The sequence below is a fragment of the Candidatus Fermentibacter sp. genome (assembly GCA_030373045.1).
Lineage (GTDB): Bacteria > Fermentibacterota > Fermentibacteria > Fermentibacterales > Fermentibacteraceae > Fermentibacter.
Map to the genome: position 1 here is coordinate 1 of JAUCPW010000065.1, position 53,952 is coordinate 53,952.

Consider the following 53,952-nt stretch of genomic DNA (forward strand, 5'->3'; position numbering starts at 1 on the left):
GAGGCGCCCGAGGGGGGTGGGGAACCGTCATCACCGGCTTAAGAGACGGCCCTGCGCGTGTTGTCGTTGCTTTCGGGTGCCGCGGCCGCGGCCGCCAGGGCGGCCAGGATCGCCGGGCTGGCGTGCAGCGTGCAGGAGTTCGAGTGGAGAGGCCGTCCGAGGATGCTCCGCTTCTGCGCCGGGCGGCTCGTCGAGGCCGCCTGGGGGGACGAGGGAGGCATCCGCGGATCCTGCCGGCCTCCCTATCATCAGGTATCCGATGCGATGAGCTACCGACGGCTGTCGGTCCTGTCGGGGGAGATGCTCCGGATGGGTTCCGTCACGCGAGGCGCCGGACCGTCCGATCCGGCGCCCCCCGCTGCTATCGCGGGCGTGGAGACGGGGGTCTAGTCCTCGTCCTCCTCCTCCAGTCCGTCATCATCGTCTTCTTCGTCGTCTGGCTCCTCCTCGTCCTCCCAGGACCAGTCTTCCTCTCCGGGAGGGGGGAAACCGACACCTTCGCCCATCATGTCGTCAACGGATTCGCCGGGTTCGTCCCCCCCGGCATCCTCATCGATTTCGTCGTCGTCCTCGAAGTCTTCGTCGTCGTCCCAGACCAATTCCAGCCCCCTTTTTACCGGTGCCCGAAATAGCTGAAAACGCCCGGCCCGGGTCAAGAGCCCGGCGAGGCGCCCCCGGCGGGCTGACCGCATGCGTCTGCGGCCCTCCAGGAGTCGATCATCCTCCGGGCATGCCCGGAGGCGGAGAAGTGTCCGGATATCCGCGCCCTGGCGGCGGTCCCCAGCGAAGAGGAGCCCTCCGGGTCGTCCAGCAGGCGCAGCAGGACCGCTGCAAGGGCGGAAGGATCGCCTGGATCGGTCAGGATTCCGCTCACACCGTCCTCGATGAGCTCCGGTACGCCGGAAAGGCGGGTCGAGACGACGGGGACGCCCATCCCCATGGCCTCCATCAGGGCTATGGGAATGCCGTCCATGTCGCCATCCGGAGCCTTCACACAAGGCAGGACGGCGACGGCGGCCCTGGCCGTGCCTGCCAGCACCTCGTCCGAAGGCAGAGCTCCCGGGAACTCGACGAACCCGTCGAGGCCCATACCGGAGGCCTTCTCACGGTACATGCGGAGCCTGTCGCCGTTCCTGTCGGACCCTGCGATGACGCAGCGCCAGCCGCTCCGCCCGGCCTTCATGACGGCGCACGCCGAAAGCAGGACCCCCACGCCCTTCTTGTCGGCCAGGCCGCTGGCCATGCACCAGATCAGCCCGCTCCCCATGCCGGACCATTCCGGCAGGCCCTCCTGCTCTATCCCGAGCCGGTTCACGACGGCCCCCGACCCCGCCCCGGCCCCCCATCTATCCATGATGAAGAGCCTGTCGAAGTCGGAGATGGTGAAGAGGGGGCATGCCTTCGAGAGCATCAGCCCGACGGCCTCGGGCCTCCTCGGCGTGAAGATGTCGGCGGCATGCACCGTGAGGCTCCAGGGGATGCCGAGCATCCTCGAAGCCCACATCGCCACGGCGGCCGGCTCCCAGGCGAAATGGCTGTGTATCCTGTCGGGAGGGTTCTTCGCGAGCGCGTCGGCGAGCCTCGCGCCGTAGGCCATGAGCGCGGGGCCGGAGACGCGGAAGGCTTCGGCGGCGAGGCCGGCCATCGGGCGGGGGTGCACGAGGAATGCGCGTGTCGTGCTCAGGAGGGAGCGTACGGCCTGCCCGGGAGTGGGCGAGCCCGTCACCAGCTCCCCTCCGGAGCCGCCCTGAACGGAACCCGGAGGCAGGTCGCCTCCGGTGATCGAGTCGATGTACCGGTCGGTCCCGGGGAGCCAGATCTCGGTTTCGACCCCGAGGGCGCCCAGGGCCTCCACCTCCGTCCTCACGTAGGTCGGCAGGAAGCCCAGCACCATGGCGACCCTCATCGTCCGCCCCCCCGGGCGCCGCATCCCGCGAAGCGTCCGTATATCCCCGTCAGCACCGCGGCCTGCGCCGGCCAGGTGTATCGCGCCAGGGCGGCCGCCCTGCCGTTCCCGCCCATCTCCGCCCTCGCCGCGCCGTCGGAGGCGAGGCCGAGGATGCCGCGGGCGATGGCCCGGGGGCTCTCGGGGTCGATGAGCATCCCGCAGCGCTCCCTGCATATCAGGTCGGCCATCTCCGGCAGGTCGCTCGCGATGATCGGGAGACCGGCCATCATGTACTCGTAGAGCTTGTTGGGCAGCGAATAGTAGTGGTTGGGGCAGGTGTTCTGGAACAGGATCAGGCCGATGTCGGCCGACGCCGTCACGCCGGGCAGCTTCTCCGACGGCACCGGCGGGAGGATGGAGAGCACCCCGTTCACGTCCCTCTCCCTCGCCATGGCCGGAAGCACGCCCGATGTCGCGTCGGGGCCTATCATGACCACCCTGACCGAGCCCGCCGGCAGGAGCCCGCAGGCTTCGATCAGCTTCTCGAGTCCGCGCTCGTACGCTATGGCCCCCTGGTACAGCACTATGGGGCCGCCATCCTCCGGAACGCCGTCGAGCCTCCCCCTGGGAGGCAGTTCGGGGATGGCCTCGGGGCAGTTCTCGACGAGCTCTATCCGGATACCCGGGTACATCTCCTCCATGACGCCGATCCTGCCGCGGGTGACCGCGATGACGGCGTCGGCCCGGCGGATCAGCAGCCTCTCGGCAAGCCGGTCGCGCAGCCTTCCGACGGCACCGGTCTCGCGCAGGTACCTTGCCGAACCGAGCCAGAGCTCGTGCGAGTCGTAGACGAGCCTCGCCCCGAGGAGCAGGGCGGCGGCCCGGGCGGGCATCAGCGTGTCGAGATCGTGGGCGTGCACCACGCATGCACCCGTACGGAGCGCAGAGGCGAGGAGGCGGACGTCGAACACGGCGTTGCGGAAGAAGTCGGCGGCCCTGCGCCTGGCCCTGCTGTGGCGGAGCCTCGACAGGGCGGCGCGGAGAGGCCCGCGGGGGTGCGGCTCCGAATCGAGGCTGTCCGTGATCGAGGCGGCGGCGGCGGACCTGAACCGCAGCCTCCTGACGGATATCCCGTTCCAGTCCTCCTCGCGCGGAGCGCCCGGCTCCTCCCAGCAGAGGACGGTAACGTCCCAGCCCGCGGCCTTCAGGGCCAGGGCCTCCTTCTTCACGCGGGCATCTCCGCGGAGTCTGTTCTTGAGCATGAAGCAGGTCCGCAAGGGGACTCCTTCCGATACGACTGCGAAGGATACTAGAGGCCCCGTTCCTCGGCAATCCACGGCTGGCACACCACGGGCTCCATCGGGTAGAATCCGCCTTGGAGCGCAGGAGGTGTTCATGGAGGCAACGAGCCCCAGAGTATACAAGTTCGGGGGCACCTGCATCGCCGACGAGTCCGGCAGGCAGGCGGCGGTGGGGCACTGCGCGAAGGCGCTCTCCGACGGCAGGGGTCTCGTGGTGGTCGTCTCCGCCATGGGCAGGAACGGCGACCCGTACGCCACGGACACCCTCTCGGGCCTGGCGCCGGGCGCTCCGGCCGCCGAGCGCGACAGCCTCCTCTGCTGCGGCGAGATCATCTCGGCTGCCGTGATGGCCGATGCCCTCAGGACCAGCGGCATCCCTGCCGAGTCGCTCACGGGCTGGGACGCCGGACTTTCGACCGACGGGCTCCACGGCGATGCCGGGATATGCAGGATCGACACCGCGCGGATACGCGGGCTGCTCGACAGGGGAGTGGTCCCCGTGGTGGCCGGTTTCCAGGGAGGCGGTCCGGACGGGTCGGCATGCACCCTGGGCAGGGGGGGCTCGGACACGACGGCCCTTGCCCTCGCCGCCGCCATCGGGGCAGGGGAGGCCGTCCTCTTCAAGAACGTCGATTCCATAAGATCGGCCGATCCCGCCCTGGTCGGGAACACGATCCGCATAGAACGCATCAGCTACGAGGATCTGAGGCAGATGTCCTGGCAGGGGGCCGGCGTCGTCCACCCCAGGGCAGCCGAGATCGCTGGCGAGGCCGGCATCCCGGTCGAGGTCAGGCGCCACTCCTCCGGCGAGACCGTCACCCGGATAGAACCCTTCGTCATCAGGGGCGGCAGGTACATAACCGGGGTCACGTCCGGTCCCGACGTCTCGCGGGTGTCGGTGACCGATCCCGGCGGGGGTCCTCCCAGCTCGTTCTACGCGAACGTATTCGGCGCAGTGGCCGATGCCGGGATCTCCATGGACATGTTCTCGGTGATGGGATGTACGGTCCTCTTCACGGTGGAAGGCCCTAGGGCGGCGGACGTCCGTTCCATCCTGTCCGGGATGGGCTTCGCCGTGGACCTCGAGGGGCCGTGCTCCAAGGTCTCGATCGTGGGTGCCGGCATGCACGGGATGAGGGGCGTCATGGCCCGGTTCGCCCGCACTCTCGACTGCGCCGGGATCGAGATGCTGCAGACCGTCGACTCGCATGCGACCATTTCCGCGCTGGTCAGGCGCGGCGACAGGGACAGGGCGCTCGCCGCCCTCCACCATGAGTTCCTGGAGGCCGGATGAGGCTCCTTCCCGTTCTTCTGCTCGCCCTCGTGCAGGGGATCGCAGAGTTCCTCCCCATCTCCAGTTCCGGGCACCTCGCCCTGCTCGGAAGGTTCCTCGGGTCCGGCGCGACGGGCGAAGGGGTGCTGATCGAGGTCATACTGCACCTCGGGACGCTCTGTTCGGTTCTCGTCTTCTATCGGACCGACCTCTCCCGGCTCCTGTCCGGGCTGTCCAGGGGAGCGGCGGATTCCTGGAGGCTGCTGCTGCTGCTGGCCCTGGCCTCCATCCCCGCGGCGGCGGTCGGGCTGCTCTTCGAGGACGGCATCGAGAGAGCCTTCTCCTCGCCCCTCCTGGTGGCCGTCCTGCTCGGGATCAACGGCATGATCCTGCTGGTGTCGGGCCTCCTGCGCAGGAGGACTCCGGGCGGGAGCGGCCCCGGGCTCCGGCACGCGTTGGCCGGGGGCCTGGCGCAGGCTGTCGCGATCCTTCCGGGGATCTCCAGATCGGGATCGACGATCTCCGCGATGACTGCCTCGGGCATGGCGCAGACCGATGCCGCCGGGTTCTCGTTCCTCATGTCGATCCCCGCGGTAGCGGGCGCAGGCCTCCTCGAGGCCCGGGGGATCGCATCCCTCGACCCGGCCGACATCCCCGTGGCGCTGGCGGGGTTCGCCGTGTCCTTCCTGGCAGGCTACGCCTCGCTCCGGCTCCTGATCGGCATGCTGGGACGGAACAGGCTCTGGGTCTTCGGTGTATACTGCCTGGTCGCTTCGGTGGCCGCGACGGCCGTCATTCTCACGGGAGGCTGACCCATGTATGCGCTTCTCCTCGCCTGCATGACGGGAGCACCCCCTGCGGGATGGGCCGGGGCATGCGCGGCCGACGACTGGCCGGGCGCGCTGTCCATCGCTGAAGGCGCCATCGCCGCCGATTCCCTCGATGCCGATGCATGGGCCTGCGCGGCCATCGCCGCCTTCCGGTCGGAGACCGGTTCGAATGCGTCCGTCTGGGCAGGCGCCGCACTCGCGCTCGATTCCCTCTCGCCCCTCGCATGGGCGGCCAGGGGGACCCTGCTCTCGACCACCGACCCGGAAGCCGCCCTCGGGGCGTTCCGCAGATCTCTCGAACTCGATGACCTCTGCATCCCCGCCATCGAGGGGATGGCCGGGGTCGTCTCCTCCGCAGGCGACTACGAACTCTCGGTCGATCTCCTCGAAGGGCTCCTGGAGGCCGAACCGTCCTACAGGCCCGCATTCCTTCCGCTGATCGGAGCCCTGGGGATGTCGGGCCGGGAGGAGGAGGCCCTCGCACGGGCCTCGGCCCTCTCCGGCCTCCATCCCGATTACCGCGCCCTCTCTCTGGAGTTCGGCACTCTCCTCGAGGAGGCGGGGCTCCCCGACTCGGCCATGGCTGTCTACACGAGGGCCGTCCCGCCCGGCCCCTCCGGCACGGAGTTCCACAGGCGGATCGGCCTCCTCCACGAGGACCGGGGCGGATTCGGAGCCGCGATCAAGAGCTACAGGGAGGCCATCGCGTCCGATTCGACGGATTCGTGGGCCTTCGGCGAGATCGGCTGGTGCTTCGAGGCGGTGGGGCGGGACGATCTGGCCATGGAATGGTACATGGCGGGCCTGGATGTCGACCCCGGCTACTCCTGGGCCGCCTACAGGGCGGGCCTGCTGATGCAGAACCAGGGGCTTCCCGACTCGGCCAGGACGTGGTTCGGGGAAGCCCTGGCGATCGATCCCGCGATGACCGAAGCCTGGGTCAGCCTCGGGCTGCTGGACGAGAGCGAAGGCCTGCTCGAAAAGGCCGCCGCCGACTACAGGAGGGCCCTCGAGCTCGATCCATCCGACGCCTGGACCTGGGGCGAGCTGGGGTACGTCTGCTACAATCTCGGGAGCACGGCCGAAGCCGCCGCTGCATACGAGATGGCGGTCGGGATCGACTCCGCCTACCAGTGGGGATGGGAGCAGCGCGGCCTGCTCTACGAGGAGGGGGGCGAACCCGGCCTCGCCGCCTCGTGGTATCGCGCGGCCATCGAGGCCGCACCCCAGAGCGCGTGGCTGTACGGCGAGCTGGGAATGCTGCTGGAGGATGCGGGCGAGGCCGACTCGGCCGAGGCTGTCTATCTCGAGGCGCTCTCGATCGACAGCCTGTACTCCTTCGGGCTCCTCAGGCTCGCCCGCATCGAGCGCAGGACGGGCTCGCCCGAAGTCGCGCTCGACTATCTCGAGAGGTACATGGAGGCATCGGGCGACACGGGCATGGCCCTGCTGGAGTCGGCCTCGATCCGTCGAGGGATGGGAGAGGCCGGACAGGCCGACAGCCTGGAGGCCCTGGCCATGGAGTACGATCCCGCGTCGGCCGAGAACCTGGCTTGGAGCCTCCACTACAACGGGATGACCGATGAGGCCGTAGCCGCTGGGATCTTCGCCTGCTCGAAGGCGCCGGGCGACCCCGTGATCCTCGTCTCGATCTGCGACATGCTGTCGGCCGCAGGCAGGTTCCCGGTCGCGGACAGCCTCTGCAGGGCCGCCGCAGGCGCCTTCCCGGGAGATCCGGCGGTGTGGAGGGCCTGGGGTACGGTCCTCGGCACGGCCGAGATGTACGCAGAGGCCGAAGAGGCCCTGACGGCATCGTTCCTGCTCGACAGCGCATCCTACGAGACCGCGAGCCTCCTGGGCGAGGCGCTCCTCTTCCAGGACAGGTACGCCGAAGCGGAGGAATGGCTCGAACGCTCGCTCGAGCTCGATCCCGAGGCGGTGTTCTCTATCTGCTACCTCGGGCTCATCCGCGAGAGGATGGGTGATCCGTCGGGGGCCCTCGACCGCTACCTGGAGGCTCTCAGGATCTCCCCCGGCTATTCCTACGCAGAGGATCGGATACGGTACGTCTCCGACCCGTCGTACGACGTGGACTACTGGAGGACGGAGTCGAGGCCGTTCTCGGCGTCGATCTGGGCCGACCTGTCCTTCGAGAGGGGCAACGGCGAGGAGAGCAGCTACCAGGGAGGCGCCGAGGCCTCGTGGATCTGCGGTCCCCGCGGCAGCAGGGTGGATGCCGAGTTCAGGGGCAACCTCGAGAAGGTCTACGTGAGGGAGAGGGAGAACTCCGCCTGGGCGTCGCTGGGGATGGAGTACTTCCTGACCGGCGTGCTGTACGCCAAGGCCCACGGGAGCTGGGACCGCCAGCCCTCCACCGTGAGGCCCTGGCAGGTCAGCTCGTACACTTCGATAGGCTACCGGGAGTGGATCACCGACTGGCTGTACGTCGCACCCGAGGTCGGGGCCGGCATGGTGACCAGCCAGTGGTACATGGCGGAGAAGAAGACCGACGACTGGACGTCGTACCTGTCGCTCGGGGTATGGATGAACCGGGAGGACTCCCTGCTGCCGTCGCTCTGGGTGGGGGCGGGCGTCTACCTCCCGCCCGACGATACCGACAACTACATCGCCAACGGCAATGCGGAGATATCGTTCGATGCCATGGACAGGGTGAGCATCGCCGTGGGATGCAACCTGGACTACACGAACAGGCCGGTCATCCCGACATGGGAGAAGCTCGACTCGGAAGTCTACTCCAGGATCAGCCTCTCGCTCTTCTGACCGGCTCCGCTAGCGCCTGAGCAGCTCCGCGACCGGCCTGCCCAGTATCCGGCGGAACGACAGCCAGGCCAGCCCGGTCGAGACCGCAAGCACGAAGACCAGGCCTGCGGCCATGTATGCTGCAGGGAAGACCGCCAGCGAATCGAGGGCCGACCTGAGCACGGTGGAGAGGGAGAGCAGCGCCTCGCTGACCCCCCAGGCCGTCAGGGCGCCCCCGAGCCCCCCCAGCACCAGCGAAATCGCCGACATGAAGAGGATCTGGAAGGAGAACACCGCCGCCAGCTTCTCCCAGGGCGTGCCCAGGGCGACGAGCACCCCGATGGCGAACCTCCTGCTGCGGATGTCCGACACCAGGGTGTGGACCGCGCTCGTGACTGCCGACACCAGTATGGCGAGGGCGAGGGCCGACAGGGCGGTCGTGACGATGGCCACCAGCATCTCGGCCTTCTGTGCGATGCCCCTCCGGGTCTCCGCCCGGAGGCCCAGCGCCTCCGCCCTCCTGACGATGGCGGGGACGTCCTCGGCTCTCGCGGCCGTCACCATCAGAGCGCTGTAGCTCCTCTCCCTCTCGGGGAGGAAGAGCGTGTTCATGCCGTCCACGAACTCGATGGGCACCGCGAGGGCGAACAGGGCCAGGTTGTCGGACGTGGCCACGATCCTCGCCCTGACCGTCACGGGCCTGTGCGCCGACCTGGCTATCGAACTGCTGCCCACGGTGACCTCGCACTCCAGCCCCACCACTCCCTCCGGGCTGAGCCCCACCAGGTCGTTCGCCTCCGCGAAACCCGCGTTGTAGAGAAGGAGCAGGTTCTCGCTCAGGACGATGGGCAGGAAGGTGGCGGCGCTGTCGGAGATGTCGTACGACCAGTCGATGCCCTCGAGAACCGAGTCGCCCAGGAACTCCCCCGTCACTCCCTCGATGGTGATGTCGGTGTAGTAGGGCCGGCCTCCCAGCAGACCCTCGAGATACGCCGGGACGTGCGCGTATATCTGCGGATCGATCCTCGAGACCTCGGTCAGGGCCGCGAGCGAGTCGCGCAGGGACTCGGTTATCTCCAGCCCCCCCAGCTCGCTCTGGAAGAAGCCGGCCTGGATGCCCGGGGGCACCACCCTCACCTGCTCCGCCGGCAGGTCGCGGGACATGAACCTGTCCAGCACCTTGCCGACGCCGAGGCCGATCGAGATGAAGAAGACGAGGAACAGGGCGGCCGTGAACAGCATGACCTGGCTGAAGAGGTAGTCGCGCCAGTGTCCCCTGTTCCACAGCTTTATGGCGTAGGCGGTCTCCCTCGTCCTCATGGCGCGCTCCCCCCTTCGGGAGGAACGTTCCTCTCAGCCGGGCGGAGGCGGCCTTCCCTGAGCTCGAGGACCCTGTCGGCGCGGGAAAGGACGGCATGGGAGTGGACCACCGCTATCAGGGTGAATCCCTGCTTCCTCCTGAGGCCGTCGAGCATGTCGAAGAGGATGTTCTCGTTGTCGTCGTCGAGGCTCGCGCTGGGTTCGTCGGCGAGCAGCACGCCGGGCCGGTTCACGAGGCCCCGCGCCACGGCCACCCTCTGGCGCTCGCCCCGCGAGAGCATCGCTGTCGGGGTCGAGTCGATGCGCACCCCGAGCTGGTCCATGACGTCGATCGCGCTGTTGCGTGCCGATTCGGCGTCCCTGCCCGAGAAGACCGCAGGCAGGATGGCGTTCTCGAGGGCCGTCAGCTCGGGCAGGAGATGGAAGTCCTGGAAGACGTACCCGAGGACGTCGCGCCTCATCGAGGCCAGCCCGGCCGGAGTGGCGGACTTCACTTCCCTGCCGTCCAGCTCCAGCCTGCCCTCGAATTCGAGGTCGTGCGTCCCCAGGATGCCGAGGAGAGTGCTCTTCCCCGTGCCGCTGCGGCCTATGATGCCCAGGAACTCGCCCGGGGAGGCTTCCAGGTCGAGCCCGTCGAGCACGCGCAGGCTCCCGAACGACCTCCCCACGCCTTCAGCCTTCAGGATCGCCCCGCTCACAGGTAACCTCCCGCCATCAGCAGGAGACGCAGTGACGAGAGCATCTCGCCGGGGGTGAAGCCCGAATCCTCTATCTCCAGGCGGGCCCTCGACACCTTGCCGTCCTGCCTCACGACCCTGGCCTCGACGCCTATGAAGCCCCCGAAGGACACGTCGAGCCTGGCCGCGGTGGGCTGGACGAGCGATAGGAACTCCTCGACGTCGTCCCACCCGTCCACCCAGCTCTCGATCGGCGCCACCCTGAGGAACGATATGAGCCCGGGCGGGACGAAGAGGGACAGGTCGCCGCCGTCGCCGGCTATCCGTGCCACGGAGGAGTCGGCGCCCAGGCTCCTCGACGGCTCCAGGCCCAGCCAAGCGGTCATCACCGACTGCGGCGACGGGCCCAGGTAGAGACACGACCATCCGTCCCGCTCCGAAACGGCCCCGAGCACCGCGCCGGTGGCGGATAGGAGATCGGATCTGTCCGCGAGGCTGTCAGTGGTGAACTCCATGTATCTGGAGGCCAGGACGAGCATCGAGTCGACGCCAACATCCCTCGACAGCAGGAGGATCTGGGGTTCGAGGTTGGTCAGGTTGATGCCCGAGACGGTGATGCCGAGCGGTCCGCGGTCGATGAGCTCCCTCAGCAGCCCGGGATCGACGGGCAGGACCCCCTCCGGGAGGTACGCCCACAGCTCGGGCGGCAGGGGCGACTCCACGTGGATGTGGGCCAGCGAGGTCGAAGGGACCATTTCGAGTTCCTGCCCCAGGGTCCGCCCGCCGCAGCCGGCCAGCAGGCAGACGGCGGACGCCGCGAGATACCTCCGGTCGATCATCTCCACCGCCTTTCGCAGAGGCGAATATACAGCCCGGCCGCGCCGCAGGGATGGTCGGGAGCGCTGCCGGGTCGAGAGAGTCAAGGGAGCTGGAAGCGTTCCCGGGGGGGCGGGGGGGATGCAGGGATTGACCGCGGGGTGAGCGGCGGTTACGTTCCATCCGCCGGGGGTGACCGCCCCCCGGTGCGATCCATTGTGTCCAAGGGCTCCCGGGGGGGCAGAGGCCGGTTCCTGCCGGCATTGACGGCGTTCCCCGGGACGCATATGTATCGCTTTCGCGTCGCTGGCGTAGCTCAATCGGCAGAGCAGCGGATTTGTAATCCGCAGGTTATGGGTTCAACTCCCTTCGCCAGCTCCAGATCAGGTGACTCGTGGCGAGGTTCCCGAGCGGTCAAAGGGGGCAGACTGTAAATCTGTTGGCTCAACGCCTTCGGTGGTTCGAATCCACCCCTCGCCACCACCCGTTTCGGAGCGGGAATAGCTCAGCTGGCTAGAGCATCAGCCTTCCAAGCTGAGGGTCGCGGGTTCGAATCCCGTTTCCCGCTCCACGGGGGGTCCCGGTAGCTTCGTATGAATCGGACGCCCACGTAGCTCAGTCGGCAGAGCGCGTCCTTGGTAAGGACGAGGTCACCGGTTCGATCCCGGTCGTGGGCTCCACGGGCTTGGCGGAACTGCACTGCACTGCTGAACGGAGGATCAGAGGAATGGCCAAGGAGAAGTTCGAGAGGTCCAAACCCCATGTCAACGTGGGAACCATCGGTCACATCGACCATGGCAAGACCACGCTCACCGCAGCCATCACCAAGTGCCTGGCCACCCTCAACATGGCCAATTTCACCGCCTTCGACGAGATCGACAACGCTCCCGAGGAGAAGGCCCGCGGCATCACGATAAACACCGCCCACATCGAGTACCAGACGGCCGCCAGGCACTACGCCCACGTCGACTGCCCGGGCCATGCCGACTACATAAAGAACATGATCACGGGTGCGGCCCAGATGGACGGCGCCATCCTCGTCGTCAGCGCAGCCGACGGCGTGATGCCCCAGACCAAGGAGCACGTGCTCCTGGCCGGCCAGGTGAACGTCCCCAAGATGGTGGTCTTCCTGAACAAGGTCGACGCCGTCGACGATCCCGAGCTGGTCGACCTGGTCGAGATGGAGGTCTCCGAGCTCCTCGCCAAGTACGGGTTCGACGCCTCCTCCCCGATCATCCGCGGCAGCGCCCTGAAGGCCCTCAACAGCACGGGCGCCGAGGGCGACCCTGACGCCGCCTGCATCTTCGAGCTGATGAAGGCCGTCGACACCTGGATCCCGACCCCCGACCGCGCCGTCGACAAGCCGTTCCTGATGCCGGTCGAGGACGTGTTCTCGATCCCCGGCCGCGGCACCGTGGGCACCGGCAGGGTCGAGAGCGGCAGCATCAAGGTGGGGGACAAGGTCGAGCGCGTCGGCATCAAGGAGACTCTCGAGACTACGGTCACCGGTGTGGAGATGTTCCGCAAGGAGCTCGACTTCGCGCAGGCCGGCGACAACGTCGGTCTCCTGCTCCGCGGTGTGGCCAAGGAGGATCTCGAGAGGGGCATGGTCATCTCCGCCCCGAAGAGCATCACCCCACACAACGAGTTCACGGCCCAGGTCTACGTCCTGACCCAGAAGGAGGGCGGCAGGCACAAGCCGTTCTTCGACGGCTACAGGCCCCAGTTCTACTTCAGGACCACTGACGTCACCGGCACGATCAACCTGCCCGAGGGCACCGAGATGTGCATGCCCGGCGACCACATCGAGATGAAGGTGACGCTGATCACCCCGATCGCCATGTCAGAGGGTCTCAGGTTCGCCATCCGCGAGGGCGGCAGGACCGTAGGCGCCGGCAACGTGAACAAGATCATAAAGTAGGGAAGAAGTGAGAGTCATAATCACACTGGCCTGCCAGGACTGCAAGAGGCGCAACTACTCCACCACCAAGGACAAGCGCAAGCATCCCGACAGGATGGAGACGAGCAAGTACTGCAGGTTCTGCCGGAAGCACACGACTCACCGGGAGAGCAAATAGGACCGTGGGCAAGGGCTGCAGGGCAGTAGCACAATTGGCAGTGCACCGGACTCCAAATCCGGCGGTTGAGGGTTCGAGTCCTTCCTGCCCTGCCAGCAGCCGAGAGATACCCGGAGGAAGCGATGACTGAGAAGGCCTCGATCGGGAGCTTCTTTGCAAGGATCTGGCGCAGCGTCGTCGACTTCATCCTCGAGGTCAAGGCCGAGATGATGAAGGTCGCCTGGCCGTCGCGGCAGGAGATCGTCGCATCCACGTGGGTCGTGATCTTCGCAGTCGCGATCGTCTCGGCGTGGATCTTCGTGGCTGACCGCGCCAGCAGCATTCTCATGACCGCCCTTCGCAGCGCGCTGAGCTGACGGGCGGGGTTGGGCACCGGTCTCTTATGACTGACGGGGTTGTGGCTGCAGAGGAAGGCCGGAACGCGAATCTGAAGTGGTTCGTGGTCCACGTGTTCTCCGGGTACGAACTGAGGGTGAAGAAGTGGCTGGAAGGCCCTCTGGCCCTCAAGTTCCCCGGCAGGGTGGGCAAGAGCATGATCCCCGTCGAGGAGGTCACGCTCACCCGCGGTGCCAAGAGGACCACGAGGGAGAAGAGGCTCTATCCCGGATACGTCTTCGTCGAGCTCGAACTGAACGACGAGATGGTCCTGGACATACGCTCCATGATGAACGTGAGCGGGTTCCCGCCCATGAACCGGAGCTATCCCCAGCCTCTCTCCGACGAGGAGATGAAGAGGATCATCGGCCAGGCCGACGGCAGGGAGACCCACAGGGTGGTCAGGGTGCCCTTCTCGGTCGGCCAGACGGTGCGTGTCGTCGACGGCCCGTTCAACAACTTCTCGGGCGTAGTGGAATCCATCAACCCGGAACGGGGACGGGTCCGGGTCATCTTCACGATCTTTGGCCGCAAGGCGCCGGTCGAGCTGGACTTCGCGCAGGTCAAGCTCGTCTGACGGGGCCGACCGTCCCGCATCCCGGCAGGTAACCCGCCAGCGCCGCAACAGGGGAGGCGCGGAGGCGGCAGAGAGGAGTCCGAATGGCAAAGAAGATCCTGGGCGTGGTGAAGCTGCAGCTGCCCGCGGGACAGGCCACACCGGCACCGCCGGTCGGGCCTTCGCTGGGTCAGTACGGCATAAACCTGCCCGGGTTCTGCAAGGACTTTAATGCCCGCACCCAGGGGCAGGAGGGCCTTGTGTTCCCGGCAGTCGTCACCGTTTATGCCGACCGGAGCTTTACTTTCGAGCTCAAGTCGCCCCCGGCTGCAGTTCTGCTGAAGCGCGCGGCAGGACTCGCCAAGGGATCGGGCGAGCCCAACCGCCAGAAGGTCGGGACCGTCACGATGGACCAGGTCCGCGAGATAGCCCGCACCAAGATGGCCGACCTCAACGCAGCTTCGCTCGAGGCGGCAGTGATGATGGTCAGGGGCACCGCGAGGAGCATGGGGCTGGAGGTGACCGACTGATGGCAGGCGCGAGCAGGCGTTTCGCAGAGGCCCTGAGCCAGGTCGACCGCACCATCCAGTATTCCCTCGAGGATGCGCTGGGCCTCGTGAAGAAGCTGGCCACGGCCAAGTTCGACGAGACCGTCGAGATGGCCATCGGCCTGGGCATCGACCCGAAGTACAGCGATCAGATGGTCCGCGGGACCTGCGTGCTCCCCCACGGAACGGGCAGGACCGTGAAGGTCCTGGTGTTCGCCAGGGGCGAGAAGGCCGAGGAGGCCAGGGCCGCGGGAGCCGATCACGTCGGCGAGGACGATCTGGCGGACAGGATAATGCAGGGCTGGATCGACTTCCAGGTCGTGATAGCCACCCCGGACATGATGAAGGTTGTGGGCAAGCTGGGGAAGGTGCTGGGCCCCAGGGGCCTCATGCCCAACCCCAAGACAGGCACCGTCACGACAGAGATCGGTGAGGCCGTAAGGGAGTCCAAGGGCGGCAAGATCACGTTCCGCACCGACAAGCAGGGCAACGTGAACGCCCCCATCGGAAAGGCCAGCTTCGACCAGAAGGCCCTGGAGGAGAATGCGGTGATGTTCCTCGAGAAGATCATGCAGCTCCGCCCCTCCGGAGCCAAGGGTCGCTATCTGATGTCCGTCAGCGTCTCATCGACGATGGGACCCGGTGTTCACATGGACGTCAACGACGTCCGGGCGCACCTGCGCTAGGCGGAAGGCGGCGGACGGTGAGCATCACGAGAGAACGCAAGGAGCAGGTCCTGGGCGACCTGTCCAGGGATCTCAGGGGCGGCGGTTCGATAGTTCTCACTGACTTCACAGGCATAGACGTGGCCGGGATGACCAGCCTGAGGAACGAGCTCAGGTCGTCGGGCGTCAGGTTCATGGTCGTGAAGAACACGATACTCCGCAAGGTATTCGACAGCATGGAAGTGGGGAGCGATCCGGTGGTCTCCCTGGCACAGGGCCCCACCGCGGTCGCCTGGTCGAGGGACGAGATAATCCCCGTCAGGACTCTCAAGAAGTTCTCGAAGGACCATGACGGCAGGCCCGCCATCAAGGGCGGGTACGTCTCCGGCCGCTCCCTGAGCGCCGCCGAGATGATGAGCCTGGCGGACCTTCCAGGGCGCGAGGAGCTCCTCGCGAGGCTGCTCGGATCCATGAGCGCGCCTCTGCAGGGTTTTGTGAATGTCACGGGCGGCGTCCTGCGCAGCTTCCTGAACGCCGTGAACGCGGTGAAGGAAAAGCAGGAGCAGAACCAGTAGGACCACGTCGGGGCGGGCCCGCGACAAGGGTCCGCGCGGCTACTTAAGGAGAACGAAAGATGTCCGAAGACAAGAAGGCTCTCATCATCGAGACCATTTCCGGCATGACAGTCCTCGAGCTCGCAGACCTCGTCAAGATGATGGAGGAGAAGTTCGGCGTCTCCGCGGCGGCCCCCGTGGCGGCCGTGGCGGCGGCTCCCGCCGCGGCAGCGGCTGCCGTGGAGGAGAAGACCGAGTTCGACGTCATCCTCGAGGGCTTCGGGGACAAGAAGATCCAGGTCATCAAGGTCCTCCGCGAGGCCACCGGCCTCGGGCTCAAGGAAGCCAAGGACCTCGTAGACGGCGTGCCCTCCAAGATCAAGGAAGGCGCCGAGAAGGCGGAGGCCGAGAGCCTCAAGAAGCAGCTCGAGGAGGCCGGCGCTACTGTCAAGCTGCAGTAGGTGCCGGAGTCCACAGCCCCGCAGGCGGGAGAAGGCCATGAGGCCTTCTCTCGCCGTTTGTCCCGGACCGTGTTTGGGGCCCCTTATTTGCTGTAAGAGCCATCGTTAGGAGAGCCAGGTGAACCCTAAGAGACCAGTAAGGGATTACTCGCGCGCGATTCCTGCGATCGAGATGCCGGATCTCCTCGAGATCCAGAAGAAGTCGTTCGACGTCTTCCTGCAGGCGGACGTCCCTCCGGACGAGCGCCTCCCACAGGGTCTCCACAAGATATTCCTCGACACGTTCCCCATAGAGAGCTCCACCAAGGAGTTCTCGCTGGAGTACGTCGAGTACACGGTCGGCACGCCCCGCTGGAGCATTCAGGAAGCCCTCGACAAGCACCTCACGTATTCGGCGCCCCTGAATGCGAAGCTGAGGCTCGTTTTCCGCGGCACCCCCGACGAGAAGAAGGTCTCCAGGATAGTCCAGCAGTCCGTGTTCCACGGCGAGCTGCCCCTGATGACCGAGACCGGCTCCTTCATAATCAACGGCGCGGAGAGGGTCATCGTGAGCCAGCTCCACCGCAGCCCCGGCGTCTTCTTCGAGGAGAAGACGGTACAGCGGGGCCGCAGGGTCTGCAGCGCCCGCGTGATCCCGCAGAGGGGCTCCTGGCTCGACCTGATGCTCGACACGAACGATGTGATCTTCGCCAACATCGACAAGCGCCCCAAGAGGATCCCCATCACGATGCTCCTGCGGTCCCTGGGCCTGTCCACCGATTCCGAGATCCTCTGCAGGTTCTATCCAAAAGTAGAGAGGGATCTCGAAGTCGCCCTGAAGAACCGCAGCAGGGCGGTGGACCTCACTCTCAAGTCCTTCGCCGACGAGATCGTCGATCCCGAAACCGGCGAGATCCTCGCCAGGGTCGACGAACCGGTCGAGACGATCGAGAAGATCGAGAACCTCGTCGCAAAAGGCATCAAGAAGGCCTCCTTCCTGGAGATCAGGAGCGAGAAGACCGACTTCGACGGCATCAGAAAGACGCTGGCCAAGGAGGAGAGCAGCCTCGGAACCGGCCTGGAGAAGAACGAGGACAACGCCACCCTCTGGATCTACGAGGCCCTGAGGGGCACCGAGGCCCCGTCCCTCGACCACGCCAAGAGCTATCTGCGCTCGATGTTCTTCGACTCCAAGAGGTACAGCCTCAGCGAGGTAGGACGCTACAAGCTGAACGAGCGCCTGAACATAGACACCACCATGGACAGGCTGACCCTGTCGGTCGAGGACCTCGTGGCGATCGTCGACAACCTGATCAAGCTCCGCGAGGGCAAGATAACGGCCGACGACATCGACCACCTCGGCAACCGAAGGGTGAAGACCGTCGGCGAGCTGCTGGGGCAGGAGTTCTCCAAGGGTCTGAGCCGGATGGCCCGCACGATCCGTGACCGCATGGGCCACCAGGACCGCGACAAGCTCACCCCGACCGAGCTCGTGAACTCCCGCACGCTCTCGAGCGTCATCAACACGTTCTTCGGCTCGAGCCAGCTCTCCCAGTTCATGGAGCAGACCAACCCCCTCGCTGAGCTCACCCACAAGCGCCGCACCAGCGCCCTCGGCGAAGGCGGGCTCACCCGCGAGCGCGCCGGGTTCGACGTCAGGGACGTGCATCACACGCACTACGGCAGGGTGTGTCCCGTCGAGACTCCCGAAGGTCCCAACATCGGCCTGATCACGACCCTCGCCGTCTATGCCTCGATCAACAGGTTCGGATTCCTCGAGGCCCCCTACCGCAGGGTCATCAACGGCAGGATCACCAACGAAGTCGTGTACCTGTCCGCGGATCGCGAGGACAGGACCACGATTGCCGAAGCCAACACCGCGGTGGACCGGAAGGGCAACCTCACGGGCCCGCTGGTGAGGGCCAGGCGCGCGGGCAACTTCCCGATGGTGCCGCCTTCCGAAGTCGAGTACATCGATGTCAGCCCGCAGCAGCTGGTGGGCGTCTCCGCCGCTCTCATACCGTTCCTCGAGCACGACGACGCCAACCGGGCCCTCATGGGCTCCAACATGCAGCGCCAGGCCGTTCCTCTGCTCTACACCGAGGCGCCCGTCGTCGGAACGGGCCTCGAGGGAAGGGCCGCGAAGGACTCCGGCGCCCTGGTCTCCGCACGCCGTGGCGGCACGGTGACCTATGCGGATTCCGCCATGATCATCGTGCGCGCCGACAGCGACCCGCTCGACTTCAACCGCTACGACACCTACAGGCTCAAGAAGTTCGTGCGCACGAACCAGGACACCTCCATCAACCAGAAGCCGCTCGTCCACGAGGGCGAGACCGTCGCAGCGGGCCAGCCCCTGGCCGACGGCATGGCGACGAGCCAGGGCAGGCTGGCGCTCGGCGTAAATGCGATCGTCGCGCTGTGCCCCTGGAACGGGTACAACTACGAGGATGCCATCGTGGTCAGCGAGAAGCTGATCAAGAAGGACATCTTCACGAGCGTCCACGTGTTCGAGCTGGAGACCCAGTTCCGCGAGACGAAGCTCGGCCCCGAGGAGCTGACGCGCGAGATCCCCAACGTGGGCGAGGACGCCAAGCGCAACCTCGACGCCGACGGGATCATCCGCGTGGGCTCGAGGGTCAAGGCGGACGACTACCTCGTGGGCAAGGTGACGCCCAAGGGCGAACAGGACCAGTCCCCGGAGGAGAGGCTCATCCGCGCCATCTTCGGCCAGAAGGCCGGAGACGTGAAGGACGTGTCGCTTAAGGCCCCCGCCGGCATGGACGGGGTCGTCATAGACGTGAAGGTCTACGCCAGGCGCGACAGGTCCGAGAGGGCCAGGCGCGAGCTCGACGAGAAGACGCAGAAGCTCGCCCAGGCTCACGACCTGAGGAAGTCCAAGCTCTGCGAGGAGCGCGACGCGATACTCAAGGAGCTCCTGAAGGACCAGAAGGCCGTCGACATGGTCGACACGCTGACCGGCGAGGTCGCGGTGCCCGCCGGCCGGAAGCTCACTGCGGCCGTGCTCAACAAGGTCAACTTCATGGAGCTCGACTACGGCAGGCAGATCGTCGACAACCTGGAGACGGACGACAAGGCCAGGCAGGTCCTGCGCCGCGCCGCCCAGGTTCTCGACCGGATGCAGCGCGAATACGAGATCGAGATCGACAAGCTCAACAGGGGCGACGACCTCCAGCCCGGCACGCTCAAGCTGGTCAAGGTGCTCATAGCCAGCCGCCGCAAGCTGCAGGTCGGCGACAAGATGGCGGGGCGCCACGGGAACAAGGGTGTCGTGAGCATCATAGTCCCCGAGGAGGACATGCCCTACCTGCCCGACGGCACGCCCGTGGACATCTGCATAAACCCCCTCGGCGTCCCGTCGAGGATGAACGTGGGCCAGATACTGGAGACCAATCTCGGCTGGGCCGCCAAGGCTCTCGGCTTCGACGCCGTGACGCCCGTGTTCGACTCCGCCCCCAACACCGAGATCAGGAAGCTCCTGTCCGAGGCCGGGCTCCCCGAGGACGGCAAGAGCGTCCTCTACGACGGGCGCACCGGCGAACCCATGGCCAGGCCCGTCACCGTCGGCGTCATGTACATGATGAAGCTGGCGCACCAGGTGGAGGACAAGATGCACGCGCGCTCCACCGGCCCGTACGCGATGGTGACACAGCAGCCCCTGGGCGGCAAGGCCCAGAAGGGCGGACAGAGGCTAGGCGAGATGGAGGTCTGGGCCCTCGAGGCCTACGGGGCGGCCTACACGCTCCGGGAGATGCTGACCATCAAGTCCGACGACGCCGAGGGCCGCTCCAGGGCGTACAGCGCGATAGTGAACAACGAGAACATACCCGATCCGGGCGTTCCCGAATCCTTCAACGTGCTGCTCAACGAGATGAGGAGCCTTGCGCTCGATGTAGAGCTCGTCACCGAGGAGGAGAAGTAGCGATGCTCGAGACGATCTCCCTTCGGGACGCTAAGGCGTTCCCGGCGAACTTCCGCGGGATAAAGATAAGCCTCGCCTCCTCGGACAAGATCAAGAGCTGGTCCGAGGGCGAGGTGACCAAGGCCGAGACGATCAACTACCGGTCCTACAAGCCCGAGCCCGACGGCCTCTTCTGCGAGAGGATCTTCGGTCCGGTGAAGGACTGGGAGTGCAGCTGCGGAAAGTACAAGAGGATCCGCTACCGCGGCGTGAAGTGCGACAGGTGCGGCGTGGAGGTCACCCATTCCCGCGTCAGGCGCGAGAGGATGGGCCACATCGAGCTCGCCGTGCCGGTCACGCACATCTGGTACTTCAAGACCAGGAAGATATCCAAGCTGCTCGACACGACCACGACCGACCTCGAGAGGGTCATCTACTACGAGTCGTTCCTCGTGACGGAGTCCGAGCACCCGTCGCTGCCCGCGGGCACGGTGCTCTCCGACGAGCAGTACAGGGCCGCGCGCGAGACGTACGGCGACGTGTTCAAGGTGAGGATGGGGGCCGAGTCCATCGAGCAGCTCCTCCAGAAGCTCGATCTCGACGAACTGGCCGCCTCCCTGCGCACCAGCATCGCCAACGAGACCACCGCCGCCAGGCGCCAGAAGAACATCAAGAGGCTGAAGGAGATCGAATCCTTCAGGCTGTCGCGCAACGACAACAAGCCGGAGTGGATGATCCTCAGGGTCCTCCCCGTCCTCCCCCCCGACCTCAGGCCCCTCGTGCCGCTGGACGGCGGGAGGTTCGCGTCGAGCGACCTCAACGACCTCTACCGCAGGGTCATCAACCGGAACAACAGGCTGCGCCGCCTGCTCGACCTGGAGGCTCCCGAGGTGATCCTCAGGAACGAGAAGAGGATGCTCCAGGAGGCTGTCGACGCAGTCCTGGACAACAGCTCCAGGCGCAAGCCCGTGAAGGGCGCCGGGATGAGGCCCCTCAGGAGTCTCTCCGACCTCCTCAAGGGCAAGCGCGGGCGGTTCCGCCAGAACCTGCTCGGCAAGCGCGTCGACTACTCCGGCCGAAGCGTGATCGTAGTCGGCCCGGAACTGAAGTTCCACCAGTGCGGGCTCCCGAAGACGATGGCGCTCGAGCTCTTCAAGCCGTTCGTGATCGCCGGCCTCGCGGAGATGAACGAGGAGGGCGTCAAGATGGCGACCAAGCGCGTCGAGCGCATGGTGGCCAAGCGCGGCGAGGAGAAGGACGAGGACGTCTGGGCCGTGCTCGAGCGCGTCATCCAGAACCATCCCGTCATGCTGAACCGCGCCCCGACCCTGCACAGGCTGGGCATACAGGCCTTCGAGCCCACCCTCGTCGAGGGGCTTGCCATAAGGCTCCACCCGCTGGCATGCGCCGCCTTCAACGCCGACTTCGACGGCGACCAGATGGCCGTGCACGTGCCCCTGTCCTCCGAGGCCCAGGTCGAGACACGGATCCTGATGCTCGGCTCCCGCAACATCCTCAAGCCCTCGAGCGGCGAGCCCATCGCGACCCCGAGCCACGACATGGTCATCGGCGTCTACTACCTGACCAAGCCTATCCCGAGCGAGCCCGGCGAGGGCATGGTGTTCTCGAACCTCGAGGAGGTGAGGGGGGCGTTCGACGCCGGCAAGGTGTCCCTGCACGCCAAGATCAAGATCAGGGGCATCAACCGCCTCGCGGAGAAGGACCAGAAGGGCGAGTCCCGCGCGCCGGCATTCTGGAAGGACTTCACGACCGTCGGCCAGGTGATCTTCAACGAGATAGTGCCCGAGGAGATGGGCTTCATCATGGCCAACGCCCAGATCAAGCACGAGAAGACCTTCGGGAAGAAGGGCCTCGCGGCCCTCGTCTCGAGGTGCTTCGAAGACCTGGGCTCGGTGAAGACCGCGGTGTTCCTCGACAACCTCAAGGCCCTGGGCTTCCACTACTCCACGATGGCAGGCATCACCGTCGGCCTGGACGACATGACGATCCCGCCCGAGAAGCCCGAGATCATCGAGAAGACGAGGGCGGCCATATCCGACGTCGAGCAGAGGGCCCGCAGGGGCGAACTCACGGAGGCCGAGCGCTACAACAGGGTCATCGACCTCTGGACGCAGGCCACCGAGGACGTCAAGAACGCGATGAAGACCACCCTCGAGAGCCAGAAGCACGGCCTCAACCCCATCTTCATGATGGCCAACTCCGGCGCGAGGGGCAGCTGGGACCAGGTCAAGCAGCTCGCCGGCATGAGGGGTCTCATGGCCAAGCCCCGCAAGAGGCTGTCCGGCGAGATCGGCGAGACCATCGAGACCCCCATCATCTCCTCCCTCAAGGAGGGGCTGTCCGTCATCGAGTACTCGATCTCGACCCACGGATCGCGCAAGGGTCTGGCCGACACGGCCCTCAAGACCGCCGACGCGGGCTACCTGACGCGCCGCCTCGTCGACGTGTGCCAGGACGTCGTCATCAACATGGACGACTGCGGCACCATCCGCGGCAGGACCATCACCCCCCTCAAGGAGGGCGAGGAGGTCATCGAGCCCCTGGGCGACAGGATCCTCGGCAGAGTCACGGCCGAGGACGTCTTCGACCCCGTGACCGACGAGATCATCTGCGAGGCGGGCGAGGAGATAACTGCCGAACTGGCCTCCAGGATCGAGGAGCACGGCATCGAGACCGTCAGGATCCGCAGCACGCTGACCTGCGAGGCCACACGCGGCCTCTGCGCCAAGTGCTACGGCTGGGATCTCTCCCGCAACCGCATGGTGACGGTGGGCGAGGCTGTCGGGGTCACCGCCGCGCAGAGCATCGGCGAGCCGGGCACCCAGCTCACCCTGCGCACGTTCCACACCGGCGGCGTCGCCGGGCGCGAAGCCAAGGACAACGAGGTCAAGGCCCGCCACGCCGGCACCGTCAGCTTCAGGAACATGTACATCGTCCTCGGCGAGGACGAGAACGGCACGCTGCAGAACATCGCCACGCGCAACGGCCAGATCGACATCCTCGACGGCATAGGCGACGTCCTCTCCTCCTACGACATCGTCGTGGGCTCGGTGCTCTACGTCGAGGACGGCCAGCAGGCCGCCAAGGACGACCTCATCTGCCGGAGCGACCCGTTCATCATCCCGATCGTCGCCGAGCAGACCGGCACGGGTCACTACATCGACATCGAGGAGGAGATCACCCTCCAGGAGGAACTGGACAGCGAGCAGCGCAAGCAGATGGTCATCGTGGAGGACCGCAGCAAGACCCTGCACCCCCACATCTACATCCTCGACGATCACCTAGCGGTGCTCTCCGGCAAGCCCAGGAGGCGCGAGGAGGAGATCCGCAGGTTCGAGGACTACGTCCGCGAGATGTCGGAAACCGGCAGAGGCAAGGCCGTCTTCACATACTCCGACGTCAGCGCCCTCAGGCCCGACAATCTGGTCGACGAGATCGAGCTTCGCTCGGCGTCGTTCGGCATGCCCTTCATCAAGGTGGACCTCAAGAAGGCCGCCTCCGGCCCCTACGGCTCCTTCGTGACTGCCATCGAGGCCCTGCTCGAAGGCCCCGCCGGGAAGTCGAAGAAGAAGGCGGCGAAGGTCCGCGAGGTCCTCGCCGGCATCTCCGAGGGCGTCACCCGCAAGAGCGACCAGGTCGAGACCGAGATCATGGGCGTCCTGGCCGACCTCTCGAAGGATTCCCCGTTCGTCCTGGCGATAGGCGGCCTGGACCGCATCCAGTCGGCATCCCGCCACCTCGCGAAGAGGATCCTCGAGACCGCGGCCGACAACAGGTTCATCCTTCTGGCATCGTTCTCGCAGAGGATGCTCAAGACCGCGGCCGGCCGCGGGAAGCAGCGCGAGAAGCTGACAGACCCGGTGGACGAGTACCTGCATGAGCACATCCTGGGGATGTACCCCATCCCCACCGGCGCGCACCTCAGGGTGTACGACGCCGCAAGGATAAAGAGCGGCATGCACATCGCCAGGATCGAGAAGAAGCTCGGGCAGCGCAGGGACATCACCGGGGGCCTCCCCCGGGTGGACGAGCTGTTCGAGGCGCGCAGGCCCGGCGACGCGGCCTCCATCGCCGAGATAAGCGGAGTGGTCGCGCTGAGCCCGATAAAGGCCGGCATCAGGACCATCACGATCCGCGGCGACCAGGGCCAGGAGTCGAGCCTCAAGATCCCCGCGACGAGGCACATAAGGGTGCGCGAGGGAGACCGCGTGGAGGCCGGCGACAAGCTGACCGAGGGCCCGCTCGATCCTCACGACATCCTGAAGATCAAGGGATCGGAGGCCGTGGAGGAGTACCTCCTGAACCAGGTGCAGGAGGTCTACAGGCTCCAGGGCGTGAAGATCAACGACAAGCACATAGGCATCGTGATCCGGCAGATGATCGCCAAGGCCCGCATAGAGGACCCGGGCGACACCCGCTTCCTCGAGGGCTCCCAGATCGACAGGCTGATCCTGAACCGGGAGAACGACCTGGCGGCGAGGGAGGGCAGGCGTCCGGCCACCAGCGACGTCCAGCTCCTCGGCATCACCAGGGCGTCGCTGGCCACCGACAGCTTCCTCTCGGCAGCGTCCTTCCAGGAGACCAACACGGTCCTGGCCGACGCCGCCGTCGAGGGCAAGGTGGACAATCTCCGGGGCCTGAAGGAGAACGTCATCGCCGGACACCTCATCCCCGCCGGGACGGGCATGAGGCGGTACGCACCGGTGAACCTCGCGCTGCCCGACGGGACCCTCCCGCCCGGGCCGCCCGAGGACGACGATGTTGACGAAGAGGACACGGACGTCTAGACTACGGGCTTCCGTGAACTGCCGGAAGGTCGTACCCTCCGGCGCTGAAAGGAGTTGAGTTGCCGACCATCAATCAGCTCGTCCGCTACGGACGGTCGAAACCCGTGTCGAAGACCAAGGCGCCGGCCCTCACCGGCTGTCCTCAGAAGAAGGGCATCTGCACCAGGGTGTACACCAGCACCCCCAAGAAGCCCAATTCGGCTCTGAGGAAGGTCGCGAGGGTGAGGCTGCGGAACGGATACGAGGTCACCTGCTACATCCCCGGCGAGGGGCACAATCTCAACGAGCACTCGGTCGTCCTCGTCAGGGGTGGCAGGGTGAAGGACCTCCCTGGCGTGCGCTACCATATCATCAGGGGCGTTGAGGACACCTCCGGAGTAGAGGGCAGGCGCCAGAGCAGATCCAAGTACGGGGCGAAGAAGCCCTCTTAGGAACAATTCAAGAATATGGCAGGAGGCGTCTGAAACATGCCCAGGCGTGCGGCACCGAAGAGGAGGGAACCGGCGGCCGACAGGCGGTACGGGAACACTCTCGTATCGAAGTTCATCAACGCCCTGATGTCGGAGGGCAGGAAGCCGGTTGCCGAGAGGATCTTCTACGGATCCATGGACATCATAGAGGAGAAGACCGGCCAGGAGGGCCTGGGCGTCTTCAACAGGGCTATGAACAACGTACGGCCCGTCCTGAAGGTCAAGTCCAGGAGGGTCGGCGGTTCGACCTACCAGGTCCCGATGGAGGTCAAGCCCTCCGAGAGGGACGCGCTCGCGATACGCTGGATCATCCAGTACTCCAGGTCCCGCAAGGGGCATTCCATGGCCGAGAAGCTCTCCGCCGAGATCATGGACGCGGCGAGGGGCGAGAACGCCGGCAGCGTCAAGAAGAAGGACGAGACCCACAAGATGGCCGAGGCCAACAAGGCCTTCGCGCACTATCGCTGGTAACGCTCCCGGACCCCGTCCGGGAGCGCCCGGAAACCACCTGCGGAATCAGCCGGCACCGGATGGCGACATCCGGCGCCCGGCGGGGGACCGGTCATGGGCAGACCTGACCCGGAGACCATCCGGAACATAGGCATCATGGCCCACATCGATGCCGGCAAGACCACGGTGACGGAGAGGATCCTCTTCTTCACCGGGCGGCTGCATCGCATGGGCGACGTGGACTACGGCACAGCCACCATGGACTGGATGCCCCAGGAGCGCGAGCGCGGCATCACGATCACCTCGGCCGCCACCACCTGCCACTGGCGCGGCTGCCAGATCAACATCATCGACACCCCGGGCCACGTCGACTTCACCGTCGAGGTCGAGCGGTCCCTGCGGGTGCTCGACGGGGCCGTGGCCGTCTTCTGCGCCGTGGGAGGGGTCGAGCCCCAGTCCGAGACGGTCTGGCGCCAGGCCGACAGGTACTCCATCCCGAGGCTCGCCTTCGTGAACAAGCTTGACCGCTCCGGCGCAGACTTCGGGCGTGTGATCTCCATGATGAGGGAAAGGCTGGGCGCGAACCCGCTCCCCGTCATGCTGCCCATCGGGCGGGCCGACACGTTCCGCGGCATCGTCAGCGTGCTGGAGGGCAGGGCGCTGCTCTTCTCGACCGACGACCAGGGCGGGGTCGTCACGAAGGCGGACATCCCCGGGGACATGATCCAGGCCTACGAGAAGGCCAGGGAGGATGTCTGGTCCGCCGCGGCCGAGCTGGACGACGGGGCGACGGAACGCTACCTGTCAGGCTCGCTGGGCGCCGAGGAGGTCCGCAGGCTGATCCGGAAGGGGACCCTCGAGGGCAGGTTCGTGCCGGTGCTGTGCGGGGCCGCCCTGCGGAACACCGGCGTCCAGCCCCTTCTGGACGCCATCGTCGACTGGCTTCCCTCCCCCTCCGACATGCCGCCCGTGGAGGGCATCGTCCCGGGCGACGGGCACGGCCTCAGGGAGAGGAACGACGAAGAGCCGTTCACCGCGCTCGTGTTCAAGATACAGACCGACGACCACCTGGGCCGGCTGGCGTACATGCGGGTCTACTCGGGTTTCGCCGCCGACGGGGACACGGTCCTGAACAACAGGACGGGGAAGAGGGAGCGCCTCGCGAGGCTCGTCCGGATGCACGCCGACAAGCGCACGCACCTCGACGAGATAGCCGCCGGCGACATAGCCGCCGTCGGACTCCGCAACGCAGCCACCGGCGACACCCTCACCGACATGGACCACCCGTTCTCCCTCGAGTCGATGAGGTTCCCCGAGCCCGTGATGCAGATGGCCATGGAACCCGAGAGCACGAAGGACGAGAAGGCTCTCGAACAGGCTCTCTCGGACATGACCGGCGAAGACCCGACACTCAGGGTGTCCACCGACGAGGATACCGGCCAGACTCTGATAAGGGGGATGGGCGAGCTCCATCTCGAGATCGTGGTGGACAGGCTGAGGAGGGAGAGGAGGCTCTCCGTGAAGACCGGCAAGCCCCAGGTCTCGTACCGGGAGGGCATATCCCGGCATGCCGAGGCCGATGCCGTCTTCGAGAGGGAGATAGCCGGGAAGCGGCACTACGGCCAGGTGAGCCTCTCGATGGATCCGGCCGAGAACGGGATCTCGATCGAGGCATCATCGGGCCTCGCCGTGCCCGATGTCTTCGTGGAGGCGGCCAGGGCGGGCGTCGCGGGCTCGACGGGCGGCGGCCCGCTGGCGGGCTTCCCGGTCGACGGCGTGATCGTCCGCATCACCTCCATGAAGCTCCACGAGACGGATTCGACCGAACTCGGGTACTCGTCGGCCGCCGCGTCGGCCGTCAGGCAGGCGCTGCAGGCCGCGGCCCCCGTATTGCGCGAGCCCGTGATGAAGCTCGACATCATATCCCCTCAGGAGTATGCCGGAGACATCATAGGCGACCTCGGATCGAGGCGCGGGAGGGTCACTTCGATGGAACCCGGGTGCGATGCCACGGCCATATCGGCCAGGGTACCCCTTGCGGAGCTTTTTGGCTATACTACCGCCCTGCGTTCCCTGACCCAGGGTCGCGCAGGGTATTCGATGCAGCTCCTCGAGTACGCCGAGGTGCCGCCTGCGGCGGCACAGGCGCTCATGCAGAGGATGGGCATAGCGATCAGGCAATGACCGCCGAGCCGCGTCCGCGTGGCGCGGTGCCGGGTCTCTAATCCGGGAGTGTTCGGAGTGAACGGAGCCAAGCTGAGGATCAGACTGAGGGCCTACGACCACCGTCTACTCGACAGGTCCGCCCAGAGCATCGTGCGCGGAGTGAAGCAGACGGGCGCATCCGTCGCAGGACCGATCCCCCTGCCCACCCGGAGGACCCTGTTCACGGTCCTCAGGAGCCCGCACGTGGACAAGAAGTCGCGCGAGCAGTTCGAGATGAAGATCCATTCCAGGCTCATCGAGATCGAGGATCCCGGCGAGCAGACCACCGAAGTGTTGCGACAGCTCGACGTCCCCGCAGGGGTGGACGTCGAGGTGAGGTAGCCGGGAGGCATCCCGGCTCCCTACTGACTGGTCCGGCACAGCCGGACTAAGAGTATCCGGGGCTCGGCCGGTCGAAGGCGGTTGACCGGCGGCCCGTGCAGAACAGAAACGCTTGTCCCTCCGCCTAGAGGGGACTTCAGCGACGGGAGTGGAGAACCGATGAGCGGTCTCATGGCTCGCAAGGTGGGCATGACCCGTGTCTTCAGGGATGACGGGAAGGTGCTTCCGGTCACGGTACTGGAGGCCCGCCCGTGCCCTGTCGTCCAGGTCAAGACCGTGGACACCGACGGTTACGAAGCCATCCAGATCGGATACCGTCAGCAGCGGAAGAGCAGGCTGTCGAAGCCCGAGATCGGGCACCTCGACAAGGCCGGCGCCCCGCCGGTCTCGTGCCTGAGGGAGATCCCGGCGATCGAGGGCAGGGAGGTCGCCCCCGGCGACTTCATCGACCTGTCGATCTTCCTGCCGGGGGAGAGGGTGGACGTCACCGGCCTCACGAAGGGCAAGGGGTTCCAGGGATGCGTGAAGCGCCACGGCTTCTCCGGCGGCGACAACGCCCACGGATGCAAGTCCAAGAGGGTCCCGGGCTCGATCGGCCAGCACACCACCCCCGCGGAGGTCAGGAAGAACAGGCGCATGCCGGGCCGCAACGGCTACGAGAGGATCACGGTGAAGAATCTCGAGGTCGTCGGAATAGATCTCGAGAACAACCTGCTGCTCCTCAAGGGCGCCGTCCCCGGCTCCCGGAACACCTACCTCCTCGTCAGCAAGAAGAGGGGAGGAGGCAGATAACATGCCCGAAGCCAGAGTGTACAACATGAAGGGCGAAGAGGTCGGCACCGTCGATCTCCCCGAGGAGATCTTCGGCGTGAGCGTCGCGACCCACGTCCTCTGGGAGGTCACGAGGGCCGAGATGCTCAACGCCAGGGCGGGCACGGCCAGCGCCAAGGACCGGAGCGACGTGAGCCTCTCCGGCGCGAAGCCCTGGAAGCAGAAGCACACGGGGCACGCCAGGGCCGGCAGCTTCCGCTCCCCGGTCTGGGTCGGCGGCGGCGTCGCCCACGGACCCCACCCCAGGACCTGGTCGCTCAAGATCAACCGCAAGGTCAGGCGCAAGGCCGTGGCCGGCATACTCAGCGAACGGCTGTCCGAGGGCAACCTCAGGCTGCTCCGCGACCTGTCCTCCACCGGGAAGACCCGCGAAATGGCGGACATGCTGAGGAATCACGGCTGCAACGGGCGGCGCACGGTCATCCTGGTAGGGGATGCCGACGACACCGTTCTGCGCGCCAGCAGGAACATCCCGAGGGCCGTGGCCATCAACGCCCGGAGCGTGAGTCTCTCCACCCTCGTGAACTCCGAAGTGGTCCTCCTGTCCGAGACCGCGGTGGACCTCCTGAAGGAGAGGGTGATATGATGGACGCAAGGCACGTCATCCTCACGCCGCTGGTCACGGAGAAGTCGACCCAGCAGCGGGAGGCCCGCAACAGCTACAGCTTCCGCGTGCCGCGAACCGTCACCAAGCACGACATCGCGCGCGCCGTGGAAGAGGTGTTCGGCGTCAGCGTCCTGGCTGTCCACACGATGAACATGCAGGGCAAGAAGAAGCGCATGGGGAGGAACCTCGGCAGGAGATCCTCCTGGAAGAAGGCCATCGTGACCCTGGCCGAAGGCCAGTCGGTCGAGTTCTTCGAGGGGGTGTAGGCATGGGGACCAGGAAGCTCAAGCCGGTGACCCCCGGGTGCAGGTTCACCATCCTCCCCGACTTCGCGGAGATCACCAGGAAGACCGGCGAGAAGCCGCTCATGGAGTCGCTGAAGAGCAAGGCGGGGCGCAACAATCTGGGGCGCGTCACCTGCAGGCACCAGGGCGGCGGCCACAAGAGGCGCTACAGGAAGATCGACTTCAAGCGCAACAAGTTCGACATTCCCGGCTCGGTGAGGTCGATCGAGTACGACCCCAACAGGTCGGCAAGGATAGCCCTCGTCGTCTATCCCGACGGTGAGAAGCGCTACATCCTCGCCCCCGAGGGCCTGGCCGTGGGACAGACCGTCCTCTCCGGGAACGACGCCCCGCCCGAGGTGGGCAACCATCTCCCGCTCGGCAGGATCCCCCTGGGCACCATCATCCACAACGTGGAGCTGAGGCCCGGGTACGGCGGCCAGATAGCCCGCAGCGCGGGGGCCGGAGTCCAGCTCCTGGCCCGCGAGAGCGGGATGGCCACCCTCAGGATGCCCTCCCGGGAGATGCGGATGGTCCCCCTGACCTGCATGGCCACCATCGGCACCATCGGCAACGCGGATCATTCGAACATCAGGATAGGCAAGGCAGGCCGCTCCCGCTGGCTGGGCATCCGGCCCAGCGTCAGGGGCGTGGCCATGAATCCCATCGACCACCCCATGGGCGGCGGCGAGGGCAAGTCGAGCGGCGGGCGCCATCCCTGCTCACCCTGGGGCCAGCTCTCCAAGGGTCTGAGGACCAGGAAGCACAAGCAGTCCGACAAGCTCATCACCAGGCGCAGGCCGACCGGCGGGAGGAGGTAGCCATGGCCCGTTCCCTGAAAAAGGGCCCCTACGTCGACGCCAGGCTTGTCGAGAAGGTTCTCGCGATGGCCGGTGAAGGCGAGAAGAAGGTCATCAGGACCTGGGCCCGCAGGTCGACGATTCCGCCGGAGTTCGTCGGCAACACCTTCGCTGTCCACAACGGGCGCAAGTTCGTACCCGTCTATGTAGTAGAAAACATGGTCGGCCACAAACTCGGCGAGTTCTCTCCCTCCCGTACGTTCCGCGGCCACCGCGAGAAGAAGAAGTAGGGGGGGCGACGAGAATGGAAGCTTCCGCAAGGGCCAAGTTCGTGAGGGTCCCTCCCAGGAAGGCGAGGCAGGTTGCGGACCTGATCCGCGGCAAGTCCGTGAACCAGGCGCTGTCGATCCTGCTGACGGTTCCCAAGAACGCCTCGAGGGAGATAGAGAAGACCCTGGATTCAGCCGTGGCCAACGCCGTGCACAAGGCCGAGGGCGCGAAGCTGGACATAGACGAGCTCAAGGTTTCCGAGATAGCGATAGACAACGGACCGATCGTGAAGAGGATAAGGCCGAGGGCGCGCGGCAGGGCCAACAGGGTGCGGCAGAGGCTCTGCCACATCTCCCTCACGGTCAGCGTGGGCTCCCAGGAGCAGAAAGAGGGCTGATATGGGGCAGAAGACCAATCCAGTCGGCCTGAGACTAGGCATCATCCGGGGATGGAACTCGGTGTGGTTCGCCCGCGGGAAGCGCTACCCCGAGTACCTCAAGGAAGATGCGATGCTTCGCCAGTACATCATGAAGCGCCTGGAGAAGGCCCAGATCTCCAAGATCGAGATCGAGCGCAAGCCCCAGGAAGTCCAGGTCACGATCCACACGGCGCGCGCCGGTCTGGTCATCGGGGCGCGGGGCAGCATGATAGACCTGCTCACCCGCGAGCTCAAGATCTACACCGGCAAGACCGTCAGGACCAAGGTCGAGGAGATCAGGCACCCCGAGCGCAACGCCAGCCTGGTGGCCGACTCCATAGCGCGGCAGGTCGAGAGCAGGATCTCGATCAGGCGCGCCATGAAGAGGGCCATCTCCGATTCGATGAAGGCCGGCGCCGAAGGCATCAAGGTTTGCTGCTCCGGCAGGCTCGGCGGCGCCGAGATGTCCCGGACCAACACCTACCACGAGGGGCGCGTGCCGCTCCACACGCTGAGGGCCGACGTCGACTTCGCGCGGTCCATCGCCAGGACTACATACGGCGTCATCGGCGTGAAGGTCTGGATCTACAACGGCGAGATCCACGATTATCCGGGCCAGACCGGCCCGGCCGAGTAGCGGGTGATCGATCATGCTGATGCCCAAGAGAACCAGATACCGCAAGCAGCAGAAGGGGCGCCTCCGGGGCCGGGCCAAGGGCGGCGCCGCGGTCTCCTTCGGTGAGTACGGGCTCCAGGCCATCGAACCCGGGCACGTGACGAGCGCCCAGATCGAGGCCGCCCGTGTGGCCATGACCAGGCACGTCAAGCGCGGCGGCAAGATCTGGATCAGGATCTTCCCCGACAAGCCCATCACCTCCCTTCCCCTCGAGACCAGGATGGGCAAGGGCAAGGGCGCCGTGGACCACTGGGTCGCGGTGATCAAGCCCGGCAGGGTGATGTTCGAGATCGAGGGCGTGGAGGTCGCGGTGGCCAGAGAGGCCATGAGGCTCGCGGGGCACAAGCTCCCGATACTCACCCGCTTCGTCGAGAGAGAGGGGGGGGCGGCCCAGTGAAATCCACCGCCATGAGATCCATGACAGTCGACGAACTGACGGGTCACACCAGGGAGCTCAGACAGGAGATCTTCAACCTGCGCTTCCGCAAGTCCGCCGGCCAGGTGGACAACCCCGTCAGGATAAGGCTGGCCAGGCACGAGCTGGCCAGGGCGCTCACGGTGCTGCGCGAGCGCGAACTCGGCCTGAGCGGCGAAGCCGGCGGGAGTGAGGTGGAGTAGATGTCACAGTTCAGGACGGGAGACAGGCAGGTGGTCAAGGGTACGGTCGTCTCCGCCGGCAAGATGGAGAAGACGGTCGTAGTCGAGGTGGTGACGCTGAAGGCCCATCCGGTCTACAAGAAGCGGTTCCGGCAGACGCGCCGCTACTACGCCCATGACGAGGCCAACCAGTGCGGGGCCGGGGACGTGGTCCGCATAGCCGAGACGAGACCCCTCTCGAGGCTGAAGCGCTGGCGCCTCCTCGAAATAGTGGAGAAGGCCCGGTAGGAGGATGTCGGTATGATCCAGCAGGAGACCAGACTCAACGTCGCCGACAACTCCGGCGCCCGAGAGGTGCTCTGCATCAGGGTTCTCGGGGGCACCGGGCGCAGATATGCCACTATCGGCGACGTGATAGTAGTGACCGTGAAGGAGTCGTCGCCCACGGGCGCCGTGAAGAAGGGTGAAGTGAGGAAGGCCGTGGTCGTCAGGGTCAAGAAGGAGCTCAACAGGAACGACGGCTCCTCGGTGCGCTTCGACGACAACGCAGCAGTCATCATCGATGACGCGATGCAGCCCGTCGCCACGCGCATCTTCGGCCCGGTCGGACGGGAGCTCCGAGCCAGGTTCATGAAGATCGTGTCGCTGGCTCCGGAGGTGATCTAGATGCATGTGCGCAAGGGGGACAGGGTCCTCGTCTCGACGGGCGACGAGAAGGGCAAGAAGGGCAAGGTCCTGAAGGTCCTCGAGGACAAGGACAAGGCCATCGTAGAGGGCGTGAACTTCGTGAAGAGGCACACGAGGCCCAACCAGAAGAACCCCCAGGGCGGGATAGTCGAGAAGGAGGCCCCGATGCACGCCTCCAACCTCAGGATTGTCTGCCCTGGCTGCGGCGATAGCGCCGGCGTGAGCCGGAAGCGCGATGCCGACGGCAGGCTCCGCAGGGTGTGCAAATCCTGCGGCGAGACAGTGTAAGGGTCTGGTGGGAAGATGAAGGAAACACCCAGGCTCAAGAAACTCTACGCGGAGGAGCTGTCGGCCAGGCTGCGCGAGCGGTTCGGCTTCGCCAATCCGCATCAGATCCCGCGCCTCGTGAAGATCGTGGTGAACATGGGGCTCGGCAAGGAAGCCATAGAGAACGCCAACAACATCACGAACGCCTCGGAGCAGCTCGGCAGGATCACGGGGCAGAAGCCCGTGGTCGCCAAGGCCCGCAGGTCCATAGCGGCCTTCAGGCTGCGCGAGGGCATGCCGATAGGCGTCTTCGTCACCCTCAGGGGCGACACGATGTGGGAGTTCCTCGACAGGCTCGCGAACTTCTCGCTCCCGCAGGTCCGCGACTTCAGGGGCCTGCCCTCGAAGGGATTCGACGGCAGGGGCAACTACAACTTCGGGCTCGAGGAGCAGGCGATCTTCCCGGAGATAGACGTCGACAAGATCGACAAGTTCCGGGGAATGAACATCACTCTGGTTACAACCGCCCGGACTGACGAGGAGGGCCTCGAACTGCTGAGGCTCCTCGGACTGCCGTTCCGCAAGTCCGGCTCGGCAAGGTAGGGGGCAAAGTTGGCCAAAAAGTGTCTTGTCGAAAAGCAGAAGCGCACTCCCAAGTTCGGCGTGCGCAGGTACAACCGTTGTGCGCTGTGCGGTCGGCCCAGAGGCTTCCTCCGCAAGTTCGGCATCTGCCGGATCTGCTTCAGGGACATGGCCAACAGGGGCCTGATACCCGGCGTCCGCAAGGCCAGCTGGTAGGGGGTGGAAGATGTCCATGACCGATCCCATCTCCGACATGCTCAACAGGATCAGGAACGCCTCCATGGCAGGACACGTCATGGTGGACATCCCGGCGTCCAAGATGAAGGCGGCCATAGCGGGCGTCCTCTACAAGAGGGGCTTCATCAGGGGCTACCGCAGACTCGATGACGACAGGCAGGGGATCCTCAGGGTCTACCTCGCCTACCAGAACGGCAAATCGCTGATAGTCGGGCTGAAGAGGATATCGACGCCCGGCTGCAGGGTCTACAAGGGCGTGACCGAGATCCAGCGCGTGATGGCCGGGCGCGGCGTTGCGGTCCTTTCGACTCCCAAGGGCGTCCTCACCGATTCGGAAGCCCGCAGGGAAGGCGTCGGCGGCGAAGTGCTGCTGCACGTCTGGTAGGGGGACTCAGGGAATGTCACGCATAGGCAGGCTGCCGATCGCGATCCCGAAGGGCGTGACCGTCACCCTCGACGGATCCGACATGAAGATCAAGGGTCCCAGGGGAGAAGCAGTCCACGTCATCCCCGCGGGGATCTCCGGGAAGATCGAAGGCTCGTCCATCTCCCTCGAGAGGGAGACGGACACCGTCGAACTCAAGCGGATGCACGGCGTAACCAGGGCGCACATCGCGAACAAGGTGAAGGGCGTGTCGGAAGGCCACACCATCACTCTGGTCGTGAACGGGAAGGGATTCCAGGGCGAGGTCAAGGGCAGGGTCGTCGAGATGCAGATAGGGCTCTCCCACAGGGTCCTCGTCGAGATCCCGGCGGGCATCGAGGTCAAGCTGACCCCCGGCCAGAACACGTTCACCCTGGTTGTCACGGGGGCCAACCGCGAGCTCACGGGCTCGTTCGCCTCCGTGCTGTACAAACTCAGGCCCGTCGAGCCATACAACATGATCGGCTTCAGGTACTCCGATCAGGTGGTGCGGCGCAAGGCCGCCAAGACAACGAAGTAGGAGGGAGGGGACATGGCCGGACTCACAAGCACCCAGAAACTCAGGCGGCGTCACCTCCGCGTGCGCAGGAAGGTCTCGGGGACCGCGGAGCGCCCGCGGCTCTGCGTCCACCGGACGAACCGGCACATGGTGGCGAACATCGTGGACGATTCGACCGGACGCACGCTCCTCAGCGTGACCTCGACCGCCGACTACTTCGACGGCGACCGTACCGGAACCAAGACCGAACAGGCGGGAAGACTCGGGCTCGTCGTGGCCCGAAGAGCCCTCGAGATCGGGATAGAATCCGTGGTTTTCGACCGTGGCGGCCATCCGTACCACGGACGAGTCAAGGCTCTTGCCGAGAAGGCCCGCGAGGGCGGTCTCAGGTTCTGATGGGGGATTCCAGTGAGTAACAGACCAGAGGCTACGGAAGAGAAGCTCGACAAGACCGTTCAGGTCGAACCCGAGCTCGAGTGGATGGATAGGCTGATATCCGTCAACAGGGTCGCTAAGGTCATCAAGGGCGGCCGCAGGTTCGGCTTCAACGCCCTGGTAGCCGTCGGGAACGGAAGAGGCAGGGTCGGAGTGGGCCTCGGGAAGGCCACCGAGCTGCCGGAGGCCATCCGCAAGGCCACCGAAGAGGCCAAGAAGGACATGATCGACGTTCCCATCACGGACGGCAGGACCCTTCCCCACGACGTGACTGGCGAGTACGGCGCGGGCCGCGTCCTCCTCAGGCCGGCCAGTCCGGGTACCGGCGTCATAGCCGGGTCCACGGTCAGGGCCATCATGGAGTGCGCCGGCATCCGCGACGTCCTCACCAAGTCGCAGGGCACCAACAACCCCCACAACGTGGTGAAGGCCACCCTCGCCGGCCTCAGGGACCTCGGCACCATCGACCGGATCAACACCGCCCGCAGGGGCATGATCCAGCGAAGGAAGCGGACCGATGGCTGACAAGAGGATCGCCGTCAAGCAGATAAGGAGCGGCATACACTGCCCGCTCGTTCAGAAGAGGACCCTCGAGGCCCTGGGCCTCCGGAGGATGAACCAGACCGTTGTACATGAGGACAGACCCGAGATCCGCGGGATGATCTTCCGGGTCAGGCACCTGGTCACGGTCCAGGAGGTCAGCGGATGAGACGCCTCCAGCATCTCAGACCCGCCGCGGGAGCCACGCGCGAGCGCAAGCGGCGCGGGTGCGGCGACGGTACGGGCAACGGCGGGACCGCCGGCAAGGGGCACAAGGGCCAGAGGGCCAGGGGCAGCATCCACCCGTGGTTCGAGGGAGGACAGCTCCCGCTGCAGCGCAGGCTCAGCCACAAGGGCTTCAACAACGCCCGCTACACGACAGTCTACCAGGTCGTGAACGTCGGCTTCCTCGCCAGGTTCCCCGAGGACTCGGTGGTCACGCCCGACGAGCTCAGGGACGCAGGGCTCATCTCCAGCAGGCTCAGGCCCGTGAAGATCCTGGGTACGGGAACCCTCTCGACCCGCCTCACGGTCTGCGCGCATGCCTTCAGCTCCAGCGCGGCCGGCGCCATCAGGCAGGCCGGCGGAGCAGTAGAGGTGCTCGACTGATGCGAGGTTTCGAGAGCATAATGAAGATCCCGGAACTCCGGAAGAAGATCTTCTATACGCTGCTCCTCCTTGCCGTCTACCGGATCGGCGGGTTCATACCCGTCCCGGGCATCGATGTGAACGCTCTGGAAGAGGCCTTCAGGGGCGCCGCCGGCAACATGATGGGCATCTACGACCTGTTCGTCGGAGGAGCCCTGAGCCGCGCCAGTATCTTCGCCCTGGGCATCATGCCGTACATCTCGGCCTCGATCATCATCCAGCTCCTCACGTCCGTGATGCCCTACTTCGAGAAGCTGAAGAAGGAGGGCGAGGCGGGCAGGCAGAAGATGACGGAGATAACGAGGTACTCCACGGTCGGCCTCGGGCTGATCCAGGGGCTCGGCATCTCGCAGTACATCGTCAGCCTCAACTCGCAGGCCCCCGGAGTGGTGCCGCACCCCGGCCTCGGGTTCACGGTCCAGACGGTCCTCACGCTCATCACGGGCACGATCTTCGTGATGTGGCTGGGCGAGAGGATCACGGAGCGCGGCATAGGCAACGGCATCAGCCTGATCATCTTCGCGGGCATCGTGGGCAGGATCCCCGACGGGCTGGCGGGGCTCTACCGGAACGTCTTCGTCCTCCAGCAGACATCGTTCGTCTCGGTGGTGTTCCTGCTGGTGTTCATGTTCGCGGTGATCGCCTTCGTCGTGCTGATGACGGAGGCCCAGAGGAAGATCCCGGTCACCTACGCCAGACAGGTGCGCGGGCGCAAGGTGTACGGCGGCCAGAGCACCCACATACCGCTCAGGCTGAACACGGCTGGCGTCATCCCCATCATCTTCGCCCAGTCGTTCCTGATGTTCCCGGCGAGCATCGCGATGTTCTTCCCCAACAGCGGCATAGACGAGACCGTGAACAGGATCTTCTCGCCCGCCAGCGCCCTGTACATGATCGTGTACGCGGCCCTGATCATCCTCTTCACGTACGTCTACACGGCCATCGTCTTCAACCCCCAGGACCTCGCCGACAACATGAAGAAGTACGGCGGCTTCATCCCCGGCAGGAAGCCGGGCAAGAGCACGGCCAGCTACATCGAGCGGGTGCTGATAAGGGTCACGCTGCCGGGTTCGCTGTTCCTCGCGATCATCGCCATCCTGCCGATGCTGCTCATCAGCTCCGCCAACGTGGACTTCGCGTTCGGCGGCACGAGCCTGCTCATCGTCGTGGGCGTGGCCCTGGAGACGCTGAGGCAGATCGAGACCCACCTGCTGATGAGGCACTACGACGGCTTCCTCGCCAAGGGCAGGATAAGGGGACGCAGATAGCATGAGGATCTCCCTCCTCGGGCCCCCCGGAGCCGGAAAGGGCACGCAGGCCGCCAGGGCCGCCGCCCGGTTCGGCCTGGCCCATCTCTCCACGGGAGCGATCTTCCGCGAGGAGATCGGGAGGGGCACGCCCCTGGGCAGGGAGATAGAGGGAATCGTGAAGGCCGGCCTGCTGGTGGCGGACGAAACCGTCGACAGGGTGGTCTTCTCGAGGATCGACGGGCCGGGCGGGTTCGTACTCGACGGATACCCCCGGAACATCGCCCAGGCCCGGAGCCTCGACGCCTTCCTGGCGGACTCGGTCCCGATCGACGGGGCGGTGTTCCTCGACGTCAGCGAGGGCGAGGTGCTCAGGCGCCTGGGCGACAGGTACACCTGCCCGTCGTGCGGGCCGGTGCGCGCTCCGGGAGGAGCCTGCCCTTCCTGCGGCAGGACCCTCGAGCGCCGTGCGGACGACGAGCCCGAAGTCATCAGGAGGCGCTTCCAGGAATACCACAGGGTCACCGGACCCCTTCTCTCGTACTACGGCCCGAGGCTCGCCAGGATCGACGGCGACGCGGGAGTCGAAGAGGTCTGGTCGAGGCTCGAGCAGGCGGTCATGCCATGGGCGTGATGTCCGCCACACAGATCAGGCACATGCAGGAGAGCGGCAGGATCGTTCGAATGGTCCTCGTCGAGCTCAGGCGCGCCTCGGTCCCTGGCGTCTCCACGGCCGAACTCGACGGGATGGCCAACGAACTGATCCGGTCGGAGGGCGGAAGCCCCTCCTTCCTCGGGTACAGGGGCTACCCGGCGTCGGTGTGCATCTCGGTGAACTCCGTCGTCGTGCACGGCATTCCCGGTCCGACCAAGCTCGCAGATGGAGATCTGGTGAGCCTCGATGTCGGAGTCGTCAAGAGCGGCTACCACGGCGACGCCGCGGACAGCTTCCTTGTCGGGGAGACTGCCGATCCCGAGGCGGCGAGGCTGGTCGGCGTCACCTACGAGGCCCTCGGCCTGGGGATAGACGCGGCCCGTCCCGGGAACAGGGTCGGCGACATAGGGGCCGCCGTCCAGCGGCATGTCGAGCATGCCGGTTTCAGCGTCGTCAGGGATCTGGTGGGGCACGGCATCGGCAGGAGGCTCCACGAGGATCCTCAGGTCCCCAACTACGGACGCCCCGGGACAGGCATGCCCCTGAAGCCCGGCATGGCCATAGCGATCGAGCCGATGGTCAACAGGGGCGGGTGGCACGTGAGGATCCTGGACGACGGCTGGACGATAGTCACCGAGGACGGCAGCCTGTCGGCCCACGCCGAGCATACCGTGGTGGTCACCGGTGGTGAACCGCTGGTGTTGACTGCCTGATTAGCATTTGCGATACTTCGCATTCTACGCGGGTTCGCTGAAAGAGGTTTGCAAGTGGCCAAGGACCAGGGTGTAGTAGTCGACGGCACCGTCGAGGAGACCCTCCCGAACAACATGTGCAGGGTCAGTCTCGACAAGCCGGAGGGGCACATTGTGCTGTGCCACGTCTCCGGCAAGATGCGGATGAACTACATCAGGATCCTGGTCGGGGACAGGGTGACGGTCGAGCTGTGCCCGTACGATCTGGCACGGGGCCGGATCACCTATCGATACAAGTGAGGATGGGACGATGAAGGTCAGGAGTTCTGTGAAGCGGATATGCGACTACTGCCGCATCGTACGCCGTGAGGGGAAGGTCCTCGTGATCTGCCCGCGCAATCCCAAGCACAAGCAGCGTCAGGGCTAGCTGCATAAGCCGGTCTTCGGAGGTCAACGGTGGCAAGGATTTCGGGTGTCGATCTTCCCAGGAACAAGATGATTCTGTACGCCCTGCCGTACATCTACGGCTTGGGGCTGGCCTCGGCCAGGGAGATCCTCTCCCGGACGGACATCCCTCCCGAGAAGAAGACCGACGAGCTCACCGAGGACGAGATCGCCGTCCTCAGGAAGCTCATTGACGCAGAGTACAAGGTCGAGGGCGCCCTCAGGGCCGAGATCGCGATGAACCGCAAGCGGCTGATGGACATCAGCTGCTACAGGGGTCTCAGGCACCGCAGGGGCCTGCCGGTCCGGGGCCAGAGGACACACACCAACGCCCGCACGAGAAAAGGGCCGCGCATCGGCCATATGAAGAAGCGGTAGAGGGAGGAGCACGCGTTGCCCAAGTCTCAGTCTCAGGCCAGGAGCCGCACGACCGCCCGGAAGATCACGAAGGTCACGGACGTCAACGGCATAGCACATGTGAAGTCGTCCTTCAACAACACGATGATCACCATCACCGACCTGCGCGGCAACGTGATCACCTGGTCGAGCGGCGGGACGACCGGAGTCAAGGGTACCCGCAAGGGCACCGCGTTCGCAGCCTCCCAGGCAGCCGTACAGGCCGCCGAGCGGGCGGTCGAGTCGGGGCTCCGCAGGGTCGAGATATGGGTCCGCGGGCCGGGTTCGGGCCGCGAATCCGCGGTGCGCGCCCTCCAGTCCTCCGGGCTGGAGGTAACGGGCATCAAGGACATCACGATGATTCCCCACAACGGCTGCCGTCAGACAAAACGGCGCCGGATGTAGTTATTGTCCTGACACCGCCGCCGCGCCCGTGGCGCGGCGATCCCGGAGTTGGCTTTCTTCCTGTCGGGGGGAGCGCATGGAGTACAGGAGCCTTCATCTACCGGACCGCATAGAGTGGGACGAGGAGAGCCTGACCGGCACGTACGGCAGGCTGGTCGTCACCCCTCTCGAGCGCGGGTTCGGACGTACCCTCGGCACCGCCCTCAGGCGCGTGCTGCTGTCCTCGCTGGAAGGCGCAGCGCCTGTCGTAGCGAGGATCGCGGGGGCCAACCACGAGTTCACACCGCTCCCGGGCGTCTACCAGGACGTGCCGGACATCGTGCTGAACATCAAGTCCCTCGACATCCGCCATGACGGCACCGGGCCCGGCAAGCTGGTCCTCGACGCGAAGGGCCCCGCCCAGACGAAGGCGTCGGACTTCAAGGGGGACTCGTTCCTCCACATCCTCAACGGCGACCTGCCCATCGCGGAGGTCGGCCCCGGATCGAAGCTCCACGTCGAGCTGACCGTCGAGCGCGGCAAGGGTTACGTAACCGCCGAGGACTGGCACGATCTGGGCCGCGGCAAAGAGATCGGCGACATCCTGCTCGATTCGTGGTTCGGCCCCGTGCGCAAGGTCAACTTCGAGGTGGACAGCGCCAGGGTCGGCGACAGGACCGACTACGACAGGCTCGCCATGGAGATCCAGACGGACGGAAGCATCGGTCCGCGCGAAGCCATGGATGCGGCCTGCGACATCCTGCTCAGGCACTTCGAGATGATACTGGGCGGCAGGCAGGCCGGAGCCCAGGGCGCCGAAGGCGACTCCGACGAAGAGGCGGAGGATTTCGCGAACCTGCCCCTGTCCGAGACCGCGATGCCCCCGAGGCTCGCTGCAACGCTGGAGGCCGGCGGCATCTCGACGCTGGGCCAGATCGCTTCGAGGACCAAGGCGGAGCTCCTCGCCGTCAAGAACCTCGGCCCATCCTCACTGAAGATCCTCGAGGGCCTGCTGGCCGAATACGGCATGGGGCTTTCGGAGAGCCGCGACTAGGAGACCTATGCGACACAGGAAGACGACACCGAAGCTGGGCCGCAAGCCCGAAGAGAGGACCAGGCTCCTCAGGAACCTCGTCACCTCGATCATCATCCATGAGAGGGTGGTCACCAGCGAAGCCAAGGCCAGGGCCGCGCGCAGCATGGTCGAGAAGATCGTGACCCGCGGCAGGACCGACACCGTCCATGCCAGGCGAACCGTGGCACGCCACGTGTACGGCGCCGAAGCAGTCCGGAAGGTCTTCAACGACCTCGGGCCGCGCTACGCCCAGAGGCCCGGCGGATACACAAGGCTGCTCAAGCTGGGCCCCCGCATGGGCGACGCTGCAGAGGCCTTCATCCTCGAGTTCGTCGACTCCCCCGTGGCCTTCAAGCCCGAGGACAAGGAGAAGAAGGACAGGAAGAAGGATCGCAAGGAGCAGAAGAGCCCCCTGAAGGAATCCAGGGAGCCAAAGGCCTGAGGTGGCCCCGGCCATGGACCGCATAGCAGTCCTGGCCAGCGGAGGCGACGCCCCGGGCATGAATGCCTGCATCAGGGCCGTGGTGAGGAGCGCTCTTCACCGCGGCCTCCGCGTATCCGGCGTGCTCCGCGGGTACCAGGGGCTGATCGAGGACTCGATCTCCGACATGTGCTGGGGCGATGTCAGCAACATCATCCAGAGGGGCGGGTCCATCCTGCACTCGGCCCGCAGCGAGGCCTTCCTCACCTTCGACGGGCGGGCGCAGGCCTCCGCCAACATCCGGAAGCACGGCATAACCGGGCTCGTGGTCATCGGTGGCGACGGCAGCTTCCGGGGCGCGGACGCCCTGGCCCGCGAGCAGGGCGTGGCCGTGGCGGGAGTCCCCGGCACCATCGACAACGATGTCTGGGGAACCGACTACACGATAGGTTACGACACCGCGGTCAACACGGCCCTGGACGCCATAGACCGCATCAAGGACACGGCCGCCTCCCACGACAGGGTGTTCATCGTGGAGGTGATGGGCCGCAGCGCGGGCTTCATCGCCATCGAGGCGGGCGTGGGTTCGGGCGCCGAGGCGATACTCCTCCCCGAGACGCGCACAGACGTCGACGCGCTGGCGGCGATGATACGCAGGCGCAGGGACGAGGGGCGCAGATCGAGCATCCTCGTATGCGCGGAAGGCGACGAGGACGGCGGTGCGCGCGCCGTTGCGTCCAGGCTGAAGGCGGACCACGGCATCGAATGCCAGGTCACCGTCCTCGGACACGTCCAGAGGGGCGGCTCTCCGACCACGTCGGACAGGGTCCTGGCCTCCAAGCTCGGCTGGGCGGCCGTCGATGCGCTCTGCGAGGGTGCGGCACCGTGCATGGTGGGCGAGATCGCCCGCAGGATAGTCCGCCATCCCCTGGCCGACTCCTGGACCTTCCGGAAGGGGATCGACCCGGAACTGGTCCGGCTGGCGGGCCTGCTCTAGGCGTATGTGCTGCCTCGAGAGCCTCGTCATCATCCTGGGAGCCATTGCGGTCTCGATAGTCTCCTGGGTGGCCTCGCTCGTGCTGATACCCCGCCTGGTCCTGTTCGCGGTGATCCTGATCCTCGCCGTGAGGGTCCTCGCCAGGAAGCGCTGAGGGCGGCGGGTCGATTCCTGGTTTCACATTGTTGAAATGCAGCAGCATACCATTGCGCAGCAACCTTATAGCTTGTGATACGGTTCACAGATATGTATGCATCCCGTAATACTTTGCTTCTATCAATGCTGGAATATGTCGCAAGATCTTTGGTAAACACATGAATGAGAGTATGATGTGAGGAATTTGCGCTTCCATGGAATCGGATGTTGCAGGCATGAGTAGCTGTCTGGGAGGATCGATTGCAGGGAGTGTCGGAGAAAGTTAAAGGAGTCAAAAGCGTTCTGGGGGGGGCGGGAAGGGGCGGGAGACCGGGCCCCCGCCCCGTCCGGGGATCAGTTTCTCAGCCGCAGCAGCAGCAGCCCTTCTTGGGCTCCTTCTTCTGCATCGCCTGGCCGCAGCAGGTGAACGTCGCGCAGTTGTCGCCGCAGTCGCAGGACTTGGAGACCGTGATCTCCATGCCGCACTGCCCGCAGACGAAGGTATCGTCCTTCTTCATCAGGCACCGCCTTCCGTGTTGTGGTCTTCGACAGCAAACATAACACACGAAGCCGGTCGGGAACAGCCGCCCGCCCCGAAGAACAGACCCTGAGGACGCCGGTAATGCGGGCTTTCCCATGAGGATCCCCCGCCGTCTCCGCGGCCGTGACCGCTGACGGAACAACTCCGGCCGCGAGTATGTATAATCGTCCTGACGGGAATCACACACGAGGGAGGGCCAGATTTGAGACCCCGGGGCATCCGTACCGACACGGCTCCCATGCCGGTCGGCCCGTACAGCCAGGCTGCCGCAGCCGGCGGCATCGCGTTCGTCTCCGGCCAGCTCGGGATCGACCCCGCGACGGGCCGGCTGGTGGAGGGGGTGGAGGCCCAGGCCTCCCGCGCCCTCGAGAACATCCGGGCCGTCCTGGCAGCCGGGGGGCTCTCCCTGTCCGACGTAGCCAAGACGACCGTCCTGCTGGCCGACATGGCCGACTTCCCCGCGGTCAACACCGTGTATGCAGGATTCTTCGAGGAGCCATACCCGGCCAGGGCGGCCTTCGCCGTGAAGGCCCTCCCGCTCGGCGCCCTGGTCGAGATCGAGGCTATTGCCGTACAGGCCGGGGGGAGATCAGATGCGTGAGGTCTTCGAAGTCCTCGGCCAGTCGGATTTCGTAACGAGCGTCATCCTCATCGTCATCCTGATCCTCTCGATAGGCTCCTGGGCGGTGGCCATAGCCAAGCTGAGGGAGTTCAGGAAGGTGCTGGGGTCGTCGAGGCTCTTCATGGACGCCCTGAGGACGACAGGAAAGCCCCCCGGGAACGACTTCTGGAGCCGCAGCAGGGAGATCGGACCCCTTGCGAGGATGTACGCCGAGGCGGGGCGGTTCCTCCAGAGGCGTTCCGACTCGGGCCGGACGGGATCGCTCGATGCCGATGAAGCAGGCCTGCTCCGTTCCGCGCTGGAGCGCGAGGCCGGCGAGGATCTCTCCGAACGCGAGAGGAACATCGGCTTCCTGGCCACGGTGACGTCGATCTCGCCGCTTCTAGGTCTCCTCGGGACGGTCTGGGGCATCCTGACGAGCTTCATCGGCATGAAGGAGACGGGCACCGCCGATCTCAGCGTCATCGGCTCTGGCGTGGCGAACGCTCTCACCACCACTGTCGCGGGCCTTCTGGCGGCCATACCCGCCAACATCTTCCACAACTTCGTGGTGGGCAGGATCAACTCGCTGGCCGGCGACATGGACAGGTTCCTCTCGGAACTCGTCGATGTCTGCAGACGGGGCTCCCTGTGATCAGGACCCGCTACAGCCAGTTCTCGTCGATCAACATCACCAACCTGGTCGACGTGACGATGACCCTTCTGGTCGTCTTCATGCTCGCCGGACCCGTCATGCACCGGAGCGTGGACATAAGGCCCCCTTCGAGCGACCAGGGAAGGATAATCCAGCGCCTCGACCCCGGAACCTCGCTCGTGGTCGAGCTCGATTCGCTCGGCAACCTCTCAGTCTCGGGCGAGCCCCTGTCCATGGCCGAACTCGCACCCCTGGCCGAGGCGGCCCTCGCCTCCGGCCGGACGGAGGCCTTCGTCAGGGCGGACCGTGCCGTCAGGTACGAAGCGGTGGCGGCCACCCTCTCCGAACTCAGGAGGGGCGGTTACGAGACCGTGGGCCTCGTCCAGGAAGCCGTCGCGGAGGGCGGGCGGTGAACGCACGGGCGCTTCTCGTCTCGTCCCTCGGGCATGCCGGGGTGATCCTGATCCTGCTCATCGTGCAGGGGTTCTCCGGACACTCCGATCCTCTCGGAGGAGGCGACGCAGTGATGGTGAGCGTCGTCACCGTCGGGGAGCCCGGCCCGGCAGCGGAGCAGGTCGATGAACCGCCCTCGGAAGACGTCGAACCGGCCTCCGGGGACGTTCCCCCGGAACTCCAGGAGGACGAGGTCGAAACCGTCGATCCGGAGGATACCGTCCCCGTCGAGGACGTCACCGAGGACGTCCCGGAGGATGAGAATCCCGTCCATGTCGCCAACCCTCCCGAAGACCAGGTCCAGGATCCCGGCAGCCAGGCGCACCAGGTGGAAACCTCCGGGGCCGCCAGCGGCTATATCGCGGTGGATGCGGCAGGGGAATCCGGCGGGGGCGCTCCGGGTCCAGCCACCTACGAGGGAAGGGTTTTCGCCGCGATCAGGAGGAACTTCCGGACCTCCGCCGTACCCGAGCAGAGCTACAGGATCGAGATAACCGTCGGCCCCGGCGGCTCCATGGAGGTGGAGACGCTCAGGACGAGCGGCGTGGACGTGTTCGACAGGGCTGTCGAGCATGCGCTGGCGATGGCGCAGATGCCGCCCTTCCCGCCGGGCAGGACCTCTCCCGCCGTCCTCAGGATCGAGTTCCTGGGGCTTTCCGGAGAGCAATGAAGAAGAGAGGAATCCAGCCCATGGTTCGACCGGCCGCGCTCCTCGCCCTCTCAGCCGCCGCATTCGCAGGCGACTTCCTGCCGATGACCCCCATCGGCTCGGACTGCCTGCCGGTGAGCGTCACCATCGAGGGCGACCGCGACTATACCCGCCCGGCCCTCGAGCAGCTCGAGGCGGACATCGACTTCTCGGGGCTCCTCATCACCTCGCACGATGCGGACGCCGGGATCTCGGCCAGGATAGAGGAGAGCGGATCGCGTCTCAGGATTACCGCAGACGTCACGGCCGGCGGTGAAGTCCTCCTGACCCGCGAGTACACCGCCTCCTCGAACGATCTCTACACGATGGTCCACGCCCTCGCCGACGACGCGGTCTTCGCACTGACCGGCGAGAACGGCATCGCGAGCTGCCGGATCGCATTCGTGCTGCGCACGTCCGACGGGTACTCCCTGGCCTGCAGAGGATTCGACCCGCGCGGCTACTCGGCGCTGCTCCGGGATACGTCGGTCATCACGACCCCTGCGTGGAGCCCCGACGGATCGACCATAGCCTTCACATCGTTCCGGTCCGACAACGGAGACCTGTACGCATACGATGTCGCGGAGGCGAGGGCGAGGCGGCTGCTCTCCCGGCAGGGCCTGAACACCACCCCGTGCTGGACGCCGGATGGAGCTTCCATCGCGATCTCAGCGAGCGCGGAGGGGAACGCCGAAATATTCCTGTACTCCACGGGCAGCGGCTCCGTTTCCAGGCTCACCGCGCGAAGCTCGATCGAGACATCGCCCGCCGTGTCACCGACAGGGCAGCAGGTGGCTTTCACGAGCGACAGGGCCGGCTCTCCCCAGATCTACGTCATGGACATCACCGGGTCGGGCGCCGCGAGGCTCAACTACGCCCACGGCTACTGCGACAGCCCCGCCTGGTCCCCCCGCGGAGACCAGATAGCCTATGCCGCGAGGGCTGGCGGCGCCATACACATCTTCGTCTGCCGCGCGGACGGGAGCGAAGTCAGGCAGGTGACCTTCGAGGGCTCCCTCAACGAAGATCCCGCATGGGGGCCCACCGGGCGCCATCTGGCCTTCTCGAGCAACATGGACGGCCGCAGGGCCGTCTACGTCGTTGAACTCAACAGCCTTGCCGTGAAGCGGCTCACGGATTCCGGGGAATGCTACTGTCCGACCTGGTCGCCCGCGCGGGCGTCCCAGGCCGCCGACTGAAGGGGGATCGCATGTTCTGGAGGAAGGTGTCCGTCCTGCTCCCTGTGCTGCTCATCGCGGCCGTCCTGGTGCCGGGGACGTCCGGCTGCCGCAGGGACACCGACGACGGGTCCGACTCGACCATCGTCTTCACGCCCGACACCCTCGACTACGGCGTCTGGGACACCGATACGCTGGTGACCGACCTGAGCTGGCTCGACACCCACCAGGCCAACATGAGGGACGTCTTCTTCGAGTACGACTCGAACGAGCTCACGCAGGCCGCCACCGAGGCCCTGATGCAGGACGCCGCCTATCTCATGTCCAATCCCGGCTTCAAGGTCCTCATCGAGGGTCACTGCGACGAGCGCGGCACGATCGACTACAACCTCGCCCTGGGCGAGCGCCGCGCCATCATGGTCAGGGACTTCCTGGTCAACTACGGCGTCGACTCCTCGCGTCTCCAGTACGTGAGCTACGGCAAGGAGAGGCCCTTCGTCACCGGCTCCGACGAGGCCTCGTGGGCCCAGAACCGCAGGGCGCACTTCCGGGCGCTTCCGGAATGACGCCGGCAAGACTGTCAGCCGTCGCGGCTCTCGCCGTCCTGTGCGGCTGCTGGGGCGGTCAGTTCGTCGACATGCCCGGCAGGGTGGAGAGGATGGAGGCGGGTCAGGAGCGGGTCGAAACCACGCTCGACTCGATGCGTACGGTGATGGGCACGCATGAGTCGCTCCTGAGGGGTCTGCAGGCCCAGTCTGGCAGCAGGGCCACGGAGCTGGTCGAGCAGATGGCCGAGCTCACCGCCGAGATGGAATCCCTCCTGGGCCGGATGGGTTCCGGCGGCTCGTACGCCGCTCCCGGCGACTCCACTTCGCGATCCGAGCAGCTGGCCTTCGACGAGGCCTATCTCCAGTACCAGCAGAGGAGCTATGCGACCGCGGCCGAGGGGTTCCAGTCTATCCTCGCGGCAAGCCCCGGCGGGGCGCTGGCCGACGATGCCCTGTACTACGCCGCCCTGTGCCACGAGGGCCTCTCCCTGGCCCACAGGGCGATAGAGGAGCTCGTGGCCCTGTCCATCATGTTCCCCGATTCCGAGAGGGCGCCGGCTGCGCTCTCGAGGGCCGCCGCAATCTACGGGGCGCACGGGGCGGAATCCGACAGGGACAGGCTCCTGGAGACGATCCTCGCGGACTACCCGGATTCCGAGGAGGCCAGGCTGGCCGAAGCCGCCCTCCAGAAGTGAGACGCCTGTCCCGCGCTTTACCGGAGCCCCCCGGTTTCGGATAATTGTGGCTTGTCCGCCCCCCCGACGCGAGAGTGGCGGAACTGGCAGACGCGCCAGATTTAGGATCTGGTAGGGCAACCTGTGGGGGTTCGAGTCCCCCCTCTCGCACCAGCCAACAGAAACGGGAGCAATGGGTCACGAAATCATCAGCAGGACCGGCGGCTCAGCCGTCGTGCGTTTCACGGCCGAGAGCGGCATGGTCGACTCCCTCTTCGCGAAGGTCAGGACGAAGATAAACAGGGAGCTCAAGATCCCCGGATTCAGGCCCGGCCACATCCCGAGGAGCATGATAGACGGCAGGTTCGGCAACCTGGTCAGGGCCGAGGTGGCCGACGACCTCAGGGAGGCCCTCGTAGCCTCCCTGCTGGACGAGCAGGACTGGGTCCTCTCCGGGCGCGACGCGGCAGGGAGCGATGCTCTGCCCGTCGAGCACGAGGACTATGTCTTCGAGCAGACCTTCACGCTCTTCGAGCTCGATGCCCCCGAAGGCTATGACCGCCTGGAGCTGGAACTGCCGGTGTTCGATTCCGGCGAAGCCGTGGAAAGGACTCTGGAGGCCCTGCGCTGGAAGCTGGTCGACTACCGGAAGGTGGACAGGCCCTCGCAGGACCTCGACCTCGTCCTGGTGGACGCGAGCCGCCCGGGCGACGCCAGGGAGCCCGAGAAGATGGCACTCCGCATCGGAAGGGCCGATCTCGGCGCCGGGCTCGACGCGCTGCTGACCGGACGTTCCCCGGGCGACTCCTTCACTGCCCGGATCGAGTTCGATGCGGCGGTCGAGGGAGCGGAGAACGGCAAGCCCACGAGGTTCGAGATCGCCGAAGTGCGGGAGCCCGTGCTGCCGGAGCTGGACGACGAACTGGCGAAGAAGGCCGGCGGGTTCCAGACCCTCGAGGAGTTCAGGGCTTCGATCCGCGAAAGGGCGGAGGCCCGCTGGAGGATCGACAGGCAGGAGATGCTGGAGTCGCAGGCTCTGGAGAGGATTCTCTCCGGGATGACGTTCGAGCCCCCTGCGTACATGGTGGAGAACCTCACCGAGGATCTGGCGAAGAACCTCGAGGGCGGCCGCGACGAGGAGACCGACAAGGCCCTGAGGGAGATAGCCGCGAGGAAGGTCCGCGAGTTCCTCGTGCTTCGCGCCATCGGCATCAGGGAGTCGATCGGCCCCACCGAGGAGGAGATCGCGAAGGAGACCGCCGGCACCGGGTCCCGGGCGTCGTCCGTCGACAGGATAAGGAACCGCCGGACCATGGAGTACATTCTCTCGAAGGCCGGCATCCGCGATGCGGCTCCCGCGCCGCAGCCGACGGAGGAAGGCGGGCAGGGCCAGGGCTGGTCCTGGAGGGAATGCGAGCCACCCGTCCCTGCGGACTGAAGGGAGACGAGACATGTCGATCATCCCGTTTGTAGTCGAGCGGGTAGGCAATACCGAGAGGTCCTACGACATCTATTCCAGGCTCCTGAAGGAGCGGATCGTGTTCGTGGGCGACGTCATCACCAACGCCAGCGCGAGCGTGGTGGTGGCTCAGCTCCTCTTCCTCGCCGGCGAGGACCCCGAGCGCGACATCAACATGTACATCAACAGCCCCGGGGGCATCGTCTCCTCCGGCCTCGCCATCTACGACACGATGAACTTCATCAAGCCCGACGTGGCCACTTTCTGCCTCGGATCCGCGGCCAGCATGGCCGCCGTGCTGCTCTCGGCCGGCGCAGCGGGCAAGCGGAACATCCTCCCGCACGCCAGGGTGATGCTCCACCAGCCGATGGGCGGCGTGCAGGGGCAGGCCAGCGACATCGAGATCGAGGCGCGCGAGATCATCAAGACGCGCCACGAGCTGAACCGCATCCTGGCCGACCACACCGGACAGCCGCTCGAGAAGATCGAGATCGACACCGACAGGAACTTCTGGATGGATGCGGGCGAGGCGGTAGGGTACGGTCTCGTCGACAACATCCTCAACTCCAAGAGGCAGTGATGGCCAGGCCCGGCAAGTGTTCGTTCTGCAACAGGACCGCCGGACAGGTCAACAGGATCATCCAGGGCCCGGGGGTGAGCATATGCGACGAGTGCATACGCTACTGCTCGGAACTGCTGGAAGAGAACGACCAGGCGGTGCCCGCGGAGACCCCCCCGGTCGCCGAGAAGCCCGTGCCCCCTCCCGACGAGATCAAGCGCAGGCTCGACGAGTGGGTCATCGGGCAGGAGAAGGCCAAGAGGGTCCTCTCCGTCGCGGTCTACAACCACTACAAGCGGCTCAGGGCGACCGAGGACCCCGGCGCCGGCGTCGAGATCGAGAAGAGCAACATCCTGCTCCTCGGTCCGACCGGGGTGGGCAAGACCCTGCTGGCCAGGACCCTTGCCCGCATACTCGACGTCCCGTTCGCGATAGCCGACGCAACCACCCTCACCGAGGCCGGCTACGTGGGCGAGGATGTCGAGAACATCCTGCTCAGGCTCCTCCACGTGACGGGGATGGATGTCAGGAGAGCCCAGCAGGGCATCATCTACATCGACGAGATCGACAAGATCTCGCGCAAGTCCGAGAACGCCTCGATCACCAGGGACGTGTCGGGCGAAGGGGTGCAGCAGGCCCTCCTCAAGATACTCGAGGGCACCGTGGCCAGCGTCCCGCCCCAGGGCGGGCGCAAGCACCCCTATCAGGAGAACATCGCGATAGACACCACCAACATCCTCTTCATCTGCGGGGGTTCGTTCCACGGGCTCTCGGACATCGTCGAGAAGAGACTGTCGCGCAAGAGCATAGGTTTCGGCGCAGAGGACGCCCGCAGGACGGGTGCGGCCTCGGCCCGCTCCGGGACGGCTCTGGATCAGGTCGAGCCCCACGACCTGGTCAGGTTCGGGATAATCCCCGAGCTGGTGGGCCGTCTGCCGGTGACGGTCGCGCTGGAGGACCTGGACGAGGATGCCCTGGTGAGGGTCCTCACCGAGCCGCGCAACGCCCTGGTGAAGCAGTACTCCTACTTCTTCCGGATCGAGGGGGTCGAGCTGGAGTTCAGGGATGCCGCCCTCCACGAGGTGGCCCGCCTCGCGAGGAAGACCGAGAGCGGGGCGAGGGGTCTCAGGGCGATCATGGAGCGCATCCTCCTGGAATCGATGTACAACCTGCCGTCCGAGCGCGATACGGTGAAGAAGCTCGTGGTGACGGAAGAGTGCGTCAGGGACGGCGGCGAGCCCCTCAAGGTGAGGAAGAGGGCCAGGCCCCAGAGGGTCGGATGACATGCCGCTGAGGATTGTCGTAGGCCTGGGCTGGGGTGACGAGGGCAAGGGAAAGGTCGTGGACCACCTGGCCCCCGGCTCCGGTGCCGTTGCGAGGTTCTCGGGCGGGGCCAACGCAGGCCATACGGTGAAGACGGACGGTGGCTCCGTGGTCCTCCACCAGGTCCCTTCGGGGATGCTGAGGCCCGGCATCGCCGGATTCATAGGTGCGGGCTGCGTGCTGGACCCGGTTGCGATGCTCGCCGAGATGGAAGCCCTCTCGGACGCAGGCCATGCGGTCAGGGACAGGCTCCGCGTCTCGGGCTCCGCGCATCTCGTCCATCCCGTCTACAGACTCGTCGAGGTGGAGGAGGAACTCCGCAGGGGCTCACGGGCCATAGGCACCACCGGGCGCGGGATCGGCCCGGCATATGTGAGGAAATTCGGCAGGACCGGGATCAGGCTCGAGGACGCAGCCGACAGGAGCGCTCTCGAGTCGATGTCGGACGCCCTCCTCGAAGAGGCCGCCGGCATGCCGGGAAGCGGGCCCGGACTGGCGCATCAGGCAGCCGAGTTCGTGGATGCCGCCTTCGAGCTCTCAGGGCTCGCTTCCGACGTCGGGAGCGCCATCAGGGGCATGCTCGCAGACGGAGTCTGCGTGATCGCCGAGGGCGCCCAGGGCACCCTGCTCGATCCCGACCACGGCACCTATCCGTTCGTCACCTCCGGTTCGTGCACCGCCGCCTCCGCCTTCCAGAGCCTCGGACTGGGCCCCGGTGCCGCCCTGGTCACGGGGGTGATGAAGGCCTACTCGACCCGCGTGGGGGCAGGCCCCTTCCCAACCGAGCTGGACGACCCCACCGGCGAGGAGCTCCGGAGGAAGGGAAGGGAGTACGGCGCCACCACGGGCCGCCCCCGGCGCTGCGGCTGGCTCGACGCCGTGCTGATGCGCTACTCGGTCGCCCTCAACGGCTGCTCGGAGATCGCACTCACCCTGCTGGACGTGCTGGGCGGCTTTCCCGAGATACGGGTGTGCACCTCCTACGAAGGCCTGCCGGGCGGCCGGCCCGTGTTCGGCAGGGGGCTCTCCGCGTGCAGGCCCGTGTACGAGACCCTGCCGGGGTTCCCCGAGGACATCTCCGGAGAGCGCTCGTGGGGCGCCCTGCCGCCTCCCGCCAGGCGATACGTCGAATTCGTGGAGCGCTTCTGCGGCGCGCCCGTGCGTCTCGTCTCCACCGGCCCCCACAGGGATGACGTCATCCGGAGGGACGTCTGACGGACGCCCTCCCCCCCGACACCCACTGCCACCTGTTCTTCCAGGGACTCGCGGAACGGCTGGAGGATGTCCTCGAAGCCGCCAGGGCGGCCGGGACGGGATGGATCGTCGTCCCGGGCATCGACAGGGACACCAGCTCGCAGGCGGTCTCCATCGCGCGGCAGCACGGCCTCCTGGCGGCGGTGGGCATCCATCCCGCCGAGGCTGAGAACCCCGGGTCCTTCGAGGAGATCGAGCGGCTCGCCTTCGAGCCGGGAGTCTGCGCGATAGGCGAGACGGGGCTCGAACTGAGGCCGGGAGCCCCGCCTCTCGAACTGCAGCGCGAACTCCTCGCATCGCATGCAGGCCTGGCGTCCGACCTGGACCTGCCGCTGGTCTGCCACAGCAGGGGTGCCGAACCTGAGATCGTGGAGGCCCTCGGGGCCCTGGACCCGCCCGGCGCCGTTCTCCACTGCTATACGGGCCCGGACGGACCCGCGCTCGAAGCTGCATCGAGGGGATGGTTCATCGGATTCTCCGGCGCGGTGACGTT

The 53,952-nt window shown here is 66.1% G+C and carries 68 protein-coding genes and 6 tRNA genes (1 of these 74 only partly in view); 67 read left to right on the plus strand and 7 right to left on the minus strand.

Annotated features, from left to right (window positions below; all coding sequences use genetic code 11):
* The first annotated feature begins 66 nt into the window (after positions 1–66).
* Entirely contained in the window at positions 67–390 is a 324-nt protein-coding gene (locus QUS11_10775) for a hypothetical protein (protein ID MDM7993783.1), read from the plus strand.
* Here QUS11_10775 and QUS11_10780 read toward each other — a convergent pair.
* The 3 genes from QUS11_10780 to QUS11_10790 are packed head-to-tail and all read right to left on the minus strand — an operon-like array spanning position 387 to position 3,165.
* On the minus strand, positions 387–599 hold the full coding sequence (locus QUS11_10780; GenBank protein ID MDM7993784.1) for a hypothetical protein: 213 nt from the start codon (positions 597–599) through the stop codon (positions 387–389). The genes QUS11_10775 and QUS11_10780 overlap by 4 nt on opposite strands.
* A gap of 53 nt (positions 600–652) precedes the next feature.
* A complete protein-coding gene (locus QUS11_10785) occupies positions 653–1,906 on the minus strand; it encodes a glycosyltransferase family 4 protein (protein MDM7993785.1) in 1,254 nt (417 codons plus the stop codon).
* Complete coding sequence (locus QUS11_10790; GenBank protein ID MDM7993786.1) at positions 1,903–3,165, minus strand: glycosyltransferase family 4 protein; 1,263 nt, start codon at positions 3,163–3,165, stop codon at positions 1,903–1,905. The genes QUS11_10785 and QUS11_10790 overlap by 4 nt, the downstream gene beginning before the upstream one ends.
* A 118-nt stretch (positions 3,166–3,283) precedes the next feature.
* On the opposite strand from QUS11_10790, the gene QUS11_10795 reads away from it, so the two are divergent.
* The 3 genes from QUS11_10795 to QUS11_10805 are packed head-to-tail and all read left to right on the plus strand — an operon-like array spanning position 3,284 to position 8,073.
* Positions 3,284–4,483 (plus strand): aspartate kinase, encoded by a 1,200-nt coding sequence (locus tag QUS11_10795; GenBank protein ID MDM7993787.1) that lies wholly within the window; start codon positions 3,284–3,286, stop codon positions 4,481–4,483.
* Positions 4,480–5,274 (plus strand): undecaprenyl-diphosphate phosphatase, encoded by a 795-nt coding sequence (locus tag QUS11_10800; GenBank protein MDM7993788.1) that lies wholly within the window; start codon positions 4,480–4,482, stop codon positions 5,272–5,274. The genes QUS11_10795 and QUS11_10800 overlap by 4 nt, the downstream gene beginning before the upstream one ends.
* 3 nt (positions 5,275–5,277) lie before the next feature.
* Complete coding sequence (locus tag QUS11_10805) at positions 5,278–8,073, plus strand: tetratricopeptide repeat protein (protein ID MDM7993789.1); 2,796 nt, start codon at positions 5,278–5,280, stop codon at positions 8,071–8,073.
* Between the two features lie 9 nt (positions 8,074–8,082).
* On the opposite strand, the gene QUS11_10810 is transcribed toward QUS11_10805, so the two are convergent.
* The 3 genes from QUS11_10810 to QUS11_10820 are packed head-to-tail and all read right to left on the minus strand — an operon-like array spanning position 8,083 to position 10,888.
* Complete coding sequence (locus QUS11_10810; protein MDM7993790.1) at positions 8,083–9,372, minus strand: hypothetical protein; 1,290 nt, start codon at positions 9,370–9,372, stop codon at positions 8,083–8,085.
* A complete protein-coding gene (locus QUS11_10815; GenBank protein MDM7993791.1) occupies positions 9,369–10,070 on the minus strand; it encodes an ATP-binding cassette domain-containing protein in 702 nt (233 codons plus the stop codon). The genes QUS11_10810 and QUS11_10815 overlap by 4 nt, the downstream gene beginning before the upstream one ends.
* Positions 10,067–10,888, minus strand: a complete 822-nt coding sequence (locus QUS11_10820; protein ID MDM7993792.1) for a hypothetical protein — start codon at positions 10,886–10,888, stop codon at positions 10,067–10,069. Before QUS11_10820 ends, QUS11_10815 begins: the two co-directional genes overlap by 4 nt.
* A 282-nt stretch (positions 10,889–11,170) precedes the next feature.
* Here QUS11_10820 and QUS11_10825 point away from each other — a divergent pair.
* The 50 genes from QUS11_10825 to QUS11_11070 all read left to right on the plus strand — a co-directional run bounded on the left by QUS11_10825 (position 11,171) and on the right by QUS11_11070 (position 43,545).
* A tRNA-Thr gene (locus tag QUS11_10825) sits at positions 11,171–11,246 on the plus strand.
* Between the two features lie 15 nt (positions 11,247–11,261).
* A tRNA-Tyr gene (locus tag QUS11_10830) sits at positions 11,262–11,348 on the plus strand.
* Positions 11,349–11,359: 11 nt separating this feature from the next.
* Positions 11,360–11,436: transfer RNA gene (locus QUS11_10835), tRNA-Gly, on the plus strand.
* Between the two features lie 33 nt (positions 11,437–11,469).
* Positions 11,470–11,545: transfer RNA gene (locus QUS11_10840), tRNA-Thr, on the plus strand.
* Positions 11,546–11,592: 47 nt separating this feature from the next.
* Complete coding sequence (tuf, locus tag QUS11_10845; protein MDM7993793.1) at positions 11,593–12,786, plus strand: elongation factor Tu; 1,194 nt, start codon at positions 11,593–11,595, stop codon at positions 12,784–12,786.
* Between the two features lie 7 nt (positions 12,787–12,793).
* Complete coding sequence (gene rpmG / locus QUS11_10850; GenBank protein ID MDM7993794.1) at positions 12,794–12,943, plus strand: 50S ribosomal protein L33; 150 nt, start codon at positions 12,794–12,796, stop codon at positions 12,941–12,943.
* A 19-nt stretch (positions 12,944–12,962) separates the two neighbouring features.
* Positions 12,963–13,038 (plus strand) — tRNA-Trp (locus tag QUS11_10855).
* 27 nt (positions 13,039–13,065) lie between these two features.
* On the plus strand, positions 13,066–13,299 hold the full coding sequence (gene secE / locus QUS11_10860; protein ID MDM7993795.1) for a preprotein translocase subunit SecE: 234 nt from the start codon (positions 13,066–13,068) through the stop codon (positions 13,297–13,299).
* Positions 13,300–13,325: 26 nt separating this feature from the next.
* The gene (gene nusG, locus QUS11_10865; GenBank protein ID MDM7993796.1) at positions 13,326–13,895 is read left to right on the plus strand and encodes a transcription termination/antitermination protein NusG; all 570 of its coding nucleotides are present in this window, start codon (positions 13,326–13,328) and stop codon (positions 13,893–13,895) included.
* 83 nt (positions 13,896–13,978) lie between these two features.
* Positions 13,979–14,404: a 50S ribosomal protein L11 gene (rplK, locus tag QUS11_10870; GenBank protein ID MDM7993797.1), complete on the plus strand. Its 426-nt coding sequence runs from the start codon at positions 13,979–13,981 to the stop codon at positions 14,402–14,404.
* A complete protein-coding gene (rplA, locus tag QUS11_10875) occupies positions 14,404–15,108 on the plus strand; it encodes a 50S ribosomal protein L1 (GenBank protein ID MDM7993798.1) in 705 nt (234 codons plus the stop codon). Before rplK ends, rplA begins: the two co-directional genes overlap by 1 nt.
* A gap of 17 nt (positions 15,109–15,125) precedes the next feature.
* Positions 15,126–15,662 (plus strand): 50S ribosomal protein L10, encoded by a 537-nt coding sequence (rplJ, locus tag QUS11_10880; protein ID MDM7993799.1) that lies wholly within the window; start codon positions 15,126–15,128, stop codon positions 15,660–15,662.
* A gap of 59 nt (positions 15,663–15,721) precedes the next feature.
* Positions 15,722–16,102: a 50S ribosomal protein L7/L12 gene (gene rplL / locus QUS11_10885; GenBank protein MDM7993800.1), complete on the plus strand. Its 381-nt coding sequence runs from the start codon at positions 15,722–15,724 to the stop codon at positions 16,100–16,102.
* A gap of 118 nt (positions 16,103–16,220) precedes the next feature.
* Positions 16,221–20,024, plus strand: a complete 3,804-nt coding sequence (gene rpoB / locus QUS11_10890) for a DNA-directed RNA polymerase subunit beta (protein MDM7993801.1) — start codon at positions 16,221–16,223, stop codon at positions 20,022–20,024.
* Positions 20,025–20,026: 2 nt separating this feature from the next.
* The gene (rpoC, locus tag QUS11_10895; protein MDM7993802.1) at positions 20,027–24,811 is read left to right on the plus strand and encodes a DNA-directed RNA polymerase subunit beta'; all 4,785 of its coding nucleotides are present in this window, start codon (positions 20,027–20,029) and stop codon (positions 24,809–24,811) included.
* Positions 24,812–24,870: 59 nt separating this feature from the next.
* On the plus strand, positions 24,871–25,242 hold the full coding sequence (rpsL, locus tag QUS11_10900; GenBank protein ID MDM7993803.1) for a 30S ribosomal protein S12: 372 nt from the start codon (positions 24,871–24,873) through the stop codon (positions 25,240–25,242).
* 36 nt (positions 25,243–25,278) lie between these two features.
* Complete coding sequence (rpsG, locus tag QUS11_10905) at positions 25,279–25,752, plus strand: 30S ribosomal protein S7 (GenBank protein MDM7993804.1); 474 nt, start codon at positions 25,279–25,281, stop codon at positions 25,750–25,752.
* Between the two features lie 93 nt (positions 25,753–25,845).
* Complete coding sequence (fusA, locus tag QUS11_10910) at positions 25,846–27,915, plus strand: elongation factor G (GenBank protein MDM7993805.1); 2,070 nt, start codon at positions 25,846–25,848, stop codon at positions 27,913–27,915.
* A gap of 57 nt (positions 27,916–27,972) precedes the next feature.
* Positions 27,973–28,278, plus strand: coding sequence for a 30S ribosomal protein S10 (gene rpsJ, locus QUS11_10915; protein MDM7993806.1), 306 nt, complete (start codon positions 27,973–27,975; stop codon positions 28,276–28,278).
* 159 nt (positions 28,279–28,437) lie between these two features.
* Positions 28,438–29,070: a 50S ribosomal protein L3 gene (gene rplC / locus QUS11_10920; GenBank protein ID MDM7993807.1), complete on the plus strand. Its 633-nt coding sequence runs from the start codon at positions 28,438–28,440 to the stop codon at positions 29,068–29,070.
* A gap of 1 nt (position 29,071) precedes the next feature.
* Positions 29,072–29,695, plus strand: coding sequence for a 50S ribosomal protein L4 (gene rplD, locus QUS11_10925; protein MDM7993808.1), 624 nt, complete (start codon positions 29,072–29,074; stop codon positions 29,693–29,695).
* Complete coding sequence (locus QUS11_10930; GenBank protein MDM7993809.1) at positions 29,692–29,982, plus strand: 50S ribosomal protein L23; 291 nt, start codon at positions 29,692–29,694, stop codon at positions 29,980–29,982. Before rplD ends, QUS11_10930 begins: the two co-directional genes overlap by 4 nt.
* Positions 29,983–29,984: 2 nt before the next feature.
* Positions 29,985–30,821: a 50S ribosomal protein L2 gene (rplB, locus tag QUS11_10935; protein MDM7993810.1), complete on the plus strand. Its 837-nt coding sequence runs from the start codon at positions 29,985–29,987 to the stop codon at positions 30,819–30,821.
* A gap of 2 nt (positions 30,822–30,823) precedes the next feature.
* On the plus strand, positions 30,824–31,090 hold the full coding sequence (gene rpsS / locus QUS11_10940) for a 30S ribosomal protein S19 (GenBank protein MDM7993811.1): 267 nt from the start codon (positions 30,824–30,826) through the stop codon (positions 31,088–31,090).
* Between the two features lie 14 nt (positions 31,091–31,104).
* Positions 31,105–31,467 (plus strand): 50S ribosomal protein L22, encoded by a 363-nt coding sequence (gene rplV / locus QUS11_10945; GenBank protein ID MDM7993812.1) that lies wholly within the window; start codon positions 31,105–31,107, stop codon positions 31,465–31,467.
* 1 nt (position 31,468) lies between these two features.
* Entirely contained in the window at positions 31,469–32,125 is a 657-nt protein-coding gene (gene rpsC / locus QUS11_10950) for a 30S ribosomal protein S3 (protein MDM7993813.1), read from the plus strand.
* Positions 32,126–32,138: 13 nt separating this feature from the next.
* Complete coding sequence (rplP, locus tag QUS11_10955) at positions 32,139–32,561, plus strand: 50S ribosomal protein L16 (protein ID MDM7993814.1); 423 nt, start codon at positions 32,139–32,141, stop codon at positions 32,559–32,561.
* 11 nt (positions 32,562–32,572) lie between these two features.
* Entirely contained in the window at positions 32,573–32,782 is a 210-nt protein-coding gene (gene rpmC / locus QUS11_10960) for a 50S ribosomal protein L29 (protein ID MDM7993815.1), read from the plus strand.
* Positions 32,783–33,049: a 30S ribosomal protein S17 gene (gene rpsQ / locus QUS11_10965; protein MDM7993816.1), complete on the plus strand. Its 267-nt coding sequence runs from the start codon at positions 32,783–32,785 to the stop codon at positions 33,047–33,049.
* A gap of 12 nt (positions 33,050–33,061) precedes the next feature.
* A complete protein-coding gene (gene rplN, locus QUS11_10970) occupies positions 33,062–33,427 on the plus strand; it encodes a 50S ribosomal protein L14 (GenBank protein ID MDM7993817.1) in 366 nt (121 codons plus the stop codon).
* Positions 33,428–33,736, plus strand: coding sequence for a 50S ribosomal protein L24 (rplX, locus tag QUS11_10975; protein ID MDM7993818.1), 309 nt, complete (start codon positions 33,428–33,430; stop codon positions 33,734–33,736).
* 15 nt (positions 33,737–33,751) lie between these two features.
* Positions 33,752–34,318, plus strand: a complete 567-nt coding sequence (rplE, locus tag QUS11_10980) for a 50S ribosomal protein L5 (protein MDM7993819.1) — start codon at positions 33,752–33,754, stop codon at positions 34,316–34,318.
* A gap of 9 nt (positions 34,319–34,327) precedes the next feature.
* Positions 34,328–34,513, plus strand: coding sequence for a type Z 30S ribosomal protein S14 (locus QUS11_10985; GenBank protein MDM7993820.1), 186 nt, complete (start codon positions 34,328–34,330; stop codon positions 34,511–34,513).
* A 16-nt stretch (positions 34,514–34,529) separates the two neighbouring features.
* Positions 34,530–34,919 carry a 30S ribosomal protein S8 gene (gene rpsH / locus QUS11_10990; protein ID MDM7993821.1) on the plus strand — a complete coding sequence of 130 codons (390 nt, stop codon included), beginning with the start codon at positions 34,530–34,532 and terminating at the stop codon, positions 34,917–34,919.
* Positions 34,920–34,932: 13 nt separating this feature from the next.
* The gene (rplF, locus tag QUS11_10995; GenBank protein MDM7993822.1) at positions 34,933–35,478 is read left to right on the plus strand and encodes a 50S ribosomal protein L6; all 546 of its coding nucleotides are present in this window, start codon (positions 34,933–34,935) and stop codon (positions 35,476–35,478) included.
* Positions 35,479–35,490: 12 nt separating this feature from the next.
* Positions 35,491–35,853 carry a 50S ribosomal protein L18 gene (gene rplR, locus QUS11_11000; GenBank protein MDM7993823.1) on the plus strand — a complete coding sequence of 121 codons (363 nt, stop codon included), beginning with the start codon at positions 35,491–35,493 and terminating at the stop codon, positions 35,851–35,853.
* Between the two features lie 84 nt (positions 35,854–35,937).
* On the plus strand, positions 35,938–36,417 hold the full coding sequence (gene rpsE, locus QUS11_11005) for a 30S ribosomal protein S5 (protein MDM7993824.1): 480 nt from the start codon (positions 35,938–35,940) through the stop codon (positions 36,415–36,417).
* Complete coding sequence (gene rpmD / locus QUS11_11010; GenBank protein ID MDM7993825.1) at positions 36,410–36,601, plus strand: 50S ribosomal protein L30; 192 nt, start codon at positions 36,410–36,412, stop codon at positions 36,599–36,601. The genes rpsE and rpmD overlap by 8 nt, the downstream gene beginning before the upstream one ends.
* The gene (rplO, locus tag QUS11_11015) at positions 36,598–37,041 is read left to right on the plus strand and encodes a 50S ribosomal protein L15 (protein MDM7993826.1); all 444 of its coding nucleotides are present in this window, start codon (positions 36,598–36,600) and stop codon (positions 37,039–37,041) included. Before rpmD ends, rplO begins: the two co-directional genes overlap by 4 nt.
* Positions 37,042–37,061: 20 nt before the next feature.
* Positions 37,062–38,348: a preprotein translocase subunit SecY gene (gene secY, locus QUS11_11020; protein MDM7993827.1), complete on the plus strand. Its 1,287-nt coding sequence runs from the start codon at positions 37,062–37,064 to the stop codon at positions 38,346–38,348.
* Position 38,349: 1 nt separating this feature from the next.
* Positions 38,350–38,961, plus strand: a complete 612-nt coding sequence (locus tag QUS11_11025; GenBank protein ID MDM7993828.1) for a nucleoside monophosphate kinase — start codon at positions 38,350–38,352, stop codon at positions 38,959–38,961.
* Positions 38,952–39,695 carry a type I methionyl aminopeptidase gene (gene map / locus QUS11_11030; protein ID MDM7993829.1) on the plus strand — a complete coding sequence of 248 codons (744 nt, stop codon included), beginning with the start codon at positions 38,952–38,954 and terminating at the stop codon, positions 39,693–39,695. Before QUS11_11025 ends, map begins: the two co-directional genes overlap by 10 nt.
* A 54-nt stretch (positions 39,696–39,749) precedes the next feature.
* Complete coding sequence (gene infA, locus QUS11_11035) at positions 39,750–39,974, plus strand: translation initiation factor IF-1 (protein MDM7993830.1); 225 nt, start codon at positions 39,750–39,752, stop codon at positions 39,972–39,974.
* 10 nt (positions 39,975–39,984) lie between these two features.
* Positions 39,985–40,101 carry a 50S ribosomal protein L36 gene (gene rpmJ / locus QUS11_11040; protein MDM7993831.1) on the plus strand — a complete coding sequence of 39 codons (117 nt, stop codon included), beginning with the start codon at positions 39,985–39,987 and terminating at the stop codon, positions 40,099–40,101.
* A gap of 29 nt (positions 40,102–40,130) precedes the next feature.
* Entirely contained in the window at positions 40,131–40,496 is a 366-nt protein-coding gene (gene rpsM, locus QUS11_11045; protein ID MDM7993832.1) for a 30S ribosomal protein S13, read from the plus strand.
* A gap of 63 nt (positions 40,497–40,559) precedes the next feature.
* Positions 40,560–40,919, plus strand: a complete 360-nt coding sequence (rpsK, locus tag QUS11_11050) for a 30S ribosomal protein S11 (protein MDM7993833.1) — start codon at positions 40,560–40,562, stop codon at positions 40,917–40,919.
* Positions 40,920–40,995: 76 nt separating this feature from the next.
* Positions 40,996–41,952 (plus strand): DNA-directed RNA polymerase subunit alpha, encoded by a 957-nt coding sequence (locus tag QUS11_11055; protein ID MDM7993834.1) that lies wholly within the window; start codon positions 40,996–40,998, stop codon positions 41,950–41,952.
* 7 nt (positions 41,953–41,959) lie between these two features.
* Positions 41,960–42,415, plus strand: coding sequence for a 50S ribosomal protein L17 (gene rplQ, locus QUS11_11060; protein ID MDM7993835.1), 456 nt, complete (start codon positions 41,960–41,962; stop codon positions 42,413–42,415).
* 13 nt (positions 42,416–42,428) lie between these two features.
* Positions 42,429–43,391 carry a 6-phosphofructokinase gene (gene pfkA, locus QUS11_11065; protein MDM7993836.1) on the plus strand — a complete coding sequence of 321 codons (963 nt, stop codon included), beginning with the start codon at positions 42,429–42,431 and terminating at the stop codon, positions 43,389–43,391.
* Positions 43,392–43,395: 4 nt separating this feature from the next.
* Entirely contained in the window at positions 43,396–43,545 is a 150-nt protein-coding gene (locus QUS11_11070) for a hypothetical protein (protein ID MDM7993837.1), read from the plus strand.
* 343 nt (positions 43,546–43,888) lie between these two features.
* Here QUS11_11070 and QUS11_11075 read toward each other — a convergent pair whose 3' ends face one another.
* Positions 43,889–44,044, minus strand: a complete 156-nt coding sequence (locus QUS11_11075) for a hypothetical protein (protein ID MDM7993838.1) — start codon at positions 44,042–44,044, stop codon at positions 43,889–43,891.
* Between the two features lie 225 nt (positions 44,045–44,269).
* On the opposite strand from QUS11_11075, the gene QUS11_11080 reads away from it, so the two are divergent.
* The 13 genes from QUS11_11080 to QUS11_11140 form a co-directional block, all read left to right on the plus strand.
* A complete protein-coding gene (locus QUS11_11080; protein ID MDM7993839.1) occupies positions 44,270–44,668 on the plus strand; it encodes a Rid family detoxifying hydrolase in 399 nt (132 codons plus the stop codon).
* Complete coding sequence (locus QUS11_11085) at positions 44,661–45,323, plus strand: MotA/TolQ/ExbB proton channel family protein (GenBank protein MDM7993840.1); 663 nt, start codon at positions 44,661–44,663, stop codon at positions 45,321–45,323. The genes QUS11_11080 and QUS11_11085 overlap by 8 nt, the downstream gene beginning before the upstream one ends.
* Positions 45,320–45,736: a biopolymer transporter ExbD gene (locus QUS11_11090; protein MDM7993841.1), complete on the plus strand. Its 417-nt coding sequence runs from the start codon at positions 45,320–45,322 to the stop codon at positions 45,734–45,736. Before QUS11_11085 ends, QUS11_11090 begins: the two co-directional genes overlap by 4 nt.
* Positions 45,733–46,446 (plus strand): TonB C-terminal domain-containing protein, encoded by a 714-nt coding sequence (locus QUS11_11095; protein MDM7993842.1) that lies wholly within the window; start codon positions 45,733–45,735, stop codon positions 46,444–46,446. The genes QUS11_11090 and QUS11_11095 overlap by 4 nt, the downstream gene beginning before the upstream one ends.
* The gene (locus QUS11_11100; GenBank protein ID MDM7993843.1) at positions 46,443–47,663 is read left to right on the plus strand and encodes a hypothetical protein; all 1,221 of its coding nucleotides are present in this window, start codon (positions 46,443–46,445) and stop codon (positions 47,661–47,663) included. Before QUS11_11095 ends, QUS11_11100 begins: the two co-directional genes overlap by 4 nt.
* A gap of 11 nt (positions 47,664–47,674) precedes the next feature.
* Positions 47,675–48,208, plus strand: coding sequence for a peptidoglycan-associated lipoprotein Pal (gene pal / locus QUS11_11105; GenBank protein MDM7993844.1), 534 nt, complete (start codon positions 47,675–47,677; stop codon positions 48,206–48,208).
* A complete protein-coding gene (locus QUS11_11110) occupies positions 48,205–48,885 on the plus strand; it encodes a hypothetical protein (protein MDM7993845.1) in 681 nt (226 codons plus the stop codon). The genes pal and QUS11_11110 overlap by 4 nt, the downstream gene beginning before the upstream one ends.
* Before the next feature lie 68 nt (positions 48,886–48,953).
* Positions 48,954–49,038, plus strand: a tRNA-Leu gene (locus QUS11_11115).
* A gap of 19 nt (positions 49,039–49,057) precedes the next feature.
* Entirely contained in the window at positions 49,058–50,302 is a 1,245-nt protein-coding gene (locus QUS11_11120) for a trigger factor (protein MDM7993846.1), read from the plus strand.
* Positions 50,303–50,315: 13 nt separating this feature from the next.
* Entirely contained in the window at positions 50,316–50,903 is a 588-nt protein-coding gene (locus QUS11_11125) for an ATP-dependent Clp protease proteolytic subunit (GenBank protein MDM7993847.1), read from the plus strand.
* Entirely contained in the window at positions 50,903–52,165 is a 1,263-nt protein-coding gene (clpX, locus tag QUS11_11130) for an ATP-dependent Clp protease ATP-binding subunit ClpX (GenBank protein ID MDM7993848.1), read from the plus strand. Before QUS11_11125 ends, clpX begins: the two co-directional genes overlap by 1 nt.
* A 1-nt stretch (position 52,166) precedes the next feature.
* A complete protein-coding gene (locus tag QUS11_11135) occupies positions 52,167–53,420 on the plus strand; it encodes an adenylosuccinate synthase (protein MDM7993849.1) in 1,254 nt (417 codons plus the stop codon).
* 59 nt (positions 53,421–53,479) lie between these two features.
* On the plus strand, positions 53,480–53,952 hold the 5' end (the start) of the coding sequence (locus tag QUS11_11140) for a TatD family hydrolase (GenBank protein MDM7993850.1). The gene runs 826 nt beyond the window's last position; the window shows 473 of its 1,299 coding nt (coding positions 1–473); the start codon lies at positions 53,480–53,482; its stop codon lies off the right edge, out of view.

What these genes read in the sequence shown, in the direction of transcription:
- QUS11_10785 (MDM7993785.1), bottom strand. Translation starts at nt 1,906, where the DNA reads ATGAGGGTCGCCATGGTGCTGGGCTTCCTGCCGACCTACGTGAGGACG.
- QUS11_10795 (MDM7993787.1), top strand. Translation starts at nt 3,284, where the DNA reads ATGGAGGCAACGAGCCCCAGAGTATACAAGTTCGGGGGCACCTGCATC.
- QUS11_10800 (MDM7993788.1), top strand. Translation starts at nt 4,480, where the DNA reads ATGAGGCTCCTTCCCGTTCTTCTGCTCGCCCTCGTGCAGGGGATCGCA.
- QUS11_10805 (MDM7993789.1), top strand. Translation starts at nt 5,278, where the DNA reads ATGTATGCGCTTCTCCTCGCCTGCATGACGGGAGCACCCCCTGCGGGA.
- QUS11_10810 (MDM7993790.1), bottom strand. Translation starts at nt 9,372, where the DNA reads ATGAGGACGAGGGAGACCGCCTACGCCATAAAGCTGTGGAACAGGGGA.
- QUS11_10820 (MDM7993792.1), bottom strand. Translation starts at nt 10,888, where the DNA reads ATGATCGACCGGAGGTATCTCGCGGCGTCCGCCGTCTGCCTGCTGGCC.
- tuf (MDM7993793.1), top strand. Translation starts at nt 11,593, where the DNA reads ATGGCCAAGGAGAAGTTCGAGAGGTCCAAACCCCATGTCAACGTGGGA.
- secE (MDM7993795.1), top strand. Translation starts at nt 13,066, where the DNA reads ATGACTGAGAAGGCCTCGATCGGGAGCTTCTTTGCAAGGATCTGGCGC.
- nusG (MDM7993796.1), top strand. Translation starts at nt 13,326, where the DNA reads ATGACTGACGGGGTTGTGGCTGCAGAGGAAGGCCGGAACGCGAATCTG.
- rplK (MDM7993797.1), top strand. Translation starts at nt 13,979, where the DNA reads ATGGCAAAGAAGATCCTGGGCGTGGTGAAGCTGCAGCTGCCCGCGGGA.
- rplA (MDM7993798.1), top strand. Translation starts at nt 14,404, where the DNA reads ATGGCAGGCGCGAGCAGGCGTTTCGCAGAGGCCCTGAGCCAGGTCGAC.
- rplL (MDM7993800.1), top strand. Translation starts at nt 15,722, where the DNA reads ATGTCCGAAGACAAGAAGGCTCTCATCATCGAGACCATTTCCGGCATG.
- rpoC (MDM7993802.1), top strand. Translation starts at nt 20,027, where the DNA reads ATGCTCGAGACGATCTCCCTTCGGGACGCTAAGGCGTTCCCGGCGAAC.
- rpsG (MDM7993804.1), top strand. Translation starts at nt 25,279, where the DNA reads ATGCCCAGGCGTGCGGCACCGAAGAGGAGGGAACCGGCGGCCGACAGG.
- fusA (MDM7993805.1), top strand. Translation starts at nt 25,846, where the DNA reads ATGGGCAGACCTGACCCGGAGACCATCCGGAACATAGGCATCATGGCC.
- rplC (MDM7993807.1), top strand. Translation starts at nt 28,438, where the DNA reads ATGAGCGGTCTCATGGCTCGCAAGGTGGGCATGACCCGTGTCTTCAGG.
- rplD (MDM7993808.1), top strand. Translation starts at nt 29,072, where the DNA reads ATGCCCGAAGCCAGAGTGTACAACATGAAGGGCGAAGAGGTCGGCACC.
- QUS11_10930 (MDM7993809.1), top strand. Translation starts at nt 29,692, where the DNA reads ATGATGGACGCAAGGCACGTCATCCTCACGCCGCTGGTCACGGAGAAG.
- rplB (MDM7993810.1), top strand. Translation starts at nt 29,985, where the DNA reads ATGGGGACCAGGAAGCTCAAGCCGGTGACCCCCGGGTGCAGGTTCACC.
- rpsS (MDM7993811.1), top strand. Translation starts at nt 30,824, where the DNA reads ATGGCCCGTTCCCTGAAAAAGGGCCCCTACGTCGACGCCAGGCTTGTC.
- rplV (MDM7993812.1), top strand. Translation starts at nt 31,105, where the DNA reads ATGGAAGCTTCCGCAAGGGCCAAGTTCGTGAGGGTCCCTCCCAGGAAG.
- rpsC (MDM7993813.1), top strand. Translation starts at nt 31,469, where the DNA reads ATGGGGCAGAAGACCAATCCAGTCGGCCTGAGACTAGGCATCATCCGG.
- rplP (MDM7993814.1), top strand. Translation starts at nt 32,139, where the DNA reads ATGCTGATGCCCAAGAGAACCAGATACCGCAAGCAGCAGAAGGGGCGC.
- rpmC (MDM7993815.1), top strand. Translation starts at nt 32,573, where the DNA reads ATGAGATCCATGACAGTCGACGAACTGACGGGTCACACCAGGGAGCTC.
- rpsQ (MDM7993816.1), top strand. Translation starts at nt 32,783, where the DNA reads ATGTCACAGTTCAGGACGGGAGACAGGCAGGTGGTCAAGGGTACGGTC.
- rplN (MDM7993817.1), top strand. Translation starts at nt 33,062, where the DNA reads ATGATCCAGCAGGAGACCAGACTCAACGTCGCCGACAACTCCGGCGCC.
- rplX (MDM7993818.1), top strand. Translation starts at nt 33,428, where the DNA reads ATGCATGTGCGCAAGGGGGACAGGGTCCTCGTCTCGACGGGCGACGAG.
- rplE (MDM7993819.1), top strand. Translation starts at nt 33,752, where the DNA reads ATGAAGGAAACACCCAGGCTCAAGAAACTCTACGCGGAGGAGCTGTCG.
- rpsH (MDM7993821.1), top strand. Translation starts at nt 34,530, where the DNA reads ATGACCGATCCCATCTCCGACATGCTCAACAGGATCAGGAACGCCTCC.
- rplF (MDM7993822.1), top strand. Translation starts at nt 34,933, where the DNA reads ATGTCACGCATAGGCAGGCTGCCGATCGCGATCCCGAAGGGCGTGACC.
- rplR (MDM7993823.1), top strand. Translation starts at nt 35,491, where the DNA reads ATGGCCGGACTCACAAGCACCCAGAAACTCAGGCGGCGTCACCTCCGC.
- rpsE (MDM7993824.1), top strand. Translation starts at nt 35,938, where the DNA reads ATGGATAGGCTGATATCCGTCAACAGGGTCGCTAAGGTCATCAAGGGC.
- rpmD (MDM7993825.1), top strand. Translation starts at nt 36,410, where the DNA reads ATGGCTGACAAGAGGATCGCCGTCAAGCAGATAAGGAGCGGCATACAC.
- rplO (MDM7993826.1), top strand. Translation starts at nt 36,598, where the DNA reads ATGAGACGCCTCCAGCATCTCAGACCCGCCGCGGGAGCCACGCGCGAG.
- secY (MDM7993827.1), top strand. Translation starts at nt 37,062, where the DNA reads ATGAAGATCCCGGAACTCCGGAAGAAGATCTTCTATACGCTGCTCCTC.
- QUS11_11025 (MDM7993828.1), top strand. Translation starts at nt 38,350, where the DNA reads ATGAGGATCTCCCTCCTCGGGCCCCCCGGAGCCGGAAAGGGCACGCAG.
- map (MDM7993829.1), top strand. Translation starts at nt 38,952, where the DNA reads ATGGGCGTGATGTCCGCCACACAGATCAGGCACATGCAGGAGAGCGGC.
- rpmJ (MDM7993831.1), top strand. Translation starts at nt 39,985, where the DNA reads ATGAAGGTCAGGAGTTCTGTGAAGCGGATATGCGACTACTGCCGCATC.
- QUS11_11055 (MDM7993834.1), top strand. Translation starts at nt 40,996, where the DNA reads ATGGAGTACAGGAGCCTTCATCTACCGGACCGCATAGAGTGGGACGAG.
- rplQ (MDM7993835.1), top strand. Translation starts at nt 41,960, where the DNA reads ATGCGACACAGGAAGACGACACCGAAGCTGGGCCGCAAGCCCGAAGAG.
- pfkA (MDM7993836.1), top strand. Translation starts at nt 42,429, where the DNA reads ATGGACCGCATAGCAGTCCTGGCCAGCGGAGGCGACGCCCCGGGCATG.
- QUS11_11070 (MDM7993837.1), top strand. Translation starts at nt 43,396, where the DNA reads ATGTGCTGCCTCGAGAGCCTCGTCATCATCCTGGGAGCCATTGCGGTC.
- QUS11_11075 (MDM7993838.1), bottom strand. Translation starts at nt 44,044, where the DNA reads ATGAAGAAGGACGATACCTTCGTCTGCGGGCAGTGCGGCATGGAGATC.
- QUS11_11085 (MDM7993840.1), top strand. Translation starts at nt 44,661, where the DNA reads ATGCGTGAGGTCTTCGAAGTCCTCGGCCAGTCGGATTTCGTAACGAGC.
- QUS11_11100 (MDM7993843.1), top strand. Translation starts at nt 46,443, where the DNA reads ATGAAGAAGAGAGGAATCCAGCCCATGGTTCGACCGGCCGCGCTCCTC.
- pal (MDM7993844.1), top strand. Translation starts at nt 47,675, where the DNA reads ATGTTCTGGAGGAAGGTGTCCGTCCTGCTCCCTGTGCTGCTCATCGCG.
- QUS11_11110 (MDM7993845.1), top strand. Translation starts at nt 48,205, where the DNA reads ATGACGCCGGCAAGACTGTCAGCCGTCGCGGCTCTCGCCGTCCTGTGC.
- QUS11_11120 (MDM7993846.1), top strand. Translation starts at nt 49,058, where the DNA reads ATGGGTCACGAAATCATCAGCAGGACCGGCGGCTCAGCCGTCGTGCGT.
- QUS11_11125 (MDM7993847.1), top strand. Translation starts at nt 50,316, where the DNA reads ATGTCGATCATCCCGTTTGTAGTCGAGCGGGTAGGCAATACCGAGAGG.
- clpX (MDM7993848.1), top strand. Translation starts at nt 50,903, where the DNA reads ATGGCCAGGCCCGGCAAGTGTTCGTTCTGCAACAGGACCGCCGGACAG.
- QUS11_11135 (MDM7993849.1), top strand. Translation starts at nt 52,167, where the DNA reads ATGCCGCTGAGGATTGTCGTAGGCCTGGGCTGGGGTGACGAGGGCAAG.